The sequence below is a fragment of the Mesorhizobium sp. M0664 genome, assembly GCF_040320565.1.
Taxonomy (GTDB): domain Bacteria; phylum Pseudomonadota; class Alphaproteobacteria; order Rhizobiales; family Rhizobiaceae; genus Mesorhizobium.
On the sequence record NZ_JAMYPW010000001.1, the window covers coordinates 512242 to 569588 of the forward strand.

The window sequence follows — 57347 nt, forward strand, 5'->3', positions numbered from 1 at the left end:
TTTTGCCCGGCGATGTCGGCCGCGTGATGCTCGGGCCGTTTGCCGACGCGCAGGCGGTGGCGGAGCTGAACAAGCGGCTGGGCGCCGACCAGCCAGTTCTCGTCCAGTATTGGCTCTGGTTCAGCAAGGCGGTGTCAGGCGATTTCGGCACCTCGCTTTCGATGCACGCGCCGGTGGCCCCGTTCGTGCTGGGGAGCCTGAAGCGCTCCGCATCCCTTGCCGGCATTATTTTGGTCTTTCTCATTCCGCTCGGGGTTGGCGGCGGTGTCATCGCCGGTCTCAACGCCGGCCGCCTCATCGACCGGCTGATCGTGATGGCGGGCGTCTCCTTAGGCATCGTGCCGGATTTTGTGTCCGGCCTGATGCTGCTCATCGTTTTCGGCCTGTGGCTGAACTGGTTCCCGATCTCAGGCGTTGCGCCGGATGGCGCGGGCTTCTGGACGCAAGGCTATTATCTGATCCTGCCGGCGCTGCCGCTGGTGCTCAATCTTGCCGGCTACATCGCCCGGATGACGCGGGCCGGCGTGATCGAGGCGATGGCCGCCAACTACACACGCACCGCCGTCCTGAAAGGGCTTGAGCGGCGCGAGATCATCCTTCGGCACGTGCTGCGCAATGCGCTGACCCCGACCATCGCGGTGCTGGCGACGCAGACCGGATACATGCTTGGCGGGCTGGTTGTGATCGAAGCGCTGTTCGGCATCCAGGGACTTGGCAATCTGGTTCTGAACGCGGCCAAGGCGCGAGATTTCCCGATGCTTGAAGCGGGGGTGCTGGTGATGGCGGCAATCTTTGTTCTTTCGGCGGCGGCGGGCGACTTCGTGCTGGCCTTGCTCGATCCGCGGCAACGCCGTCGGACCTCGCCATGACGGATCTGACGGAGTTTCCCGCATCACGGCGCGCCGTGGCCGGTTTTCCGGCGGTGCGCAGGATCGGCAGTGCCTTCTCCGGACTGCCCCCATCGGTCGTGATCGGAACGCTGCTGCTACTGTTCTGGGTCGTATGCGCGGTAGCAGGCAATCTTTTCGTTCCGTATAATCCCTATGCCGAGGATTTTCTGGCGATGCTGACGCCGCCCGATGCCTCGCATTGGTTCGGGACCGATCAGCTCGGCCGCGACGTGCTGTCCCGCATTATCGTCGGATCGCGCGATATCCTGCTGGTCGCGCCGCTGGCGACGCTGGTCGGCGTTGCCGCCGGCAGCATCATCGGTCTGGTGCTCGGCTATTTCGATGGCCTCACCGATGCCATCGGCGCGCGGCTGCTCGATACACTGATGGCGTTTCCATTCATCGTTCTCGTCACCATGACGCTGGTGGCGATCGGGCCGTCGAACCTGACGGTCGTCCTGGTGATCGGCATCGCCTATGCGCCGCTGGTGGCGCGCACCGTCCGCGCCGCCGTGCGCGAGCAGAAGGAGCGCGACTATGTCAGCGCCGCCCGGCTTGGCGGCGAAGGCGCGCTCCCCATCATGTTCCTGGAGATTTTGCCCAACATCAGGGAGACGATCCTCATCGAGCTCGTCACTCGGCTGGGCTACGCGTTCTTTTCGATCGCGACGCTGAGTTTTCTCGGCCTCGGCATCCAGCCGCCTTCCGCCGATTGGGGACTGGCCGTCGCCGACGGCTACGGCTTCCTGACCGGCGGTAAATGGTGGGTCGTCGTTTTCAATTCCGGCGCGATCGTTTCACTGGTCATGGCAACGAACCTAATTGCCCAAGGCTTAGGCGCGTTTGAAAATGATGATGGATGAATGCGAAGCCGTATTGATGGCCTGAGCTTCGGTCTGCTCGCTATACGGACATTGCTACGTCCATTAGCAGAACGGCATTTTTCTCTGCGAGGCCGAAAAATCGGAACGTAGTTCCTTACCTCTATAGATTTTATCGAATATCGTCTGCGCCGGTTTGGAAATGACCCGATGCGCATGCAGGGTCCGGGAGATTGACGAGTTGGGAAGGCTATCGGTTCTCGGAATATCCGGCGGCGTAAGCACACCATCGCGCACTACCGCGGTGGTCAACGCGCTGGTCAAGGCAGTCGCCTTGCGCGTCCCGGCAGACACCGGCGTGATCGAAATCACCGAGGCGGCGCCTTCGATTTTCGCCGGGCTGTCTCGTCGTGCGCTCGGCGCGTCTGGCGAAGCGATCATCCAGCGTGTCGAGAAGGCCGACCTGCTCGTGGTCGGAACGCCGGTCTATCGGGCGTCCTACACCGGCGCTCTCAAGCACCTGTTCGACCTCGTCGATCATCGTGCACTGACGGGCAAGACCGTGCTTCTCGCGGCAACCGGCGGAAGTCCATACCATGGCCTGGTTCTCGAACATCAGCTCCGGCCATTGTTCGGTTTTTTCGGGGCCGTCACCGTCCCGACCGGCGTCTACGGCGCGCCCGACGATTTCGTCGATGCCAAGATCGTCGGCGCGGCGATTATCGAGCGCATCTCACGGGCCGCTACCGAAGCGATTTCCTTGCTTAATTCCAGTCATGCAAATGCTGCCGTCGCCACGCGCGTCGGTTGAAGCCAATCAAAAAGGGGAAACGAAACGAAATGACCTCGAATTCCGACAACGTGAAGTTCGCCTACTGGGTCCCGAACGTCTCGGGCGGCCTGGTCATCTCCAACATCGAGCAGCGGACCGGCTGGGACATCGACTATAACCGCAAGCTCGCCCAGATCGCCGAGGCCAACGGCTTCGACTACGCGCTGAGCCAAATACGCTTCACGGCCGGCTATGGCGCCGACAACCAGCACGAATCGGTATCGTTCAGCCATGCCTTGCTTGCGGCGACCACAACGCTGAAAGTCATCGCGGCGATCCTGCCCGGCCCATGGAATCCAGCGCTGGCGGCCAAGCAGATAGCCACCATCAACCACCTGACCAATGGCCGTGTCGCCGTCAATGTCGTCAGCGGCTGGTTCCGCGGTGAGTTCGCCGCCATCGGCGAGCTGTGGCTCGACCATGACGAGCGCTATCGCCGTTCGGAGGAATTCATCCGTGCGCTGCGCGGCATCTGGACCGAGGACAATTTCACTCTGAAGGGCGACTTCTATCGCTTTACCAACTACTCGATGAAGCCGAAGCCGATCGATCCGCAGCCGGAGATCTTCCAGGGCGGCTCATCACGCGCGGCGCGCGACATGGCTGCGCGGGTTTCCGACTGGTATTTCACCAACGGCAACACGCCGGAAGAGATCAAGAAGCAGGTTGACGACATCAAGACCAAGGCGAAGGCCAATGGCCACAAGGTCAAGATCGGCGTCAACGCCTTTGCCATCGCTCGCGAAACCGAGGCAGAAGCGCGCACCGTGCTCGACGAGATCATCGCCAAGGCCAATCCGGAGGCGGTGCAGGGTTTCGCCGATCAGGTCAAGAATGCCGGCAAGGCGTCGCCGGAAGGCGAGGGTAACTGGGCGAAATCCTCGTTCGAGGATCTTGTCCAATACAATGACGGCTTCCGCAGCAATCTCATCGGCACGCCGGAACAGATTGCCGAACGCATCCTCAAGCTGAAGGATGCCGGCGCGGATCTGATACTGCTCGGCTTCCTGCATTTCCAGGAAGAGGTGGAGTTCTTCGGCAAGCGCGTCATCCCTCTGGTGCGCGAACTGGAAGCGGCGCGCGACAGGGAGCTCGTCGCCGCGGAATAGGACACGCGCGGCCTCCAGGCCGCCGCCCGCACGCCTTTAAAATCAGGGACGTTTCATGATTGGTGCTTCGCTGGGAGCCGCCGCATACGAGCGCGCGCCCGAAATTTCCGGCATTCTTGCTGGTGCTGGTCCCGTCGAGGACACGCGCCCGGCGCGCCTGTCGGCAAAGGCTGATGCGATCCTGGCGCTGGGCGGGATCAGCATTTCCTTTGGTGGCGTCACGGCACTGCGGGATGTCGACCTCGAGGTCAAAAGCCGCGAGATTCGCGCTGTGATCGGTCCCAATGGCGCCGGCAAATCCTCGCTGATCAACATCATCAGCGGCCTCTATCACGCCGATCAGGGCAAGATCGCGATCGATAGCCAGTCCTTCTCCCGGGTGTCGGCAAGCCGTCTGGCACGGCTCGGCGTCGCGCGCACCTTCCAGAACCTGGCACTGTTCGGTGGGCTTTCAGTGCGCGACAACATCGCGTCGGGCCGCGTCCACACCCGGCGCGCCAGCTTCGTCGAACATATCGCCGGTCTACCGCGCGCCCGGCGCGAAGATGCCGCGATCGCTGAAAAGGTCGACCAGACAATCGCCTTCCTGCATCTCGAGGCCGTCGCCGATCGCCTGGTCGCAACGCTGCCCTACGGCCTGCAGAAGCGGGTCGAACTGGCGCGCGCGCTTGTCGCCGAGCCGAAGATCCTGCTGCTCGACGAGCCGATGGCCGGCATGACGGCGACCGAGAAGGCCGAGATGGCCGGTTTCGTGCGCGCAGCGCGCGACCGGCACGACGTCACCATCATCCTCATCGAACACGACATCGGCGTGGTCATGGGGCTCTCCGACCGCGTCGCCGTGCTCGACTACGGCCGCAAGATCGCCGACGGGACACCGGCCGAGGTCAGGGCCAATCCGGCGGTGATCCGGGCCTATATCGGCACCGCCGAAGGCGAAGATGGCGAGGGCATCTGATGAGCTACTATGATTTCCTCTTCGTCATCGAGGTGCTGGTCGGTGGCTTGCTCTCAGGCGTCATGTATTCGCTCGTCGCCATCGGTTTCGTGCTGATCTACAAGACGTCGGGCGTGCTGAACTTCGCGCAAGGGTCGATGGTGCTGTTCGCCGCACTCACCTTTGTCAGCCTTGTCGAACGCGGCATCCCGTTTGCGCTTTCAATGCTCATTACCCTCGCGGTCATGGTTGCGCTGGGCTTCACCATCGAGCGAACTGTGCTGAGGCCGCTGGTCAATCGCTCGCCGATGACGCTGTTCATGGCCACGCTTGGCCTGTCTTACATCATTGAAGGCGCTGCCCAGTTGGTGTGGGGCACGCAGGTGCACGGGCTCGATCTCGGCATCGACGACACGCCGTTCGAGGTCGGCGGTATCCTGATATCGTCGTTCGATCTTCTTGCTGCAGGCATTGCCGCGGCGATGGTCGCCGGCTTGAGCGCATTCTTCTATTGGACCCGCGTCGGCCTAGCGTTTCGCGCCGTCGCAGACGACCAGTTCGCGGCGCTCGCCGTCGGGCTGCGGCTGCCCCGGATCTGGGGAACGGTGTGGACGGCCGCGGGGTTCGTGGCACTGGTCGCGGGGCTTTTGTGGGGCGCGCGCCTCGGCGTCCAGTTCTCGCTGTCGCTGATCGTGCTGAAGGCGCTGCCGGTGCTGGTGCTTGGCGGCTTCGATTCTATCCTCGGCGCCATCGTCGGCGGCCTCATCATCGGCGCCAGCGAGAAGCTCGCCGAGGTCTACCTCGGACCCTTTGTCGGTGGCGGCATCGAAGGCTGGTTCGCCTATGCGCTGGCGCTGGTCGTCCTGCTGGTGCGCCCCTCCGGCCTGTTTGGCCAGAAGACTGTCGAAAGGGTCTGACCGATGGCCGTGCAAGCGCTCGATGCCGCAAGGCTTCCCATCGACTGGCAGAGGTTAGCTCTGCCCGTCGCCCTGATTGCCGTGGCCTACGGCCTGATCCCCGCCTATGCGTCGAGCTATCTCGTCGAGGCGATCCTGCTGCCGTTCCTTGCGCTCAGCCTGGCGGCGGTCGGCCTCAACCTTTTGACCGGCTATTGCGGCCAGCTTTCGCTGGGCTCCTCCGCCTTCATGGCGGTCGGCGCTTTCGCCGCCTACAATTTCAACCTTCGGGTCGAAGGACTGCCGCTGGCTGCGACCATGATCCTGGCCGGGATTTCAGCCGCCGGCATCGGCGTCGTGTTCGGATTGCCGAGCCTGCGCCTGCGCGGCTTCTATCTCGCCGTCTCGACGCTCGCCGCCCAGTTCTTCGTGCAGTGGGCGCTGACCAAGTTCGGGTGGTTCTCCAACGACAACCCTTCCGGGGTGATCTCGGCGCCGCACCTTGCCGTTGCGGGCTTCTCGCTCGACAAGGCGACGGGCCGCTACCTGCTCTCGGTGACCACGGTCATCGTGCTCACGGCGCTCGTCTGGCGCCTGGTCAACAGCGCGACCGGCCGCAATTTCATCGCCGTGCGCGACAACGAAACCGCCGCGCGGGTGATCGGCGTCCCTGTGCTGAAGACCAAGCTGCTCGCGTTCGCCATCTCGTCCTTCATCATCGGCGTCGCCGGGGTGCTGTGGGCCTTCACCTATCTGCGCACCGTCGAGCCGGCCGGCTTCAATCTCGACCGCTCGTTCCAGATCCTGTTCATCATCATCATCGGCGGGCTGGCCTCGATACGCGGCGCCTTTCTGGGAGCGGCGTTCATCGTCGTCTTTCCGCTCATCCTGTCGCGGCTTGGCGCCTTCCTGTTTGGCGGACTGTTCGATTCGGGTGTTCTCGACATGAGCCAGCGCATCGTGCTCGGCGCGCTCATCATCATCTTCCTCATCGCGGAACCGAACGGGCTGTCGGCCCTCTTCGACCGCCTGAAACGACGGATCGGCTCAAGGTCCAGCTGAGCGCCGCTCGACATCCTCTCACGGACCACAACCTCAGGAGACGCAATCCATGACCTTCTTCAGTCACCTCAAGAAAGCGGCGATCGCCACGGCTTTCGTCCTCGGCGCGACGGCGGTCCACGCCGACGAGCAGTATTTTCCCCTGTAGAGCTACCGCGTCGGCCCTTATGCCGCCGGCGGCACCGGCTTCTTCGGCGGCTTCATCGACTATCTCAACCTGATCAACATCCGCGACGGCGGCGTCAACGGCGTCAAACTGACCTGGAGCGAGGGCGAGACGCAGTATGAGGTCGAGAAGGGCGTCGAGGTCTATGAACGATTGAAGAGCAATCCCGGCATCGCCGCCTGGAACCCGCTTTCGGTCGGCATCGCCTATGCCATGATCGACCGCATCACCGATGACAAGGTGCCGCTGATTACCATCAACCACGGCCGCACCGACACCACGGACGGACGCGTGTTCCCTTACGTCTTCCCGCTGCTGCTCAATCCCTACAGCGAGACCTCGGGCATCGTGAACTATATCGCCTCCAAGGAAGGTGGCCTCGACAAGCTCAAGGGCAAGAAGATCGTCGTGCTCTATCACGGCTCGCCCTATGGCAAGGAGACGATTCCGATCTATGAGCTGCTGTCGCAGAAATACGGCTTCGAGCTGTCGCAGATCGAGGTTCCGCATCCAGGCAACGAGCAGCAGGCGCAGTGGCTGATGATCCGTCGCGAGCATCCGGACTATGTGGTGCTGCGCGGCTGGGGCGTGATGAACCCGGTTGCGCTCAAGACCGCGCAGAAGACCGGCTTCCCGGCCGATCACATCGTCGGCAATGTCTGGTCGAATTCGGAAGAGGATGTGATCCCCGCCGGCGATGCCGCCAAGGGCTATACGGCCATCACCACCCAGGCGTCAGGCGAGCAGTATCCGGTAGTCCAGGAGATCGTCAAAACGGTCTACGGCGCCGGCAAAGGCAATCTCGAGGAAAAGAGCCGTATCGGCTCGGTCTACCACAATCTCGGCATCGTCAACGGCATCCTCAATGTCGAGGCGGTCCGCATCGCGCAGGCCAAGTTCGGCAACCGCACGCTCACCGGCGACGAAGTCCGCTGGGGCTTCGAGCATCTCAAGCTCGATCCGGCACGCGTCGAGGCGCTCGGCGCCAAGGACCTGTTCCACTCGATCAACGTCTCCTGGGACAATCACGAAGGTGACGGCTACGTGACCTTCCAGCAGTGGGACGGCAAGAAGTGGAACGTCGTCTCCGACTGGATTGCGCCCGACTGGAAGCTGCTGCGTCCGATCATCGAGAAGTCGTCCGAGGCCTATGCCAAGGAAAAGGGCATCAAGATCCGCACGGCCGAAGACGCCGAAGCAGTGGTCAGCAACTGAAGTCCAACAACTCGCGGCCGGCCCACGGGCCGGCCGCGATTTCCTGCCTATTGCGGAGTCATCGATGTCCAGCCCGGAAAATCCGATCCTGTCGGTCAGTCGCGTGGAGGCCGTCTACAACGGCGCCATCGCCGCCCTGCACGGTGTCGACCTGTCGGTCGGCAAAGGCGAGATCGTCGCACTGCTCGGCTCCAACGGCGCCGGCAAGACGACGCTGCTACGCGCCGTATCCAATCTCCTCCCGGCCGAGCGCGGCACTGTTACCGCTGGTCGGATCACTTTCGACGGCGAGGATGTCTCCAGGGCAAGCCCCTCTCACCTCGTCCGCAAGGGTCTGGTCCAGGTCCTCGAGGGCCGACACTGCTTCCGCTCGCTGACGGTCGAGGAGAACCTTCTGACCGGCGCGCTCGGGCGTTCGTCCTCCCGCACCGGCGTCAAGGCCGACCTCGACCGCGTCTATGCGCTTTTCCCCAGGCTCACCGAGAAGCGGCGAACCCGGTCCGGCCTCACCTCCGGCGGCGAGCAGCAGATGACGGCGATCGGCCGCGGTCTGATGTCGCGGCCGAAACTCTTCGTGCTGGACGAGCCTTCGATGGGGCTGGCGCCGCTGATCGTCGACGAGATTTTCAGCGCTTTGAAGCGGCTCAATCGGGACGAAGATCTTTCGATCCTTGTCGCCGAGCAGAATTCGGCAGTGGCGCTGAAATATGCCGACCGCGCCACCGTGCTCGAAAACGGAAAGAGCGTGCTGGAAGGGTCGGCCGCCGACCTGCGCCAGCGCGACGACATCAAGACCTACTATCTCGGCGGCACGCCGCTTCCATCGCAACATTTTCCCCAGGAGACCGCAGCATGACCATCCAATCGAAGCAGCCGTCCGATATCCGCAGCGCCGTCCCCCCGGTTGAGCGTCCGTCGGCCAGAGCGCATGTCATCAAGACCGACGCCGAGGCGATCGCTGTGGCGGAAAAACTGGCCGCAGACTTCGCCAAGGACGCCGCCAGGCGGGACCGCGAGCGCATCTGGCCGAAGGAAGAGCTCGATGCGTTTTCGCAGAGCGGCCTGTGGTCGATCAACGTGCCGAAGGCCTATGGCGGACCGGAACTCTCCTATGTGACGCTGTCGAAGGTGATCACCATCATCTCGGCGGCCGATCCGTCGCTCGGCCAGATTCCGCAGAACCATCTCGGCGTCGTCGCCGCCATCCGCACCGTCTCTGATGAGGCCCAGAAGCAGTTGCTCTTCGCCGAAGTTCTGTCCGGCACGCGGTTCGGCAACGCGTTCTCGGAATTCGGCTCCAAGCGGGCGGCCGACTTCGAGACCAAATTCGTCGACGCTGGCGACCACGTCGTGGTCAATGGCCAGAAATTCTATTCCAGCGGCGCGCTGCTCGCCCATCTGGTGCCGATCGTGGCGCTCGATGACGAGGGCCGGGCCTGGTATGCCATCGCCGATCGCGGCGCGCCCGGACTGACGGTCATCGACGACTGGTCGAGCTTCGGCCAGAAGACGACGCTGTCCGGCACAGTCCTGCTGGACAATGTGAAAGTGCCGAAGACGCATCTCGTCCCCGGCTACAAGGGCTATGACCGGCCGACGGCCGACGGCGCCATCTTCCAGATCATCCAGGCTGCTGTCGATCTCGGCATCGCCAACGCGGCGATCGACGAAACCGTCAGCTTCGTGCGCACCAAGTCGCGCGCGTGGATCGACAGCGGCGTCGATCATGCCTGGCAGGATCCCTACACGATCCAGGCGGTCGGCGACCTCCGCCTGCGGGCCAATGCGGCCGAGGCGGTTCTGGACAAGGCCGGCCTTGCGGTCGACCGCGCCGTGGCCGATCCGAACGATAGGACCGTCGCGAAAGCGCAGATCGCCGTTGCCGAATCCAAGATCCTCACCACCGAGATCGCCATCAACGCCACCAACAAACTGTTCGAACTCGCCGGCACGCGATCCACACTGGCCGAGCGCAATCTCGACCGGCACTGGCGCAACGCCCGAACCCACACGCTGCACGATCCGGTGCGCTGAAAATACGCGATCCTCGGCAACTATTACCTGAACGACGTCAATCCGCCGCTACACGCCTGGAGCTGAGCGAGAACGCCGTAAAGTCATAGAGGACTGTTCATGAGCACTGCCATCCCCGACAGGATCAAGGTCCTGTGGTTTCTTCCGACCCATGGCGACAGCCGCTATCTCGGCACCTCCGAGGGGGGCAGGGCGGTCGACCTGCCCTATCTGACCCAGGTCGCCAAGGCCGCCGACGCCATCGGCTATTACGGCGCGCTGCTGCCGACCGGCCGAAGTTGCGAGGACAGCTGGGTCGTGGCGTCGGCGCTGGCGCCGTTGACGCAGCGGCTCCGCTTCCTCGTTGCCGTCCGTCCCGGGCTGCAGTCGCCGACGCTCGCGGCGCGGATGACCTCGACGCTCGACCGCATTTCGGGCGGGCGCCTGCTCATCAACGTCGTCACCGGCGGCGACCCGGTCGAGAACAAGGGCGACGGCATCTTCCTCAGCCATGACGAGCGCTATGAGGTGACGCGGGAATTCCTCGATATCTACAAGGCCGTGCTGCGCGGCGAGACCGTTGCCTACGAAGGCAGACATTTCCGCATCGAGGACGGAAGGCTGCTGTTCCCGCCTGTGCAGACGCCGCATCCGCCGCTATATTTCGGCGGCTCGTCGGAGGCGGCCAATGCGGTCGCCGCCGAGCAGATCGATAAATATCTGACCTGGGGCGAACCGCCGGCTGACGTCGCCGCAAAGGTCGACCATGTGCGCGGCCTTGCCGAGAAGGCCGGACGCCAGGTGAGTTTCGGCATCAGGCTGCATGTCATCGTTCGCGAAACCAATGACGAAGCCTGGGCCGATGCCGACCGCCTGATCAGCCGCCTGGACGACAAGACGATCGCCGAGGCGCAGAAGGTTTTCGCGCGCATGGATTCCGTCGGCCAGTCGCGCATGAGCCGGTTGCATGGCGGCCGTCGCGACAAACTCGAAATCAGTCCGAATCTGTGGGCCGGTGTCGGCCTGGTGCGTGGCGGCGCCGGCACCGCACTGGTCGGCGATGCGGCTACCGTGGCGGCACGGATCGATGAATACCGGCGCATAGGCATCGATACATTCATCCTGTCCGGTTACCCGCATCTGGAGGAAGCCTATCGCTTCGGCGAACTTGTGTTGCCGCAGTTGCCACTCGATCACGAGATCTCAACGCGGCAGACGGCCGTCAACATGGGCCCCTTCGGCGAAACCGTGGCCGGCGACCATCGCCCGTCGGCGCTGCGCGCGAGCCAGTCTTGAGCGCCAGCGCACCGATCATAGCGATTGTCGGCGGCGGCTTTTCAGGTGCGGCGACTGCGTTTCATCTGGCGCGACTGCTCCCGGCCGGTGCATCCGATATCGTGGTCGTCGAGCCCCGCGAGGGGCTCGGCTATGGTCTGGCTTACTCCACGGCCGATCCGGCGCATCGTATCAATGTGCCGGCGTCGAGAATGACGCTGATCTCCGGCCAGGACAGCCACTTTGCCGACTGGCTGGAGCAGACCAGAGCCATTGTAGACGATGCCGAGGCTATTGCCGCCTACGGAGCACTCTACCCGCAGCGTCGCGTTTTCGGGCGCTATGTGGAATCTCATCTCCGGCCCTTCCTTCTCAGCAAAACGATCCGCCATGTCAGGTCCGCCGTCGCATCGGTCGAGCGCACCGGCGAGGGCTACCGTCTGATCCTCGCTGATGGCGGGGCGCTCGCTGCCGACGCCGTGGTGATTGCGACGACGCATCCGCCGCCGGCCTTGCCGATGCCCCTGAAGTCCGTGGCTGGCACAGCCGGGCTGGTGGCCAATCCCTATGATCTCGAGAGGCTGGAAGCGATCGGCCGCGACGACCGTGTCCTGGTCGTGGGCACCGGACTGACGTCGGCGGACGTGATTGCAACGCTCGACCGCAAGGGGCATCGTGGCCACATCGTCGCGCTGTCACGCCACGGCTATCGCTCGCGCGGCCAAGCCGCGATGCTGGCCGATCCAATTGGCGATTTCACGACCCTGCCTTCACGCAGCGCAACGGCACTATTCAGGCGCATCCGGGTAACGATCCTTGATGCCAAGCGCCGGGGCGAAGACTGGCATCCGGTGCTCGATGCTGTCCGACGTCAGGGACAAACCATCTGGCAGGCCTTGCCGCTGGCCGAGCAGCGACGTGTGGCACGCCATCTTCGTGCGCTCTGGGACGTGCATCGCTTCCGCCTCGCGCCGCAAGTTGCGGACGTGCTCGATCGATGCGTCGCCGAGGGCAAGCTTGCCTATCGCGCCGCAACGATTGTCGGCGCCGAACAGGTCGACGGACGCATTTGCGTCAGGCAGCGACTGCGTGGCCAACGCAGCCTCGTTGTCGATGCTTTCGACAGTGTGATCGTGACGACCGGACCGGCGCACGCCGATATCTTGCGGACCAACACGGCGATTGCGGCGCTCGCGCGGATGGGATTGGTCCGGCTCGATCCGATTGGTCTTGGTTTGGATACCGACAGCCAAGGCCGTGCGGTCGGCACATCCGGGCGCCCGACCGATAGCATTTTCGTCAGCGGGCCACTGGCGCGAGGCAGCGTCGGCGAACTGATGGGAATTCCCGAAGTCACCGCGCATGCCGAGCGCATCGCCGCCGAAATTCACCAATGGTTGGGATACCAAACGGCGTTGCGTCGCAAGGCGTCGTGAAGCTGCAAACACGATGAGGCTATCCAGATGACACTGACCGAACGCGTTCCCCTATTGGAAACCTTAGTGGAAACCCGGGTTCCCCTGAAATTTGCGATGCGACACCTGGCCGGAGCTGTCTCCGTGGTCACCGCCGGTGTTGGCGACGAACGGACGGGCGCAACCGTTACCACCGCCCATTCCCTATCGGTCGAACCAGAGGTGATGGTTGTCAGCATCAATCTGAACTCGTCTACCTGGGCAGCCATCAGCCGGCATCGGCATTTCTGCGTGAATGTGCTGCGTGCCGACCAGATCGCGATTGCCGACCGCTTTGCCGGGCGCGGTGGCCTGAAGGGGTCGGCGCGCTACGAGGGCGCTCGCTGGTCCAGCCTTGCAAGCGGCGCACTGGCACTCGACGAGGCGCTTGCCGCGGTCGACTGCGCGGTTGAGGATACTATTATTCGCCACAGCCACGCGCTGATCCTCGGCAGCGTCCGGCATGTGGTGAGCGGAGAGCCGGGCCCGGCGCTGATCTATCATCACGGCGCATACGGATCGTCGTAAACGTATTTCGGTTCCTGGTGCTTGGCGGCGCGGTGAAGGTCCAGGCATTCAAATGAAGGCTTGATCTAGAATGCCTTGGAGAGAAAACAGTAAAGGGGAGGCGGGTCTTTTGGCGTCCAGCCAGAACCGCAGGCTAGAAGTGATTCCCAGCCATTTTGTCGCCCGTCACAATGTTACAAAACTCATCGTAAGTAGTTGATTTTATTATAGATACCTAGAGTTCAATCCTCTCTCGCAGCACCATCGAATTCAGCATGCACCTGTTAGCGTCAACTGGTCGCCGACTGTCTGCAACAGGTGGAGAGCGGAAGTATCATCCCGGGAAATGTCGCCTCAATCGAGGCTGGCCGGCGACGAGAACGGCTGATTGGCGTCGACCACGAAGATGGCCAGCTCATCGAGATCGGTTGTGCCGGCGCTGAACACCTCCATCGGCGTGTTGGCCCCGTGTCCGATCATTGCCGTGCCAGCTTCAGCATAGGTCACTCCGTGGGGCGTTCTCTGGCCGAGCTTGCCGGCCAGCACATAGAAGGCCTCCGGTCCCGGATGCGTATGGATCTTCGTCTTGACGCCGGGCGCTCCACCGGCGCGGTTGACACGCAGCAAATACTCGCTTGCGCTGATCGGAGGGATCGGTCCGATCTCGACGACCTTGGTTCCGCCGGTCGTAGAGCCATCCTTCGGTCCAAGCGTGAACAGCCAGACCTTGCCTGCGACCTCGGCCGCAAGCGAGGTCGGGCCCGCAACGCTTTGGGCTTGCGCCAGCGTTGGCAGATTATCCAGCCGCCAGTACAACGGTCCGGAGGGCAGTTCCTTCACCTTTTTCTCAACCACCGGCTCGACGGCGAATTTGCTGTCTGCGGGCATTGAGGCTGACGTCATCAGCCCGAAAGCACACACCGAGAATATAAGCAGGCCAATACGACGGGCGCTGAGGGAATGCGGCTTCATGGTTGGTCCTCCCTTTCATGGTCGTCCCCTCGACCCAATATTAGCTATAGCATATGTACCGACTTACGGCACGGACCAAGTTTCGAGCGAGCTAAAGCGCCTGCCGCCAAAGAAGACTGTTCATGATGCCAAACCCTCTAGGGAGAGTTTTCAAGCGTTGGAACTAGGTGTCGCGGTGGCATTGGCTGCGATGACGAGTGCCAGCAGCGCAAGGCGTGGCTCCTCCGCGTCGTCAAATGGGTAGCTGACGGCCCCCGTTTAGAGTTCGAAGCAGTCTTGCCCCCAGGCTACTGTGTCTGACGTGAGTCCAACGGTCCAGCCGTCCAAGATCGGCCCGCGCATGGCGGCCAGCCCCGTTCGGGCGGGCGCCCGAAAATGCCTGAGGTGCCAAGCATCTCGCCATGCTAGGAAAATGCCAAGGTCGAGGCACAGCTCCGCTCGCACGCGCCATGATGCGCGCGGGGAAGGCGTTCCAGTCTGCCCTGCTGCAGGCGGCTTAACAAAGCTTGCAGCCGGGAACAACCACTCAACGACTCGCGTTTCTTGCCAAGGCCCGCTTCTTTTGCAACGGGGCGGCGGGCGTCGAAGGCTCGCAAATGTCGCGCCGGCGTTTCAATCGCACTCGCCTCAGCCCTCACGATTTGGCTATTTGTGAACGCGTGTTTGATCAGGTTTGCGCAGATGAGCACATTGACCCTCTAAGCCTGGATGCCGAAGCCTTGGCGGTGATGATTGTCGCAATCTTCCGAAACGTGACTACCAATGAGCGCGAACTGCTGGAGGAAGTTAGGTCTCTTCGTCGCTCAAAAGGCGCAGAGAAGGCGCACTAGCTAGGCGGCGTTCCGAGGCGAATTGTTCTAGTCCCGCATTGGCACAATCGGATTGGCATCTGAATTGCTCATTGAGAATCGCCAGAGTGTAGCCACCGAGCTTGCGAAGGGGACGGAAATGGGCTTAGCCGAAGACTTATCGGATGTCGCGCTCACATTCGAATGTCCGGATTGCTTGCATCCGGCGGTAAGAAAGGGCTCTGCACTAAGAACAATCGCGCACTTCAGATGCGACGGGTGCAACGCCAAGGTGCGGATGACCTATCCGCAGAAGCTCGCGATCTTCGAAAAGCACAGGCTATTGGCCGCAAGCAGCCGGCAAAGCCGCGGGAAGCGATTGTACGCCCCCTACCGGGGCTGATTGCCGCCGACAACACGACACAGAAGGAAAATGCCCAAGGTCAGGGGCACAGATGCGGCCGAAGTGGCTTCGCGACCTCTGCCGCGTGCAGCGACGCGTGCTTAACACTTCCTCATCCGCGCGGCCTTCGCCCCTTTTGACGCATGTTGACCACGGCAATGCCGCCCAATCGGAATAATTCGGGCGAAGGGCTCGTTAGTTCTTTAGGCGATGCTAAAATACGGCAAAGTGTCCGAATGTCATTTCATGAAGCCCGCCAGACAGGCTGCGGCTCGCTCTGGCCTAACCTCGAAGGGAACCAGGGATGAAAATTTCGACTTCTCTCACAAGACGAAGTGTTGTCGCCGCGCTGGCGCTGGCCGCCGCATCGACGTCGGTATTGCCTGCCGACAAGGCGCTCGCGCAGACGAAGAAAACCGCATCTGAGAAAAGTCTGTATGAGCGGCTGGGGGGTGTTTTCGCCATCGCAGCGGTGATCGATCATTTCAGCGACGCCGTCGTGAGGAACCCGATCGTCGGCCAAAAGTCCAAGAATCCGCAGCTGCGCAAATGGCACACCAAGAACCTTGAAAGGTTGCCCGGCCTCAAGTTCATGCGCACGCTGTGGGTCTGCGACGTTTCTGGCGGGCCCTTCAAGTTCGTTGCCACCAAGCCCGGCACGACGCCGCTCGGCCTCGAGGAGGCGCATCGCGACCTGCGGATTTCCCCCGCGGAATTCGATGAGGTCGCAGCCGAACTCGGGCGGACCTTGGATCATTTCAAGATTCCGAAGCCTGAGAAAACCGAAGTCCTGGAAGCTTTCGCCGCCCACAAGGACGAGGTCACCGCCGGCTACGTCAAGCGGGGCTGAAGCGCTTATATCGCGCGGGCATTCGTTCTGAGCATGGTGCGCGTCGCCGTGACTATACGGCGCGGCCGCAGCTCAGCGGGCAATTATCCGATGGTTCCTACTCCGAACCTGCCCGAGCTGTTTCCACATTGAGCGATCCCTCCGGCAGCGGCCGCAGGAGTTCAGCCTCTGACCTCGTGAGATGGATCCAGGCCGCCCAGTCCGATGGCCCGCAGCACAACCACTTGTCGGTTGTGATATGGCGCCACGTCCGGCCCTGGCTCGCTCGTCAGCATCGTGAACGTCGGCGGCTTGTTGCCGACACCCTCGCGCCACAGCCCGGCAATCGCCATGAACGAATGGCCATTCAGCGTGAACCTGTGCTTGGTTTTTGGATATTTCGTTCCCGTGAATTCGAAGAATGCCGACGCCGGAACGAGACAGCGCTTGCTGTTGCTGAACTGCCGGCCCTCCGAGCGAAAGTTGAATACAGGTCCGCCTTTTGGCCCGGCCGGGGGAAAGCCGAATGTCATCGACGCCAGTCCGATTGCGTCGCCGGCGGCGCGCATTACAGGTGCGGGGTCGTTGATGTGGATGTCATCCGCCTGCGGCAGATCCAGTTCGGTTTGATGGCTGGGGATTTTGAGCGCCAGCGATTCCATCATCCGGCAGTATTCGGCCCAGGCGATGTGCTGCTCGTAGTCATTGCACATGGAATGGCTCCGCACGCTCGATCGAGTTCAGTTCAATATAGCGTTTATCGGTGGACGCCGATTGCTGGCGGATTTGATATAAGCCTATTTGGGCCGGCGTGCGGCAGCGATGGCCTGCAACAGATTGATGCTGTTCACGTCGGGTTCGCTGGATGCGGCAACGGCAAGTGCGGCGGCTTCGGCTATTTTCGCGACGTCGTCGCTGCTGATCGTTCCACGCTTTTCCAGGAGATTTACCAGTTCGACAACGAGTAGAAAGGCGTTCACACCATATCGTTCGGCTCTGAGCTCGAACTCGCCTCGAGCCAATTTCTCCGCGTCTCCTTCAGCCCGTTTGTCCACGTTGGCGTCCTCTCCTATGGCTACACGCTATCAACGCTTAGCACGAATGGTTTAATCCTTCGAACTGGCCACAACCTTCGCCAATTGCCCGGCATAGTGTCGCCGGTGGCAGGGGCATGGGTTCAGCCAAGGATGAGACCAACCAACAGAACGGTAATAATAAAGGACAACACGACGGCAAGTAGCCCGCATGCTTCCAAAGTGTTGGTTTGCCAAGCTTTCGTCGGGCGCCTCCGGTTTGAATTGCCGTTTCGCGAAACAAACTTCATCGGGCACCAGATCGGACGCGGAGCCGGCTTGAACTTGGCAAAGCGCTCCTCTTCATCGGCCCGGAAGGCATCTCCGCGAAACTCCGGAGCACCGTATGCGCGGCGCCGGCCTGCCTTTCATCGACGCGGGCCATCACCAGTACGACACCTTCTGCGATCTTCGGCTTGCGCGGCTTCTGGGCGAAATTGGCGAAAGTTCCGAGAAGCACGCCGGCAAAGCCGCCCCACGCCGCACCGACCAGGGCCATGCCGGTCATCCCCGCGGGATCAACGTCTTGAGCTCCAAAAGCGCTGAAGCCGGCCAACAGACCAGCCGTGGCGCCAAGTGCGGCACCAGCAATCGCACCCCGCCAGAGAGCGCTCATCTCATCGTCGTAATATCCAGCAACGCTGATCGGTTCATCATTGTCGTTGTAAGATCCGACCACGCTGATTTGCCGGCGGCGAATCCCGGCAGCCTGAAGCCTGGCCACGGCACGTGCTGCCTGGGCATGGGAATTGAACAGTCTGCTGATTGTTTGCATTTACGCCCAGGCCCGACGCCCGTTCGGAGCGTCGGGCCTCTCCTCCCTGGCTTGAACTCTTCCGCCCGGACGCATCTTCGTCGCGCCAAAGCTCACCACAACGTGAGCCAGCCGGCTACGTTCCTCAGCCGGGGCTTCGGTCCAATCCTGGAGTATCTTGCTTGGGACCTAAGTCTGACCAGCTTGGGCGCGCTGAGGCCATGCCGAGCGGGGACGGTCGCCGGCTCGAAGAGAGGGTTCAGGATGCTATCGCAGACCCAAAAAGCTCAAAATGGCGATTACGATCACGATCGCGCCGACCAGCCAGATAATGTTGTTCATCATTGCACTCCTTCGCCTCCGGGCGGGGCGCACGCCGGGGCGAAGCCCGCCACGCAAGTAGAATATTAGATACGGCTAAAGGTTCCTCGCGGGGCCTCGCTGTCGAAGAGCCCACCGCACCAGTCGGCACGGCGGGCGACGCAGCGTTTCACCCCGGTGGGGGCAGAAGACGGCGTTGCGTCCAAGGCTCAGCTGATGCTTCTGGACCAGTTATCAACCTGGCGCTCTGCCTCTTCCTTGGCGATGCCATATCGCTCCTGGATACGCCCCAAGAGCTGGTCCCGGTTGCCCTCGATCCGATCAAGATCATCGTCGGTGAGGTCACCCCACTGCTCTTTCGCCTTGCCTTTGAACTGCGTCCATTTTCCCTTGATTTGATCCCAGTTCATATGTTCCTCCTTGCTTCCTGGGCCCGCACTGAAGCGGAGCGCGGACCGATCGGCATTGCAATGTCGGTGACGAATGAAGATTAGCAGCCGCTAAAAGTTCCGGTGCCGGCGCAAAAAGCCCGCCGTGCCCGTGCCTGACTGTGAGCTGATGTTGATGATGCCCGAAGCTTGATGCTCTTTCGCGGCACTATCTTATGCCGTTAAAGGCGCTGAGCTTCTTGCTGGTTGGCCTTGGCTGGCAAGCCTCGACAGGCTGCCCAGCAGCATTGTTCTGTCCTTGCCGATCATCAGCACGCCGCTGTCGGGCGCCAACAGTGCCGAGAACGGCAGCATCGCCGCGCCGATCGGCGAAGCCTCGGGGCCGAATTGTCCCGAGACGATTTCCGGCGCCACGATGCCGATGGCGCTGATCCTGTTGAACTGGGTCTGCACCTTTGCCAGCAGCTCGAGATGAATCGGCCGCGGCAGGATGCTGTCGAGGACGATCGCCTCGATGTCGATGACGGAGGTGATGGCGATGATCGCCTCGACCAGCGCATTGGCACAATCGTCGATCCATTCGGACAGCGGCTCGCGCGCCCCCGGCGGCAAGGGATCGAGTTCGCGCACACGGTTGATCTCGATGCCGCGCGATTTGAGATGATTGACCAGCACATAGATCGAAGCGCGATGCAGCAGGCTCTGGTAGCGCGCCGGCTTGGCCGCCACCGAATCGAGGCTTGAAGGCGAGACCGGCAAAGGACCGAGCGCGGCGCTGTTGCCGTGCGGCCCGGTGTGGACCTTGCCGCCTTGCACCAGTCCGCCGCCGACAAAGGTGTCGATCGAGATATGCATGAAGTCGCGGAACCGCGCGCCGGTTCCCTGGATGAGCTCGGCGAGTGCGGCCGATGACGCGTCGTTTTCCACGAAGACCGGGGTCTTCGGCTTTGTGGCGAAAAATGTCGTCAGATCGATTGCTTCCCAGCGGCTGCCGAGGTCGTCGGGAAAGCCGAGTTCCTCGCTCCAGCCGCCGAGGAAATATGGCGAGGCGATGCCGACGCCGACGATGCTGGCATCGCCAAGCCCCTCGACCAGCTTGTCGAAATTGGCCAGCGACATGTTGCCGGCCTTGAGCACCATGTCGGGATCCGGAAAGCGATATTCGTGCGACTCGCGCGAGCGGACCTCGCCGGCAAAGTCGACGAGCACGGCTTCCAGCGCGCGCCGGCCGATCTTGATGCCGACGCTGTAGATACGCTCAGGTGCAAGTCGGTAGAGAGTGGACGGCGATCCGCGTTGCCCGAACCTTTTTCCCACTTGCTTTACGAATCCGGAAGATTCCAGCCCGTCGACAATGGTGGCGACCGCGGCCGGCGTCAGATTTGCGGCGCGCGCCAGATCGGACTTGGATGCCTCCTTCAGGCGGCGAATGGCATCAAGCACGAAGCGCTCGTTATAATGCCGAACCTTGACCGAATTGCTGCCTTTTCCGGACAAAACCGGCGCCTCCCCATTCATTCCCGCAGAGCCACTCCAGCCGCTTGCAGCTTTGAGGCTGCCGCGGGGTCGAGCACTCCAATCGCACCCGTGCGCGACGCGACAGTGCCCTTCGCCGCCATGGAAGTCAATTTTCCAGTTGCGGCATTCGGCCATTTAATATAGCAAATTGAAAAAACAGGACCAGGGAGGAAAGGTGCTGCACTTGGGCGCATTAGGCGAAGCCGACGCCATGGTGAAGAGCGACGCGGCTGTCCCCGTTGCCCTGGTTCAGGCGACAAAAGCCTTCGGCGGCACGATTGCCCTCAAGGACGCGTCCTTCGAATTGCGCTCAGGCGAGGTGCTGGCTCTGCTTGGCGAAAACGGCGCCGGCAAGAGCACCTGCGTGAAGCTGCTGGCCGGCGTGTATCTCCCGACCGGCGGCCATGTCGAAGTCGATGGCAAGCCTGTGGTCTTCCATTCGCCGCACGACGCCCAGGCTGCCGGCATCTCGGTCATGCACCAGCACCCCGGTCTTTTCCCTGATCTTTCGGTGGCGGAGAACATCTATCTCGGCCATATGCCGCGCGACCGCTTCGGCGGCATCGACAACGCCGCCATGCTTGCCGGCGCGCGCAGGGTGCTGGCGACAGTCGGCCTCGACGTGCCGGCCGAAACCCGGCTCGGAATGTTGCGCACCTCCGAACAGCAACTGGTCGAGATCGCCCGCGCCCTGTCGCTCGACGCGCGGGTGCTGATCATGGACGAGCCGACGGCCGCCCTGTCGCAGCGCGAGGTCGAGCGGCTGTTCACTGTCGTCGCCGACCTGCGGCTGCACGGCGTGGCGATGATGTTCGTCGGCCACCGCATGGACGAGATCTTCCGCATCGCCGACCGCATCGCGGTGCTGCGCGACGGGCGTCTCATTGGCGTCAAGCCGAAGGCCGAGCTTGGCCGCGCCGCTGCCATCGGCATGATGGTCGGCCGTGAGGTCACCGACCTCTATCCGCAACGAAGCCACGCCACCGGCGCACTGGTGCTGGAGGCGAGGGGGCTTTCGCACGCCGGTGGCTTTTCCAATATCGACCTCAAGCTCCATGCCGGCGAGGTGCTCGGGCTCGGCGGCCTGGTCGGCAGCGGGCGGACCGAGATCGCGCGCGTGCTGTTCGGAATCGACCAGCCCGATGCCGGCGAAATCCTGATCGACGGCGAAGCAGTGCGCTTCGCGTCGGCACGCGACGCCATGGATGCGCGTATCGCCTATGTCTCTGAAGACCGCATGGGCCAGAGCCTGGTGATGGATTTTTCCATCCTCGACAACGCGGTGCTGCCAGTCCTCGACAAGGCAGCCCGCTCCGGTTTCTACGGCACGAACCGCGCGATCAATCTGGTTTCGGACTGGCTGAAGCGCATGAAGCTTCGCTTTTCCGGCTACGCGCAGCCGGTAAAGGAACTGTCCGGCGGCAACCAGCAGAAGGTGGTGTTGGCCAAATGGCTGCGCACCGAACCGCGCGTCCTCATCCTCGACGAGCCGACGCAAGGCATCGACGTCGGCACCAAGGCGGAAGTGCATGCGATGGTCGCCGACCTTGCCGCCCAGGGCATGGCAATCATCCTGATCTCCTCCGAAATGCCCGAGCTCATCGGCATGTGCGACCGCATCATCGTCCTGCGCGAAGGCCATCGGACGGCCGAATTTGCCAGGGGCGAAGCCACTCAGGAAAAGGTGCTGGAAGCAGCGACCAAGGCCGGCGAAAGCGCCGATGCGGCACAGGCCACCGGCGAGGAGAAGAGAAAAGGACCGCTCGACATACTGAAGTGGCGGGAGTTCGGTCTGCTCGCCGCGATGCTGGCGGTCGCCATCCCGGTCACCATCATCAACCCGCGCATGGTGAGCGCTGCAAACCTGACCGCCGTGTCGATGGATGCCGCCCTGCTCGTCGTTGCGGCACTCGCGCAGATGCTGGTGCTGATCACCCGCAACATCGACCTTTCGATCGCTGCGGTGATCGGCCTGTCGGCTTACATGGCGGCCAGCATGGTCCAGGCCTATCCAGGGCTCGACATCGGCATTGGCCTGATAACCGCATGCGCCGTCGGTGGCGTCGCCGGCCTGATCAACGGCCTCGTCGTCACCAGGGGAAAGATCCCGGCGATCGTCGTCACGCTGGCCTCGATGTCGATCTTCCGCGGCTTCAACTCGATCTGGGCAGCCGGTGACCAGATCAGCGCCGACGAAGTAACGCAAGCCTGGCTCGACATGACCGGCCTGAAGATCGCCGGCGTGCCGCTGATCGTCATCATCGCGATCGTTATCCTGTGCCTGGGCTACGTGCTGCTCTATCGTACGGCGATCGGGCGCGAACTGTTCGCCGCCGGCTCCAATCCCGACGGCGCGCGTCTTATCGGCATCCCCGTCGACCGCCGCATTCTGTTGGCCTTTGGCATGGCCGGCCTGCTCGGCGGCCTGTGCGGCGCGCTGTGGGCATCGCGCTACGCGACCATTGATGCACGCGTCGCGCTCGGCTTCGAACTCACCGTGATCGCGTCGGCGGTGGTCGGCGGCGTCGCCATCCGCGGTGGTTCGGGCACACTGCTCGGTATCATCCTCGGCGCGCTCACGCTGCTCGTCATCAAGAACGGGCTGACGCTGGTGCGCGTCGACCCGCTGTGGCTGCAGGGCGTCTACGGCCTCGTGATCCTGGTCGCCATCGGCATCGACACCTTCATCGTGCGGCGGGCCGAGCAGGCAAGACAGGCGAGGGCGCGGTGAAAAAGTTCCTCCGTTCGATCGACTTCTGGGATCTGCTGCTGGCGACCTCTTGCTTGGCCATCTTCCTCTATGCCGCGATCTTCGTGCCGAATTTCGTTTCCGGCTTCAATCTCTCGCAACTGGCCGCCAGCGCCTCGGAAAAGGCATTGCTGATCCTGCCGATGACGCTGCTCATCATCACCCGCGAGATCGACCTGTCGATCGCCTCGGTGCTGGCGCTGACGTCCGTCGTCTTTGGCTTGCTGGTCCAGGCCGGTGTGCCGACACTTGCCGCAATCCCGTTGACGCTCGTCATCGGCGGCCTGCTCGGCGCCTTCAACGGCTATCTGGTCTCGGGCCTCGGACTGCAGTCGTTGGTTGTGACGCTCGGCACCATGGCGCTCTATCGAGGCATTGGCTACATCCTGCTCGGCACCGGCTCGGTCAACATCCTGCCGCCCGCGGTCGTCGATTTCGGCATCAACAACCTGCCTGGCACCGAGATACCGTGGACCATCGTGCCCTTCCTGGTGCTGGCGCCGGTGTTTGCGGTCGTGCTGCAGAAGACGCCGACCGGCAAGCGCATCTACGCGCTCGGCGGCAGCCCCGAGGTGGCGCGCTATTCCGGCATAAACACGCGCCGGATGGTGCTGAACCTGTTCGTCGTCTCGGGCGTCGTCGCGGCGATGGCCGGCATCGTCTATACCGCGCGCCTTTCCAACGCCCGCGCCAACAATGCGCTCGGCATGGAGCTCGACGTCATCACCATCGTGCTGCTCGGCGGCATCAGCGTCTTTGGCGGCAAGGGCCGCCTGACCGGCGTCATGCTGGCACTGGTCCTGATCGCCATCATCCGCAACGTGCTGGCGCTGAACCAGATCGGTGGCGACGCGCAGGGCATGATCATCGGCCTGCTTCTGATCGGCTCGCTGCTGATCGGCAATTACTGGCGCTCCACACAGGAGATGCTCAGCAGATCCCGCGCAATGCGCGAGACAAAGGGGTGATCTCGGGCCCCTTCCTTCAAGCCCGAATTTTGACGGAGGAGTCACAATGAAAGCGTTTAGATTAGCCCTGCTCGCATCCGCGGTTCTGCTTGCGCAAAGCTCGCTGGCCTTCAGCCAGGAGTGCGCCAAGGAACCCGTAACGGTCGGTTTCCTGCCCAAGCTCGACACGGATCCCTACTTCAAAGTGGCCTTTGGAGGCGCACAAGAGGCAGCCAAGGAAATTGGCGGCACCGCTACCCAGGTCGCCCCATCGCAGGCGACCGCCGAGGCGCAGATCGAATTCATCAACAGCCTTGTCTCGCAGAAGGTCGGAGTCATCGCAATTGCCGGCAACGACGCCAACGCCGTCGCGCCTGCGCTGAAGCGCGCCGTTCAGCAGGGCGTCAGGGTGATTTCGTATGACTCCGATGTGGCCGCCGATGCGCGTGCGGTGTTCGTCAATCAGGTGAAGGGCGACAGCCTCGCCGAGATGATGCTCGAAAGTGCATTCGCCCTCAGCGGCGGTGAAGGCGAATTCGCGATCCTGTCGTCGACGCCGACGGCGACCAACCAGAATGCCTGGATCGACTTCATGAAGGCGAAAATGGCGGCCGAGCCGAAGTTCTCCAAAATGAAGCTGGTGCAGGTGGCCTATGGCGAAGAAAGCGAACAGATCAACCAGCAGCAGGCATTGGCGCTGGTGCAGGCGTTTCCCGATCTCAAGGTGATCATCGTCCCGGCAGGCATCGGCCTTCCGGCGGCCGCGCGTGCACTCGAGGAAGCGGGCATGATCGGCAAGGTCAAGCTGACCGGCCTCGCGCCGGCCACTCTGATCTCGAAATACATCAAGGACGAAGCGGCTCAGGATATCTGGTGGAACGTCACCGATCTTGGCTATCTTACCTATCAGACGGCCCAGGCGTTTGCGCAATGCAAGATCACCGGCAAGGAGGGTGAGAAGTTCACGGCAGGCAGGCTCGGCGAATACACGATTGGCGCCGGCGGCGAACTGATCCTTGGTCCGGCCAAGATCGTAACTCCCGAAAATCTGGCCGAATTCAAATTCTGATCCTGTAGGGCTTGAGTTCTAGGGGGCGCCGGTCCATCCGGCGCCCTTCCTAAAAACCTCTCGAATGAAACAGTGCGGGGCGGCAATGAAGATATTGCTTGCAGGCGAAACCTTTGCAGCGACGACCTCGGTTGCCATCGGCAGCGACGTGCTTACAAGTGCGACCTCGACAAATGGCGCGACGGCCTTCAATGCCGCGCTGACCACTGAAGGCATCGCGGTCACGCAGATCGGCGGCGAGCGTTGCAGCGCGGAGTTTCCCTATGACCTCGATGGGCTCGCCCAATATCAGGCGGTGGTGATCTCCGATGTCGGCGCCCTGACATTGCTGGTGACGCCGGATGCCCGCACCGGGCGTGTCGGCGTCAACCGCCTCGATGTGCTCAAGGCCTATGTCGAAGGTGGCGGCGGGCTGATGCTGGCCGGCGGTTACATGGGCTTTCAGGGCATGTTCGGGACGGCGCGTTTCCACGACACCCCGGTCGAGGACGTTCTGCCGGTCCGTTGCCTACCCTACTGCGACGGCATGGAGGTGCCGCAAGGCCTGCAGGCCTCCATCCTGCAGTCGTCACATCCGATTTTTTCCGGGGTGGAGGGGCCTTTGCCGCCGATTCTCGGCATGAACAAGCTGGAATTCAGGCGCGACGGTTCGTCCCGGCTTCTGGCGACCTGCCACCATCGCGGCACCGACTGGCCGCTCCTTGCCGTCGATAGCCATGGCCGCGGCCGCACGATTGCCTGGGCAACCGATATCGGCCCGCATTGGCTCTCGCAGGATTTCCTCGCGTGGCCGTTCTACGGAAGACTGATGGCGAATATGGTCCGTTGGCTTGCCGGCAATGAATGAGGAAGCCGGACACTAGGTTTGACCCAGTGCGGTTGTCCTGGCGCGGCCGATGCCGCGCGAGGCGCCGGTGACCACCACCACCTCGTCGGCTAGGTCGAATTTCGGCGTGAACTCATTTGCCATGCAATTCCACCTTGTTCTTCAAATCGGACCGGCTGCCATGTCGAACCGAATAGGCTCGCGTGAATTCGGCGCCCAGCAGAAATATCTCCGCTGAATAATAGACCCATAACAGCACGACGAGCAGGGCGCCGGCCGCGCCGTATGATGATGAGATGGCGCTGGTTCCGATATACCAGCCAATCAGCGACTTGCCGATGGTGAACAGAAACCCGGTGACCGCGGCGCCGATGCCGACATCGCGCCATTGCAGGCTGCGGTCCGGCAGCACCTTGTAGATTGCGGCAAACAGCAGTGTGATCAGGGCAAACGAGACGATCCCGTTGATGGCGCTCAGGATGATGGTGCCGAACGGCAGGTCGGCGTTGATGACCTCTCCGAGCGCCGAAATTGCAGCGCTTACGACCAGCGACACCAGCAGCAGGAAACCAAGCGCGGCGACCAGGCCCAGGCTTGCAATGCGTGCCCGCACCATTCGTGAAATCGTTGCCCCGCTCGGTTTGACTTTCCAGATTTCGTTCAGCGCCAGCTGCATTTCGCCGAACACGCCGGATGCGGCGACGAACAGCGTGACCAGCCCCAGAATGCTGGCAAGGGTTCCCGCTTCCTTCTGCGAGGCGTTCTCGATCGTCGCCTGCAGCAGCTCGGCACTTTGCGGCCCCATCAGGCCAGCGATCTGTGCCGAAAGGGCGAGTTGCGCCGCCTCGTGCCCGAAGGCCATGCCGGCAATTGCGACAACGATGAGCAGGATCGGCGCAAGCGAGGTCGTGGCATAAAACGCTATCGCCGCCCCATGGCTCAGCGCATTGTCGTCGATGAAGCCGGTGACGCTCTGCTTGAGGAGCCTCCAGCCCTCTGCTGCCAAATTCCACATGTAGGCCTCGCATGCCTGTCAACAAACAAGTAGCGGCCGCGCAGCGCTGGGCGAGGGGCGAGAGGCCGGCGGGACAGGAGGGGGCGCGGAGCAGCATGACATTCCTGCCTCCCTTCCCCACGACAAGAACACCTCTTGCCCGAACACTTGCCACGCGCCGGCCATCATGATGCCATGCCGTTGCGGAAGATGGCGCGCTGGGTTTGGGGTGGGACGACGATGCTGTTTTCAGGGGCAACAGGGCGCATAGGCGTGGCGTTTGCCGCGCTGCTTGCACTTTTGTGCGCGCTGGTTCCTGCGCGGGCTGAAGAGCCGAAGGCGCTTAAGGGCGTCGCGCTCGTCATCGGGCAGTCCGATTATGAGCATGTCGGCAAGCTGCCCAATCCGGAAAACGACGCCCGCGCCATCGAGGATATGTTCGACAGGCTCGGCTTCGAAACCGATGTCGCGACCAATCGCGACGCGCGCAAATTGCGACGCGACCTCGAAGGCTTCGTCGACGATGCCGAGGGTGCCGACGTCGCCATTATCTACTATTCCGGCCACGGCATCGAAGCCGGCGGCGAGAATTTCCTGGTGCCGGTCGATACCGACATTACAGCGCTCGACGATGCCGGCGAGAAGCTGGTGCCGCTGTCATCGATCGTGGCCGAGCTGAAGGCCAAGGTGCCGGTCACCATCGTGCTGCTCGATGCCTGCCGCAACGATCCGTTTCCACCGGGCACGCTGCTCAAACTGACGCCGGGCGAAGCGGGCAAGCCGATCGGCGCCGGCGGCCTTGGCGAAACCCGCAGCGTCGTGGCGCTGAACGGCAGAGCGCCGGCCAAGGGTGCGGCGGATGACAGCCTGGGCCAGGTCATCGGCTTTGCCGCCGAGCCCGGCAAGGTGGCGCTCGACGGTCCCGCAGACGGCAACAGCCCCTATGCGGCAGCCATATTACGTCACATCGACATGATGGGCGGCGAGGAATTCGGCACCGTGCTGCGCATGATCGGCGAGGAGGTCTATCTCAAGACCGGCGGCCGGCAGCGGCCGTGGGTCAATGAGAGCCTGCGCCGGCTGCTCTATTTCGGTACGCCCGCCGAGGTGCCGAAAGGCGAAGAGGGCGAGATACTCAGCGAGCGTCGCCGGCTGCTGGTGACGATCTCGACGCTGCCCGACCCGCAACGCCGCCAGATCGAGACGATCGCCCGCGACGGCGGCGTACCGATGGATGCGCTCTACGCCATGCTGAAGACGCTGGGCACCGAGAAACCCAGGGATGCGGCCGAGCTCGATAAATTGCTGCGCGGCCAGACCGAGCGGCTGAAACAGGTACTAGCCGAGCAGGCGACGCTGAAGAGCCAGGATCCGGAAATCGTGCGGCTTTCAAGACTGGCCGAGCAGGCGGTGCAAGAAGGCGCACTCGAAGCAGCGCAGAAAATCCATGAACAGGCCAAGGCCCGCGTTGGCGAACTGTCGAAGACCGTCGACCAGGCCGAAGCCGACCTCAAGGCGCGTCGGTTCGAGTTTGCCGAGGTTTTCGGCGACAGCGCCAAAACCTACGAAATTTCCTTCCGTTATCAGGCGGCAGCACAGGACTATGCCAAGGCCTATGAGCAGGTCGAGAAATGGGACGACCATGAAGCCTGGTTCTACAAGGCAGCCGAGGCCCAGGCGCTCTCCGCGCATGGTTCTTTCTCTGGCGACAATGCCTTTCTGGTGCAGGCGGTCGCTGCCTATGAAAAGGCGCTGACCTATGTGTCGCGCGAAAACAGCCCGCGGCAATGGGCTGCCACGCAAAACAATCTCGCCACCACACTGTCGACGCTGGGCGAACGCGAGGCCGGTCGCGAAAACCTCGACAAGGCGGCTGCCGCCTTCGACCAGGCGCTGACCGTCTACACACGCGACGCCGATCCGGACGACTGGGCCTCGACGCTTGGCAATCTCGGCACCGTCTATTGGCGGCTCGGCCAGCGCGAGAATGGTATCGCACTGCTCGACAAGGCCGTCGCCTCCTTCCGCGCGGCGCTCGCGGTGCAAGCGGCGAAAAAAATGCCGCTCGAATGGGCGGCGACTGAGAATAATCTCGGCATCGTGCTGTCCGAGATCGGCGAGCGCCAGGCCACGATCGACAGTTTCCGCGCTTCGATCGAAGCGCATCGCGCCGCGCTGACCGAATACCGCAGAGAGCGCGTCCCGCTCGACTGGGCGTTGAGCCAGGTCAATCTCGGCGCGGCCTTGTTTCGCCTTGGCGAGCGTGAAAAAGACGTGCCGACGCTTGAGCAGGCAGTGGCCGCGTATCAGGCTGCGACCGAGGAGATGACGCGCGAGCGCGCCCCGGCGCAATGGGCGACGATCCAGAATAATTTGAGCTCGGCGCTGGAATCGATCGGCCAGATCAATGGCGACATCGCCACGCTTCAGCATGCTCGGGAGGCCGCAGAGGCCGCACTGACGGTCTGGACGCGCGAGCATGCGCCGGCGAGCTGGGCGAACGGCCAGTTGACGCTTGGCAATGCCTTGCAGCGCCTTGGAGCCAGGCAGGAAGGCAACGACGCGCTGCTCGAGGCGATCGCTGCCTATGAGGCCGCACTTTCTGAATATCCGCGCGAAAAGCTGCCGCTCGACTGGGCTTCGTTGAAGCAGAATCTAGGCTCGGTCTATGCGACGCTTGGCGATCGAGACACCGGCATCGACTATCTCCGGGAGTCGGCGTCCGCCTATCGCGAGGCCTCGCAGATCTATACCGCCGCCGCTGCTCCAATCGAGTTTGCTTCGATCGAGCACAGTCTCGGCAACGCTTTGTCGACCTGGGGCGACCGCGCCAACGACAAAGCGGTGCTGGAACAAGCGGTCGCCGCCTATGGTGCAGCGCTCACCGTGCGAAGCAAGGACAGCGCCCCGAAGGACTGGGCGAAGACGCAGTTCCGGCTGGGTGCAGCACTTTCCATGCTCGGCAAGGCCAATGGCGGTCCGGACGAGGCGCTCCAGCGCTCGGCGGCGGCCTATCGTGCGGCGCTCGAAGTGCAGAGCCGTGACAGCGATCCTGAGGCCTGGGCGGCAACGCAATGGGGCCTGGGCCACGTGCTCCTGGTGTTGGGCGACCGCACGCAGGACGGCGAAGCGTTCCGCCAGTCGGCGACGGCGCTAGAAGCGGCGCTGCCCTTCTACGACCTCGCCACGGTGCCGGAAGATCACGCCCAGCTGCAGAACGAACTAGGCACTGCCTATTACTACCTTGCCGGCAGCGCCAATGACCCATCGCTCTACCAGAAGGCGGCGGCCGCGCATGAAAAGGCACTGGCCGTCTATGCCACGTTGCCCGACCGCTCGCTCTGGGCCTCGGTCGAAGGCGACCTCGGCAATGCCCGCATGATGCAGGCAAACGCCAGCTCCGATCCGGACGCCATGGCCAAGTCTGTCCAGGCCTATGAGGCGGCACTGACGGTGATGAGCCGCGACAGGGATGCCGACGAATGGCTGCGCAACCAGGCAAACCTGGCCAGCGCGCTGTCGACGCTGGGCTACTGGCGCGACGACGTCGCCCTGCTGAAGCGCTCGGCCGGCATCTATCGCTCGATCCAGAGCGTGCGCACGCGCGACCGCGCCCCCGAACCCTGGGCCAGCACGCAGGCAAGCCTGGCCAATGTGCTTGGCATGATCGGCGCGAAAGAGCCTTCGCCGGCTTTGTTCGCCGAAGCGGTCGCCGTCAACCGGGCGCTCGCAGACGAGGTCGGCCGCGACCGCGACCCCGACCGCTGGGCGAGCCTGCAAAACGAGATCGGCTATCAGCTGACGCTCGCCGGCCGCGCCGAAGACAACGTCGCCAAATTCGAGGAGGCAGTGCCGATCCTGCGCGAGGCGATCGCTGTGCAGAAGAAGATCGGTTCGGTGCCGGGCGTCGCCTTCACCGAGGACAGCCTGTGCGATGTGCTTACCGATCTGGGTGCTGCCCGCAAGCAGAGGGCAATGGTCGAGGAAGCGATAGGCGCCTGCGAGCATGCGCTCGTCATCTTCAGTGAGCGCAAGATGGACGACCTTGCCGCCGGCTCCGCCAAGAACCTTGCCGAGGCAAAAGCCTTGCTGGCCGAATTGCAATAGCGCACAGGAAAAGGTGGCCGCGGCCGGTTTCGATTGGCAATGGGTTGCCGTTCCCTGCTATTCCCGCTTCATAATGCATGTCGCCCAAAAGTGTGCCGCGGTTTTGGGACAACGACATGCATAAAAACAAAGACTTAAAGCAGTGGACGTTCCAGTATGACCAATGTCGCCTTGACCGGGCTTGCCCGCGATCTTGCCAAGCGCGCCGCGGAAGGCCGCCCGGTGCGCATCGGCGTTATCGGTTCGGGCGAGATGGGCACCGACCTGGTGACTCAAGGCATGCTGATGCCGGGCATTTCGGTTTGCGCGATCTCGACGCGCCGCCCGCATACGGCGCGTGACGCCATCCGCATTGCTTATGGCGACCAGGCGATGGCAGCCGAAGCGGACAGCGCTTCGAAGGTCAGCCAGGCGATCGAAAGCGGCAAGATTGCCGTCACCTCGAACGAAATGCTGGTCACCAATCCGCTTATCGATGTCGTCATCGATGCCACCGGCAAGCCCGGGGTCGCCGCCGATTTCGACCTGATGGCGATGCAGCACGGCAAGCACCTAGTGATGATGAATGTCGAGGCCGACGTTACCATCGGCTGCTATCTGAAGCAGCAGGCCGACCGGCTCGGCGTCGTCTATTCGGTCGGCGCCGGCGACGAGCCGTCGAGCTGCATGGAGCTGATCGAGTTCGCCTCGGCGCTCGGCTACACCATCGTCTCCGCCGGCAAGGGCAAAAACAACCCTCTCAACCACGACGCCGTTCCCGACGACTACCGCGAGGAGGCGCTGCGCCGCAACATGAATCCGCGCATGCTGGTCGAGTTCGTCGACGGCTCGAAAACCATGGTCGAGATGTGCGCCATTGCCAACGCCACCGGGCTGGTGCCCGACGTTCCCGGCATGCACGGCCCCAAGGCCGATCGCGACGAGCTGGTCAAGGTGCTGATCCCGCGCGAGCAGGGCGGCATTCTGTCGAAGAAGGGCGTCGTCGACTACACCGTCGGCAAGGGCGTGGCGCCCGGTGTCTTCGTCATCGTCGAGGCGACGCATCCGCGCATCATCGAGCGCATGGACGATCTGCATATCGGCCACGGTCCCTATTACAGCTTCTTCAGGCCCTACCATCTGACCTCGCTGGAAGTGCCGCTGACGGCCGCTCGCATCGCGCTTTACGGCAAGCCCGACATGGTGCCGCTGCCGCGGCCGGTGGCCGAGGTCTGCGCGGTGGCCAAGCGGGATCTGGCGGCAGGCGAGGTTTTCGATGCGATCGGCGAGACCTGCTACCGCTCCTGGACCATGACCGTCGAACAGGCCCGCGCCCATCGCGCCGTGCCGGTCGGTCTGCTCGAAGGCGGCAAGGTGCTGAAACCGGTGAGGAAAGGCGAATTGCTCACCGCCGACAATGCCGCGCCCGACCCGACGACCGGGCTGTTCGCCTTGCGCCGGCTGCAGGACGAGATGCTGTATGGGAATCTTGGTGATGGCTGAGGTCCGTGAATCCGAGTTGAAGCGGGAAAATGGACGCCCTTCTCTGGCAGAGCGGCTCGCGTCCATTGCCGATGATCTCAAAGCCAAAGCCGGCAAAGACGGGCGGCGCGTGAACAAGGACGAGATCGACGACTTGTGGGGACATCGCTGATATCTGTCGACATTCTAGGCTATCGCGATTTTGATGTCGGCAGGACAGTGGAGGGGGCGAAGGAACGCCGCGTAACGGCTTTTCTACCGGTAGCTATTGCCGACAGGAACGGTCGACCATCACCGCCGACCGGCTCCCCCAGAAGCCCTACTTCCCCAGCTCTATCGACCGCAGCCGCGCCGCTTCCACCGCCTCGGTGAGCAGGCGCGTCAGCCGGTCCTCGCCCATCAGTACTGCAAGGGCCGCAGCCGTGGTGCCGGTGGGGCTGGTCACCTGCTGCCTGAGCACGCCCGGCTCCTCGCCGCTTTCGGCGGCCAGCGATGCGGCGCCGTAGACCGTCTGCATGGCCAAGAGCTTGGCAGTCCCGGTCGGCAGGCCGGCTTTCTCGGCGGCCACGGTCAGCCCTTCGATGAAATGGAAGATATAGGCCGGCCCCGACCCGGAGACTGCCGTCACCGCATCCATCAGGGCCTCGTCGTCGATATCGGCCACTTGCCCGCTTGCCGAAAGCAGGTCGGCGACGAAGCGTTTGGTTTCGTCGGAAACCAGCCTGTTGGAAAACACCACCATCATGCCCTTGCCGATCGCCGCCGGCGTGTTGGGCATGCAGCGCACGATCGGCGCGCGGTCGCCGAGAATACCTTCAAACGTGGCGACCGGTGTCCCGGCGGCGATGCTGAGGAAGGTGGTCCGGCCATCGTTGAAGCGGATGTAACCAGCCGTCACGTCGCGGATCACCTGCGGCTTCACCGCAATGACGACGAGAGCCGGCACGGCGTCAGCCGGGATGGCGCCGGCATCGGCGCCAACACCGCAGCCCAGTGCTTCGGCTCGCTTGCGCAAGTCGGCATTGGGCTCGACCACGAACACCGCAGTCGGAGCGAGCTCGCCGGCTTTCAGCCAGCCCGAGAGCATGGCGTAGCCCATATTGCCGCAACCGGCGAGAACAAGCCTGATCGTCATCGAAAGCCTCCCATAGAGATGGCTTCCCCATAGACGTTCGCGGCAGGGCGGGGAAGCCCTGTTGGGACCGTGATCGGGCGGAAACCCCGACCTTGCGGTTGGGATGCGCATGTAGTCGCGCAGTCGCGCGGCGACCAAATTAACCTTTTATTTCCTATGCCTGTTTAGCATCGCTTAAGCAGTGGCGGTCGCTACGCCCCAGCCCGAGGGGAAGGCTCCAGAAACCATGGCTTATAGGAAAAATCGTGAACACTGGAGGAACCAGCAGTCCTTGCTGTCGCTCGTCGAGGCGGTGCGCGGCGAGGACGAAGCATCGCTGGTTTCGCTAGAGGACCGCGCAGGCCCGTCATGGCGCGAGGATGCCGCCACACGCCATCGTCTTGCCCGCTCGCGCCGCGAAGCGTGTGCCAGTCCGATCCTGTTGGCAGCCGCCGGCATAAGCCAGCCCGATCCTGATGAGCCAAAGGCCGGCACCATACTGATGGAAGAGGCTGCAGCGGCCGATGGGTTTTTCGACCCCGCTGGCCCCCTTGGCGGCCCCGATGCCGGTTCCGCCGATCACGCAGCATACCGGGCAGCGCCGCCTCCCGCTTCGCCGGTCGAGGTCGCGCGCCCAGGGCCGATCGGTGCCGTGTTGTCGGCGCTGCGCAGGCTCATGCCCGGCAGCGCGCCGGAGGAGGTGGCGTCCGGCGAGACTTCTGCCGCCACAAATTCCGGTGCAGCCATGCCGCCCGCCTTCCCTCCACAGCCGCTCTATGCCGGACAGGCACCTTATCCGCAGCAACCCGCGCCGCTGCATCCGACCTATACTCAGGCCCGGTCGAGGAAGGCAAATCAGGCCTCGGAAGCCGCCGATCAGCAAAGCCAGATCGAGGAAATCCGCGCCAGCCTGCGCGAATTCCGCGAGGCGGTTCGCGAGCTCACCGAAAACCGCACGCATCGCCGCTATTTCTGAGCGTCGAATAAAACATGCCGGTTTCGAGTTAACGGCATGGGACGGCGCATTGACGGGATTGCCCGGCTCGATTTTCGTGAAAATGCCGCGCTGCATGTCCGCCCGCAGCACATGGTTCTGGGCAACGGCCTGCATAAAAGATATCTGGAGCGCGCCGCATGGATGTTTTAACGCGGCAGGCTTACGCGATAGGCGTCGAGGGTGGTTCATGGCTGAGTTGATTGACGGAAAAAGCGTCGCCGAAGACGTGGTGCGGCGGGTCAAGGCCCTGACCGCCGAACTGGCGGAAAAGGGCGGACGGCAGCCCGGTCTCGCCGTGGTCATCGTCGGCGAGGATCCGGCGAGCCAGGTCTATGTCGCCTCCAAATCCCGCACCGCCAAGGAATGCGGCTTCCATTCGGTTCAGCACACGCTGCCGGCCGAAACCTCCGAGCCGGACCTGTTGAAGATCATCGGCCAGCTCAACGCCGATCCGGCCATCAACGGCATCCTCGTGCAGCTTCCGCTTCCCGGCCATATCGATTCCGGCAAGATCATCCAGACCATCGCGCCTGAGAAGGATGTCGACGGCTTCCACTTCATCAATGTCGGCAAGCTCGGCACCGGCGAGCTCGAGACCGCCTTCGTGCCTTGCACGCCGGCCGGCTCGATGCTGCTGATCGAACGGGTGCGCGGCAAGGACCTGTCCGGTCTCAATGCGGTCGTCGTCGGGCGTTCGAACATCGTCGGCAAACCGATGGCCAATCTTCTGCTTGCCGCCAACTGCACCGTCACCATCGCACACAGCCGGACCAGGGACCTGCCGGCGCTTGCCCGCACCGCCGATATTCTGGTCGCCGCCGTCGGCCGGTCTGAAATGGTCCGCGGCGACTGGGTCAAGCCTGGCGCCACCGTCATCGATGTCGGCATCAACCGCGTCGTCGCATCTGAAAAGGGCGAAGGCAAGACGCGCCTCGTCGGCGACGTCGCCTTTGCCGAAGCAGCGAAAGCGGCCGGCGCCATCACGCCGGTGCCTGGCGGCGTCGGACCGATGACCATTGCCATGCTGATGGCCAACACGCTAGCTTCCGCCTATCTCGCAGCCGGATTGAAACGGCCTTCCTTCTGACCAGAAAGCAGCGTCCTTGCCGAACCTCACTGTTCCCTTAGAACGGCCGGTCACCAATGATCCCGTTCAGGGCGGGCGGCAGTTCGGGTTTCTGTTGGTCGACAAGTTCTCCATGTTCTCGCTGGCCGCGGCAATCGACACGTTCCGGTCGGCGAACCGGCTGCTCGGCCGCGATTTCTATGGCTGGACTACGGTGTCGGCCGACGGCGACGCCGTCATGGCGTCCAACGGCCTGCCGCTCAAGATCGACTACGCCGTTGCCGATCTGCCGGCGGTCGATATCCTGTTCGTCTCGGTCGGGCTGACGACGGAATTTCCCGGCAAGAGCAAGGTGCTGGCGGCGCTGCGCAGCTGGGGCCGGCGCGGCAATGCGCTCGGCGCGCTTTCGGTTGGCTCTTACCTGCTTGCCGAAGCAGGCCAGCTCGATGGCTATCGCTGCACCATTCATTGGGAAAACCGCGCCGGCTTCCTCGAACGCTTTCCGGACATCAACTGCACCGGCAACGTCTTCGAGATCGACCGAAAGCGCTACACCTGCGCCGGCGGCACCACATCGATCGACCTGATGCTGGAGATCGTGCGCGGTGATTTCGGCTCGAGCCTCGCCAATGGCGTCGCCAACCAGTTCCAGCATGAGCGCATCCGCTCGGCCGGGGACCGCCAGCGCGTCGGCCCGGAACGCGACCTGACCGGCAAGTCGGAGAAGCTGCGCCGCATCGTCGAGCTGATGGCCGACCATCTCGACGAGCCGCTGTCGGCGGTGCAGCTCGCCAAGTCGGCGGGCCTGTCGGTGCGCCAGGTCGAGCGCCTGTTCCTGCGCCATCTCAGCGTGACGCCCGGGCGCTATTATATGCGGCTTAGACTCGAGCGGGCGCGCGAATTGCTGCGCCAGACCAACATGCCGATCCTCGACGTGGCGATCGCCACCGGCTTCACCTCGCATTCCTATTTTGCCCAGAGCTATCGGCTCCAATTCGGCCGGCCGCCTTCCGAGGAACGCCGCACGACCTATTGAGGGTTGCACAGAGGTGGCGCAGCTTCGTACTCCACCCGGGCTTGTGTCGCGACGCAGCGTCAAATAGCTTTCCGGCGCCGAGCGGCGGCGACTGACGGGGGGATTTTTGATGACGGGATTTGTGCAGAGCGTCGCTGCGGCGGCCCTGTTGCTGTGGACGACAGGGTTCGGCTTCGCCGCCGATCGCGTCATCGTCATTCTCGATGCCTCCGGCTCGATGTGGGCGCAGATCGACGGCAAGCCCAAGCTCGAAATCGCCCGTCAATCGCTGCGGAACGTGCTGCAATCGGTCCCGGCCGAGGAGGAAATAGGCTTCATGGCCTATGGCCATCGCGAGAAGGCCAGTTGCGACGACATCGAACTCATCGTGCCACCGCAGGCAGGCTCGGCAAGTGCGATCTCAGCCGCGGCCGACAGCTTGAAATTTCAGGGCAAGACGCCGTTGACCGCCGCGGTCAAGCAAGCGGCGGAAGCATTGAAATACACCGAGGACAAGGCGACGGTCGTGCTCATCACCGATGGCATCGAGACATGCAACGGCGATCCCTGTGCGCTCGGCAAGGAACTGGAGGCTGCTGGCGTCGACTTCACCGTCAATGTCGTCGGCTTCGGCCTGACGGCGGCCGAAGGCAAGCAGATCGGTTGCCTCGCCGACAATACCGGCGGCAAATATATCGAAGCGTCGGATGAAAAGGCATTGCAGGACGCCCTCGTCGAGACCGTCGCGCCTCCGCCACCCGCCCCTGAACCGACTCCCGCCCCGCAGCCTGCTCCCCAGCCGGCGCCCGCTCAGCCGGCGGAGTCCAATTTCGTGCCCACCGTCGTGCTTGCCGAGGGTGGCGATCCCGTCACCGACGGCAATGCCTGGGAGATCTACAAGGCGAATTCCGACGGCACGCGCGGCGATCCCGTCACCACCGAATATGGCACCTACAAAGGCAACCTGGAGCCGGGCGACTATATCGTCGTCGCGCGTGCCGACGAGGCCAGGGCCGAACAGAAGATCACAATAGAGCCTGGCCAGGTCGCCAAACCGCACTTCAACTTGAATGCCGGCACGCTGGTCATCCACCCCAGGCCGAGCGAAGGAGCGGACGTTGATGACGGCGCGGCTGTCGTAATCGGCTATCCCGGCGTCGACACCCCGCCAACCTATTACGGTGACACGAAAGTCGTGCTGCCGGCCGGTGACCAGAAGGTGACGGTCACGATCGCCAGGGCATGGTTATCGAGACGATCCCGCTTGCCGCCGGCAGGGTCATCGACAAGGACATCATCGTCGGCGTCGGGCGTGTCGTCGCCAACGCCTATTATGCTGCCGGCGGCGACAAGGCCGAGGGTCCGGGCATCGGCTTCAAAGTGCTCCAGGCGAAAAAGAACGTCGACGGAACCAGGCAGGAGGTGACTTATGCCTACGGTCCGGACAGCAAGTTCGATCTGCCGCCCGACGATTATGTAATGGTCGCGACGGTCGACCTTGCGGTGGCCGAGCAGCCGTTCAGCGTCAAGGTTGGCGACCATCAGGATCTGAAGATCGCGATGAACGCCGGCATGCTGACGATAACCGCGCCAGGAGCCTCGAAGATCGAGATATTCGAGGCCAGGAAGGCCATCGACGGAACCCGCAAGTCGGTCGGCTACGCCTATGATCAGAAGTATGAAGCCACCCTGTCGGCCGGTGACTACGCGGTGGTTTCGGAGAAATCGGACAACAGCTCGAAGGAAGGCACGGTAACGGTCAGGGCCGGCGCGCGAGCCGAACTGACGGTTCAATAGATCCAGTGGAGAGCAGCCATTAGCCGCTCTTCCTTATTGCCGAAAAAATCACGCCGTACCGAAGGCGCTGGCGCCATGGTCGGCGCGTCCCACCAACTGCCGGAACCCGGCGAAAAGCTCGCGGCCGAAGCCGAATTCATTGCCTATGAGGTCGCTGTCCGCGGGCCGGCGCAGGGCGAAATCGCCGGCTGGCACCAGTACCTCCAGCGTCCCGGCCTCGGCGTCGAGCCTGATGATATCGCCGTCATGGATCCTGGCGATAGGCCCGTCCTCCGCCGCCTCCGGCGTTACGTGGATCGCCGCCGGCACCTTGCCTGAAGCGCCCGACATGCGGCCGTCGGTAACCAACGCCACATGCTGGCCGCGGTCCTGCAGGATGCCAAGCACGGTGGTCAGCCTGTGCAATTCCGGCATGCCGTTGGCCTTCGGTCCCTGGAACCGAATGACGGCGATGAAGTCGCCGGTCAGCGCCCCCGCCTTGAACGCCTCGTTCAGGCCTTGCTGGCTGTCGAACACTTTGGCCGGCGCCTCGATGACGCGCCGCTCCGGCTTGACCGCCGATGTCTTGATGACGGCGTGGCCGAGATTGCCCGAAAGCACTTTCAGACCGCCGCTCGGCTGGAACGCCTTCTTGAACGGTGCCAGCACCTTCTCGTCCCCGCTCTCGCGCGGCGAAGCCTCGCGCACGACGCCGCCGTCGGCGCCGAGCCTGGCCTCGACCGCGTAGGGGCGCAGCCCTTCGCCCCACACCGTCTGCACATCCTCGTGCAGGATGCCTGCGTCGAGCAGTTCGCGGATCAGGAAGCCGAGCCCGCCGGCGGCGTGGAAGTGGTTCACATCGGCAAGGCCGTTCGGATAGACTCGCGCCAGCAGCGGCACGGCTTCCGAGATGTCGGAAATATCCTGCCAGGTAATGGCGATGCCGCCCGCCGCTGCCATGGCGATCAGGTGGATGGTGTGGTTGGTCGAACCGCCGGTGGCGTGCAGGCCGACGATACCGTTGACGATCGAGCGCTCGTCGATCATCCGCCCGACCGGCGTGTAGGCGTTGCCGAGCGCGGTGATCGCCAGCGCCCGCTTCGTCGCCTCCCTGGTCAGTGCGTCGCGCAACGGCGTGCCGGGATTGACGAAGGAAGCGCCAGGCGTGTGCAGGCCCATGATCTCCATCAGCATCTGGTTGGAATTGGCGGTACCGTAGAAAGTGCAGGTTCCCGGCCCGTGATAGGATTTTGATTCCGCTTCGAGCAGTTCGGCCCGTCCCGCCTTGCCCTCGGCATAGAGCTGGCGGATCTTGGCTTTTTCGTCGTTCGGAATGCCGGTCGTCATCGGCCCGGCCGGGATGAAGACCGCCGGCAGATGGCCGAAGGTCAGCGCCGCGATCACCAGTCCCGGCACGATCTTGTCGCAGACGCCGAGATAGACGGCGGCATCGAACATGTTGTGCGACAGGCCGATTGCCGCGGCCATGGCGATCACGTCGCGCGAGAACAGCGACAGCTCCATTCCGGGCTGGCCCTGGGTGACGCCGTCGCACATCGCCGGCACGCCGCCGGCCACCTGGGCGATGCCGCCGGCCTCGCGCGCCGCATCCTTGATCAGCCTCGGAAACGTCTCGAAAGGCTGATGCGCCGACAGCATGTCGTTATAGGAGGTGATAATGCCGAGATTCGGCACCCGGTCGCCGCCAAGCGCCACCTTTTCGGAAGGGCTGCAGACGGCAAAGCCATGGGCCAGGTTGCCGCAGGACAGCACGGCCCGGTTGGCGGTGCGGTTCGAGGCTTCGGCGATGCGGCCGAGATAGGCCTCGCGACCGGGCTTGGAGCGCTCACGGATGCGCTGGGTGATGGCTTCGATATCGCGTCTTGCGGTCATGGCGGTCGGTCCTTTCAGGCGAGGTCCCGCAAACACCTTCCGGCTGTTGCCGGGACCTGCAGCCAAGTTGAGATCAGGGTGCCCAGAAAACCTCTACGGGCTTTTGAGTGGCATCGAGCACGGCGCGAATGGGCTTTCGTGTTCCAGTTCCAAGCGCGGCCTCGAATGCGCTGCGTTTTTCCGCGCCCTCGATATGCAGCGCGATGAAGGCGGCTTTGATGATCCGCGCCAGTGACAGCGTCAGCCGTGGCTCGCCGGCGCTTGCCGCATAAACCGGAAGCACGACCCTTTGCGACGACGGATCGAGCAATCTTGCCAGGTTCTCGGCATCCGGAAAGAACGAGGCGGTGTGGCCATCAGTTCCCATGCCGAGCACAACGACGTCGAGTGGCCAGGGCAGCACTTGCAGCGCCTCGCTGTCGGAGACCGCTGCACCCTCGATACTTGCCGCGGCGTGGTAGAGCGGCACGAAATTCGCGGCGGCGGCCGCGTTCTGCAGCAGGTTGGCGGCAACCAGGCCGGCATTGGAGCGCGGCGATGAGGGCGGCACGAAGCGCTCGTCGACCAATGTTATCGTCACCTTTTCCCAGGCGATCGGAACGGTCGAAAGCGCCGCGAAGAATTTCGCCGGCGTCGTGCCGCCCGAGACCGCAAGCAGCGCCGTGCCGCGCTCGGCGATCGCCTTTGACAGACGGCCGGCGACGTGGCCGGCAAGCGCTGTGGCCAACTCCTGGCGTCCGGCAAATTCGTGCCAGTTGTAGGCGCCGCCTAATTGCTCTCGTGCCATGTCCGCCCGTCGCGTTCGATCAGCGCAATCGAGGCCGAGGGGCCCCATGTGCCGGCGGTGTAGCCTTGCGCCTCTTGCCTGCCGCTTTCCCAGGCGTCCTGGATCGGGTCGATCCATTTCCACGCCGCCTCGACCTCGTCGCGGCGCATGAACAGCGTCTGGTTGCCACGGATGACGTCCATGATCAGCCGCTCATAGGCATCGGGGGCGCGGCCGTCGAAGGATTGCGCAAAACTCATGTCGAGCGGAATCTGGCGCAGCCGCATGCCGCCCGGCCCCGGATCCTTGATCATGATGAACTGCTTTACGCCCTCGTCGGGCTGCAGCCTGATGACCAGCTGGTTGGCGGAGATCGGCCCGGCGCTCTCGCCGAAGATCGAATGCGGGATCGGCTTGAATTCGATGACGATCTCCGAAACGCGCGTCGCCAGCCGCTTGCCGGTTCGGAGGTAGAACGGCACGCCCGCCCAGCGCCAGTTGCCGATCTCGGCCTTGAGCGCAACGAAAGTCTCGGTGTTGCTGTTCTTGCCGAGTTCCTCGACATAGCCTTTCACCGGCCCGCCGGCCGAGGCGCCGGCACGATACTGCCCGCGCACCGTGTGCTTCGGCGCTTCGTTGCCGTTGATGCGCTTCAGCGCCCGCAGCACCTTCAGCTTTTCGTCACGGACGGCATCGGCGTCCATCGACGACGGCGCCTCCATCGCGACCAGGCAGAGCAGCTGCAGCATGTGGTTCTGCACCATGTCGCGCAATGCGCCGGCCTTGTCGTAATAGGTGACGCGGTCTTCCAGGCCGACAGTCTCGGCCACGGTGATCTGCACATGATCGACATTGGCGGAATTCCAAAGCGGCTCGTAGAGCGCGTTGGCAAAACGCAGCGCCATCAAATTCTGGACCGTCTCCTTGCCGAGATAGTGGTCGATGCGGAAAATCTGGCTTTCATGGAAGTCGTCGCCGACCAGGTCGTTGAGCGCGCGCGCCGAAGCGAGATCGCGGCCGATCGGCTTTTCCAGCACGATGCGCGAATTCGGCGTGATCAGCCCGTGCTCCTTCAGCTTGTGCGAGATGTCGCCGAACAGCGCCGGCGCCACAGCCAGATAGAAAGCGCGGATGTGTTCGCTGTCGCCGATCGCCTTCTTCAGCCTGTCGAAGCCGGCACCTGTGGTTGCATCTGCCGGGATATAGGAGAGCCGCGCGAGGAACGTCTTCAGTTCCGTGGCGTCGATATCCTCCGGTTTCACATGATCGGCAATCGCCTGCCTGGCGAACGACTGGAATTCCTCGTCGGTCATCTTCGAACGCGATGTGCCGATGATGCGCGTCGGCTCGGAAAACTGGTGGTCGCGCTGCCGGTGGTACAGCGACGGCAGAAGCTTACGTTCCGAGAGGTCGCCGGTGCCGCCGAAAATGATGAAGTCGAAAGGGTCGACGGGAATGATCTGGCTGGTCATGGTCTGTCCGCTGTGACGCCGGTCGCGATAACGCGGCTGATATAATCTAATCGATTTAAACTTGCCAGTGCCATTGCGTCACATCCGCGTGTGCTCTTGACACCGGCGCTGGCCGGAGGCTTGTCGGCAAGCGATGCTTCCGGAGCCTTCGCAGTTGCAGCATAGAGCCGGATGGCAGCGAAAGCCAAAGGAGAAATCGTCGATGGACGCACATCTTTCGATGGCCTGGCCAAACGCGTCATCGATCGCTTTCAACGATGAGTGAGAAAAGCATGCGCCTCAAAAATAAGGTCGCAATCATCACTGGCGCTGCCTCGGGCTTTGGCGAGGGCATGGCCAGGCGCTTTGCCGAGGAGGGCGCGCGGGTAGTCGTCGCCGATCTGAACGCCAAGGGCGCAGAGCGCGTTGCCGGCGAGATCGGCGAAAAGGCGATCTGGACCCAGACCGACGTCTCGCTGCGGTCCGAATTCGACGACATGGTCAATGCCGCAATGAGCGCCTTCGGCCGCATCGACATCATGGTCAACAACGCGGGTTACACCCATCGCAACGGTGACATGCTGGAAGTCGACGAAGCGACCTTCGACCTGATCACATCAGTCAACATGAAGGCGATCTACCACGCAGCGCTTGCAGTGGTGCCGGTCATGGAACGGCAAGGCGGTGGCGTCATCCTGACGACGGCCTCCACGGCCGGTATCAGGCCGCGGCCTGGCCTCACCTGGTACAATGCATCGAAGGGCTGGGCGATCACCGCGACCAAATCGATGGCGGTGGAACTCGCGCCGAAGAACATCCGCGTCAACTGCCTCTGCCCAGTTGCCGGCGAGACCGGCATGCTCGCGAAATTCATGGGCGCCGACACACTCGAGATCCGCGAGAAGTTCCGCGCGTCGATCCCGCTCGGCCGGCTTTCGACGCCGCTCGACATAGCCAATGCCGCGCTTTGGCTTGCTTCGGACGAAGCGGCTTTCATCACTGGCGTGGCGCTGGAAGTCGACGGCGGACGTTGTATTTGAACGGCCGGGGCCTCCGGCGAAGGACTGGCTGATGGCGAGCGACCCGCAATCGCTCTGCCGGCCCTACGCCCCGGTTTTGACGTAGCTCTTGTAAATCCAGCCGCGCTTGCCGTTGTAGACGATCTGGCACCATTGCTTGCAGCTCATCACCTGCACCGAGGTCTTGGCCGGCACGGTGAGAATGGCGGCTGCATTCTTTTTTGGGGCGGTGCGCATGGTGACGGATCTCAGGATGCGTCCGGTACCGGCAGTATTGGCTCTTCCGGAATTTGCCTTGGTGCTATTGTCGTCTTCGCTCGAAGTCTGCGTCGGCAGTTGCGGCTTGGGCGTGGGGATGGCGGCGGTCTGCGCGCCATCGGGCCCGCTGTTTTTCGTTGAGCTGCCGGGAGCCGCGACTTTGGCAAACAATGCCGCAGCGTCGGGTTTTGCTGCCGGGTCGGCGAATGCCACCGAAGCAGACGATTTATCGGTCGCCTGCTCGGTCTGGCTTGCCAGCTGGTCGGATGCTGCCGTGGCGGCGGCCGATGCCGTCTTTGGCCCTGTCCAGCGCGGATCGTTGGGAGCCAGCGCTGGTATCTCGGCTTCCGCTGCGGCCACCGCTGGGGAAACCGCATCTGCCTTGCCCGTCGTCCGCGGCGCCGCAGCAACCTTGGCAGGCATGATCTTCGTCGTCTTGACCGGGATGGTCGGAACGATCTGCTCAGGACTTGCGGCCGCTTGTCGCTCATTTGCCGGCAATGCCAGCCACAGTGCCACCGCGGCAACGCCGAGCAGTGCGACCGTGCCAAGCGCGGCTATCACCAGATGCGCGTTCGACCGGACCCCGTGCCAGAACGTCGGCCGCATATCGTAACCGAATTGCATCGCAAGGCGCCGTCGTTCCGGCGCGCCGAAACTGAAGGGCTCTCTCACACTTGCCACCTCCATTTGCGGGCCGATGTTCTTACGACCCATGCCGGAGAGCCGGCATTTCGATCGGCATCGGTCCCAAACCAAAAGCGGGCAGGCCCGCAAAAATTCCCCATTCAGCTGCCCACGAGCATCATCTTTCGCCCGCGATTGTGGCATCACTGCGCCCTTGGCGGGAATTCTGCGCCCTGGTTAAGGATTCTGCAACGTCTGGTTAGATCCTGTCCCGCAACGCGTACCAGTTGAGCGCAAGGAAGAGCAGTGGCGCGCGCAAACGCCGGCCGCCGGGGAAGGGTGGAATTTTCAGGTCCTCGATCAGCTTCAGCCGGTCGCGGTTGCCGGCGACCGTCTCGGCATAAAGCTTGCCGAAAAAGTTCGACAGCATGACGCCGTGGCCGGAATAGCCGCCGATCGAGGTCACATTGGGCATCACTTCGCGCACGAACGGCTTTCTCGGCACGGTGATGCCGACATAGCCGCCCCAGCCATGAGTGATCTCGACGTCCTTCAGTGCCGGATAGATCTCGGCAATCTGCCGGCGGATGTGGATGTGGATGTCCTTGGGATCGTTGACCGCATAGATCTCGCGCCCGCCAAACAGCAGCCGCCCATCCTTCGATTTGCGGAAATAGCGCACGACGAAGCGCGAATCGTCGACCGCCTCGCCACCCGGCAACACTTTGGAATCGGCTCCCAGCGGCACCGTCGCGCCGATGAAGGAGCCGATCGGCATAATATGCGCGGCACTCACCGGTTCGAGCGTGCCGCCATAGGCGTTGACCCCGATCAGGCATTTAGCGGCGGTGATCGTGCCCTTCGGCGTCACAACCCTGACCTTGCCGCCGCCGGAGGTGATGCCGGTCGACGGCGTCTGCTCGAAAAGCTTTGCGCCGGCCTCTGCCGCGACTTTCGCGGTGCCGATCACCAGCTTCAGCGGATGGACATGGCCGGTGCCGGTGTCGCGGGTGCCGCCGAAATAATGCGTCGAGCCCAGCCGCTCGGCTGTCTCCGCGGCATCCATGAATGAGATGTGCGGATAGCCGAAACGGCTCGCCATGATCTCGGCATGCGCCTTGTAGTCGTCGACATAGCGCTTCTTGTGCGCCACCGACATCTGGCCGGGCATATAGTCGATCTCGATCTGGTGCATCGCGGCAAAGTCGAGCAGATGCGCCTTGGCCTCTTCGGCCAGGTCGAACAGTGCCTTGGCGCGGGAAAAGCCGTATTCCGCTTCCAGTTCCTCTGCCCAGGCCCGTTGTCCGGTGCCGAGCTGGCCACCATTGCGGCCCGATGCGCCGTCACCGAAACGATGCGTTTCGATAAGCACGACATCCGCGCCTGTCGTGGCGAGATGAGCCGCCGCCGACAGGCCGGTAAAGCCGCCGCCGACAATCACCACATCGCATGTCCGGTCGCCGTCGAGCGCCGGATATTCGGGCCTTGGCCCGGCCGTGTCTTCGTACCAGGAGCGGCCGGGGGAGATTGGGGATTGGTAAGTCATGATGCTCGGCTAGGGCAGTAGGGCAGTAGGTGTCTATTCAGCCGACAGCTTGCGGATCAGAAGCCGCAAGAGCTTTCCTACGCTCTCGCTGTGGGGCATCAATGACTCGACCGCCTCGCGAGAGGTAATTCCAACCCTTTGCGCGATTAAAAGGTGTGTCTCCAGTTCCTTGAGTGATCCCTGGGCGATCCTGAGAAACTGCTGGTAGGAAGCTCGGCTTTCTCGGCCGTAACCCTCGGCGATGTTGGCGGGCACCGACGTTGCTGCCCGACGCACCTGACCCGTCAGCCCGTAGATCTCGTCTTTCGGCCAAGTCCTTGTCACCTGGTAGATTGCAACTGTTAGGTCCATGGCTTGCTGCCAAACGATCAGATCCCTGTACGATGCGATCTTGTCCGTCATCCTTGCCCTACTGCCATATTGCCCTACTCCCCTACTCCCCTACTACACATTCAGCAGCAAATACTCCCTCTCCCACGGGCTGATCACTTCCATGAAGGTTTCGAATTCCGCTCGCTTGATCGCCGCATAGGTGGCGGCAAATGACTTGCCGAGCAGCGCGCCGAGTTCTTCGTCTGCCTCGAACAGGTCGACGGCTTCGAGCAGGCTGCGCGGCAGGTCGATCTGGTCCTCGTTGGCGGTCGTCAGAACCGGCGGCTCGGCCTTGATCTTGTTGGTCATGCCGATCAGTCCGCAGGCAAGCGATGCCGCCAGCGCCAGATAGGGGTTGGCATCGGAGGAGGGAATGCGGTTTTCGACGCGCCGCGCCGCCGGGTCGGAGCGGGGCACGCGGAAGGCGGTGGTGCGGTTGTCGTAGCCCCATTTGTTGTTGACCGGCGCCGAGGCCGACTGCGTCAGCCGCCGGTAGGAATTGACGTAAGGCGCAAACATCACCAGCGCGTTCGGCACATGTTTCTGCATGCCGCCGATGAAATGGAAGAAGGCCTCGGTCTCCGAGCCGTCCTCCGCCGAAAAGACGTTCTTGCCGGTCTTCTTGTCGATGATCGACTGATGGATATGCATGGCCGAACCGGGCTGCCCTTGGATCGGCTTGGCCATAAACGTGGCGTAGATCTCGTGCTTGAGCGCCGCCTCGCGGATGGTTCGCTTGAACATGAACACCTGGTCGGCGAGCTCGATCGGATCGCCGTGACGCAGATTGATTTCGAGCTGGCCGGCGCCCTCCTCGTGGATCAGCGTGTCGATCTCCAGGCCCTGGCTTTCGGAGAAATGGTAGATGTCGTCGATCAATTCGTCGAATTCGTTAACCCCGGCGATCGAATAGCCGGCGCCGCCGCCGATCGGCCGCCCCGATCGACCTACCGGCGGGGTCAGCGGATAGTCCGGATCGGGGTTCTTGCGCACCAGGTAGAACTCGATCTCGGGTGCCACGACCGGCCTCAGTCCACGCTTGTCATAGGCGGCAAGCACGCGCTTCAGCACGTTGCGCGGCGTGAACTCGACCGAGCGGCCGTCCTGATGGACGAGGTCGCAGATAACCGCCGCAGTAGGGTCCTCCTCCCACGGCACCACCGTCAGCGTCGAGAGGTCAGGCATCAGCTTGAGGTCGCCGTCGTCCTCCGGATAGTGGAAGCCGTTGCCGTCCTCCGGATAGCCGCCGGAAATCGTTGTCATGAACACCGCCGAAGGCAGCGCCAGCGAGGTGTTGGAGGTGAACTTCTTCGATGGCATCATCTTGCCGCGCGCAACCCCGGCCTGGTCGGGTGTGATGCATTCGATATCTTCGATGCCGCGCCATTCCAGCCAGGCGCTGACTTCCTTCCAGTTCTTGACGCCACGTTGGTTTTTCACGAAGGCAGGCGTGCGGGCGCGTCCTCCGCGGCTCGACGGACGGACTTCCTTTTTTGCAGGCGGCATCAATCACCAGATTTGTTGCAGATTGTGGAGTATAGCCGTTGCCGGCGACGAAAGGGAAGGGGAGCCGGCTGGCGTCCGCCTCGACTAGCCGGGGAAACACAACGACTTCCGGATAAAAACATCCTGGTCTAGGGTCGGCGTCCCGCAACGCCGCAATTGAAGACGTCGAATGCAACACAGCCGCAAACTGACAACGATCGGCTTCGATGCCGACGACACGCTGTGGCAGAACGAACAGTTCTTCCGCGTGACCGAGAAGCGCTTTGCCGCACTGCTCGCCGATCACGCCGAGGAGGACCGGATTTCAGCAAGATTGCTGGAGGCCGAGAAGCGCAACCTCGCGGTCTACGGCTTCGGCATCAAGGGGTTCACGCTGTCGATGATCGAGACGGCGATCGAGGTCACCGAAGGCCAGGTGCCTGCCTCAACCATTGCTGAAATTCTCGCCGCGGGCCGCGAGATGCTCAGCCATCCGATCGAGCCGCTTCCCCATGCGCGCGAGACCGTGGAAAAGCTGGCCGGCGCTTACCGCCTGGTGCTGATCACCAAGGGTGACCTGTTCGACCAGGAACGCAAGCTCGCGCAATCCGGCCTTGGCGAGCTGTTTGATGCCGTCGAGATCGTCAGCGACAAGAGCGCGGCCACCTATACCCGCATCTTCAGCCGCCACGGCGACGGCCCGGAAAAGGGCATGATGGTCGGCAACTCGCTCAAGTCGGACGTCGTGCCGGCCATCGAAGCCGGCAGTTGGGGCATCCACGTTCCGCATGAGCTCACCTGGGTGCTGGAACATGTCGAGCCGCCGGTCTCGGCACCGCGCTTTCGCCAGATAGCCAATCTCGGTGAACTGCCGGGCTTGATCGAGCATATTGGCGAGATTGATTGATCAGGTCTGCAGCCGAGGCATCGCGGTAGGCGTCAGGTGCGGCCGACCCCGACCAGCCGGTCGATCACCGGCTGCAGCCGTTCGGTGGTGATCGGCTTGACGACCACTGCATCGATGACGCTGGACAGGCCCAGGCTCTCCGGCGTGCCGGTCTTGACGGAAAGCAGGATCACCGACGGAAGCGATCTGCCTGACGCCCTTCGCAGTGCATCGATACCCGACAGCAAGGCGTCGCAGTCCCCATTCTCCGCACCGCCGTCGAGAACGACAGTGCCGGGAATCAGCGCATGCAAGGCTTTTGCCGCGGTTTCGGGAGTTTCCGAGATCGGTTTGAGGCCGGACCGCTCGACGATCTTTGAAACCACGACGCGGTTGATCGGTGATTTTCCGACCACCAGCACCCGCGAGAAATCCGGGAGCATCCGCGTCTCCATGTCCCGGCTGACGAAAGGCAGCTGTTTTGCAGTCTCGATGTCGCGATTCGCAGGGCACATGGCGGGGCAGGCCGTTGTTCAATGTTTCAATGCAGGGTTGAAACTCGAGAGGTAATTGGCGTGAGATCACTGCTCATGTCAAGCTCAAATGGCGTATCAGGAGAATATCGCAAGAAACATTAAAATTAAAATTAAATGCTTTTCTTTGCCGCCGCTCGAAAGGAGAAGTCGCCACCACAACCGGGCAGGCTCAGCTAAGTTTGGCTGTGCAGCGCGAACGCGTCAACTAGCAGCTATAGCCAGATTGACGAAAGGTTGGATGAAGTCGAGGCAAGTCTGTCGCGAGCTTGTCGCATCGCCTCGCCGGACTACCCTTCCTCGTTGGCTACACACGTCTCTTTGATCGACGGGAGATGACAATGGAACTCGTGACTCACAAGAAATTCAAAAATGGCCGGTTGATGCCATGGGGAAAGGGTACGGTCGTTACCGGCGCAAAGGGGTTTGTCTACCTTTCCGGAAACACCGCGACGGCCGAGGACTACGATCCGATCGGCAAAAGCGGCGGCGGCGCGGTCGGCGGTGCGGCCGCGCAGTGGCGCGCAATTCTCACCAACATCAAATCAGATCTGGAAGAGCTTGGCACTGCGCTCGAGCATCTCATCCGGCTGACCTTCTTTGTTAAGGGGCCATTTCCCGATGGCGGCGTTCTGAGCTCTCCCAATTTTCGCCTGGACGTCTTGGACGAATTCTTTGCCGAGCACTGCCCGAAGCACTGCAGCTACAACAACCCGCCGCCCTCGGAAGTTATCGGCGTTGCAGCACTTGCGCAGCCTGATCTTGTCATTGAAATCGTTGCACTAGCGGCTCTGCCGGACTAGGCAGAGCCGCGGCGTGCGGGGTGCGATAACATGCGCTCAAAAAAGGCGCGGTGCGGTAGAATTCATCAGTCGTGGCTCCGTTGCGTGACGATGACCGGGATCAGCAGATCGCCCCAGTTGCCATCGCCGCCATGGTGCCGTGCCGAGCGCACCAGTTCGACCGAGACGCCGGCCTCGACCGCCTTCATTACCGACTGATTGAGCCTGTGCAGATCGTTCGCCAGCATGCGGATGGTCGCCTGCTGGTCGACATTCATGCTGGTGGCCTGCTCTTCGGCCCGTTCCTTGACGCGGCTTATCGATGCCATTGGTCTTCTCCCTGTGTTGCCTTGCCTGTTGTGTTGCCATGCCCGCTTGGGCGTTCCCTCTGTTTGTCTGCTGTTCCGCTATTCCGCCGCCGGCCTGAATTGGGCGTGCTCGGTCGATCCATGCATGGCCGTGGTCGAAGACTGGCCACCGGTGATCGCCATTGAGACGGCGTCGAAATAGCCGGTGCCGACCTCGCGCTGGTGCTTGGTGGCGGTGTAGCCATTGGCTTCCGCGGCGAATTCCGCCTCCTGCAGTTCCGAATAGGCTGCCATCTGCCGCTCCCTGTAGCCGCGGGCGAGCTCGAACATGCCGAAATTGAGCTGGTGGAAACCGGCCAGCGTAATGAACTGGAACTTGTAACCCATGGCGCCGAGTTCCTTCTGGAACTTCGCTATCGTCGCATCGTCGAGATTCTTCTTCCAGTTGAAAGACGGCGAGCAATTATAGGCAAGCAGCTTGCCTGGATGATGCTTGCGCACACCCTCGGCAAACGTCCTGGCCTGCGCCAGATCTGGCTTGGAAGTCTCACACCAGATCAGGTCCGCATAGGGCGCATAGGCGACGGCGCGGGCGATGCAGGGCTCGATGCCGTTGCTGACATGGTAGAAGCCCTCCGCAGTGCGGCCGGCGCCATAATCGACGAAAGGCCGGTCGCGTTCGTCGATGTCGGAGGTCAAGAGCTTCGCCGCTTCAGCGTCGGTGCGCGCCACGACCAGCGTCGGCGTGCCCATGACGTCGGCGGCAAGGCGCGCCGCGTTGAGGTTGCGGATGTGTGCGGCGGTCGGGATCAGTACCTTGCCGCCGAGATGGCCGCATTTCTTCTCCGAAGCCAGCTGGTCCTCGTAATGGACGCCGGCCGCACCCGCCTCGATGAACGCCTTCATGATCTCGAAGGCGTTGAGCGGCCCGCCGAAGCCGGCTTCCGCGTCGGCGACGATCGGCGCGAACCAGGTGTCGACCGACAGCCCGTTGCCTTCCGAAGTCTCGATCTGGTCGGCGCGCTGTAAGGTGCGGTTTATGCGCTTGACCAGTTCGGGCGCGGCATTTGCGGGATAAAGCGACTGGTCCGGGTACATGGCGGAAGCGGTGTTGGCATCGGCGGCGACCTGCCATCCTGACAGATAGATCGCTTTCAGCCCGGCCCGCACCTGCTGCATCGCCTGGTTGCCCGACATGGCACCCAGCGCGTTGACGAAATCCTCTTCATGGATGAGCTGCCACAGCCGGTTTGCCCCCATTTCGGCGAGGCTCTGCCGGATCTGCACCGAGCCGCGCAGCCGCTTCACGTCGTCCGGCGAATAGGGCCTTTCGATGCCATCAAAGCGGCCTTGCGGCGCCGACGGGACGAGGTTGTAAAAGTCGGTCATTGATCACTCCAGGCGGTTTTGATGCCGGTTTAGGAAGGCGTCGCAGAGGGAAAATATGTGCGCCATATGTGTGACACCATTTACACGTCGGCACGACGCAAGCGAGGCAAACCTCCTGATCAGTCATAAAATAAGGGAAAACCTGTGTTGTGTTTGACTGATGAGAGCTGTAAATCTGTCATGATTGTAAAGACAGCCATGCCATCGGCGGATGTAAATTTCTGTCAAGGAAACTCGATTGGCCGACCACAAAATCTTTGCCGGGCCGCGCATTCGTCGCATCCGCAACGCCAAGGGGCTGACCCAGACGGCGATGGCCGAAGGGCTCGGCATCTCGCCGTCCTATCTCAATCTCATCGAGCGCAACCAGCGGCCGCTGACGGTGCAACTGATCCTGAGGCTGGCAACCGTCTACAAGGTCGACCCACATGAATTGCAGGGCGAGGCGAGGGGGTCGGTCGCCGATTTGAAGGAAGTGTTTTCAGATCCGTTGCTGGCCGGCGAACTGCCGGGCGACCAGGAACTCATCGAGCTTGCCGAGGCGGCGCCCAACGCTTCCACCGCTGTCATAAAGCTGTTTCGCGCCTATCGCGAGCAGGCCGAGCGATTGTCGGATATCAACGAGCTGCTCGCGCGTGAGGGCAAGGCCACCGCCCTCTCCGGTGCCAGGCTGCCGATCGACGAGGTGCATGAGATTTTCGAACGCCGGCCGAACCATTTTGCCGCGCTCGAAGAGGAAGCCGAGGCATTCACGTCGGTGCTCGATCCCGGCGACGATCTGTTCAGTGCGTTGAAGGCTTGGCTGCGGCGTGAATTCGGCATCGTCGTCAAGGTACTGCCGGTCGCCACGATGCCCAACTGGCGGCGTCGCTATGACCGTCACTCGCAGCGCCTGTTCCTGTCCGAGCGGCTGTCGCCATTCGATCAACTGCGCGAGGTGGCGATGGAGGCCTGCCTGATCCGCATGAGCGTCGCTGTAGCTGCCGAGATCCAGGTGCTGAAGCTGACCACGGACGAAGCCCGCCGGCTGGCGCGTTTCGAGCTCGGCCGCTATGCCGCGCACGCGCTGATGATGCCCTATCAGCCTTTTCGCGCCGCTGCGGTCCGTGCCCGCTATGACATCGACATGTTGCGGTCGCGCTTCGGCGTCTCTTTCGAGCAGGCGGCGAACCGGCTGACCACGCTGCAGCGGCCGGGTGCGTCGGGTGTGCCGTTCTTCATGCTCGAGGTCGACAGTGCCGGCAATCGGTTCCGCAAGGCGGGCAGCCACGGCTTTCCGCAAAGCCGCTTCGGCGGCGGCTGTCCGAAGCTGCCGGTCCATGCCGCCTTCGCCCAGCCCGGCCAGATCCTGGTCGAGGCAGTGGAAATGCCCGACGGTGCGGCGTTCCTCTGCATGGCCCGCACGCTCGAAGGGCCGCAGGGCTCGTTTGCCGAGCGCCCGCGGCTCACGGCGCTGTTGCTCGGCTGCGACATCGGTTTTCGCGACGAGGTCGTCTATGGAGCGGCATTGCCGGGGCCGGCCGCCATCGGCAAGACCGGACAGAGCGCCGCTGCGCTGGCGACGCCGGTCGGCCCTGCCTGCCGGCTGTGCGAACGCATCGGCTGCCTCGCCCGCGCCGAGCCACCCGTTACACGTCCGCTCGGCCTCGACGAGATGGTCACGGGACTGTCGGCGTTCGATTTCCAGTGATTCGGCTCCAGCAATATTGCGGCTGAATCTTCGACCAAAGGACCTCATCTGTTCCTGCGGCGGCAACCAGTAAGCTGGTTCGCGGTTGCCGGCCAAAATATTGGTTCAGCCAAAATATTGATTCAGCCGAATATTGATTCAGCATTGACGGTACGGTATCAAAAAAAAGAACTGCGCAACGGTCGGGGGATCAATCATGGGCAGGACAGTTTTTTGGCTTGGCTTGGCGCTCGCGTTTTCGGCCGATCCCGCATTGGCTGAAAAGGCCTCGGATTTCTTCAATTCCTATCAACACTACAATGATGCCGGCAAGGCGTTCCTGGACAAGATCGATCCGAAGACCGGCGCGATAAATCTTGCCGAAGGCATCCATCTCGACCTCAAGGACAAGTTCTATTTTCTGGACAAGAAGGACACGCTCTCCGTCCTCACCGAAGCCTGGGGCAATCCGCCCGACTCTGGTTCCGATGCCCTCGGCATGATCTTTCCAGTCTCCCATGATCCCATTGCCGACAACAATTGGGGGATAGAGCTGCGCTGGGAAAAGATCGGTTACGTCGACGACAGCGACGCCGCGTCCATCGATTACAATGAACTGCTGCGCAACATGCAGTCAGACACTCTGTCCGGCAACGATCAGAGGGTAAAGGATGGCTATGCGCCCATTACGCTGATCGGCTGGGCGTCGCCGCCGGTTTATGACGCGGCCCACAAGCGCCTGCACTGGGCCAAGGAGCTGCAATTTGGCAACGATGCCGCCCATACGCTCAACTACGACGTCCGTTTCCTTGGCAGGGAGGGCGTCTTCGTGATGAGCTATATCGCGACGGTGGAACAATTGCCGGAGATAAGGCAAAGCCTGGATGAGGTGCTTGGCCTCGCGGACTTCAATACCGGCAAGACATACGCCGATTTCGTGCCGGGCGTCGATACGGTTGCGGCGATTGGCGTCGGTGGCCTGATTGCCGGCAAGCTGGCGGCGAAAGCAGGTTTTCTGGTCGTGGCGCTGATCGCGCTGAAAAAGTTTGGCCTGCTCCTGCTGGTTCCGCTGGCCGGTCTCTGGCGTTTTATCCGCGGCAACAAGAGCACCTCGTAACGCATCATCGACAAGTCGCCTCGGATCATCGCCGGGCGAGGGGCGAGGCGCCCTCATCAGTGCGCCAAACGGAACATCGAACTGGATCACGCCCGGCCTTCTGCTTTGCGTTACGCGAATGAGGCACGTCTCTGTCGTCCATTGCACATCGTGCTGCTCCGAATTCGCCGACAGTCATACCCATGACCGATACCGCATCATCTCCGGTTGCCGCTTCGCCGATCGTGTCGCCGCAAGGCGAACGCGTCGGCTTCCTGCTGGTATTCCTGTCGGCGTTGATGTGGAGCTTCGGCGGCAGCATTGCGCGCTTCATCGACAACGCCGACAGCTGGACGGTGGTGTTCTGGCGCTCGGTCTGGGCCGCCGCCTTCCTGCTCTGCTTCATGGTCTGGCGCGATGGCTGGCGTGGCACGCTGAAGCTGTTTCGCGGCATGGGCCTGGCCGGCCTTGCGGTGGCGTTCTGCTTCGCCACGGCGTCGACCTCTTTCGTCGTGGCGCTTGCCTATACCACCGTCGCCAACATCCTGTTGATGCAGGCCGGCGTGCCGCTTCTGGCGGCGCTGTTTGCCTGGGCGCTGTTTCGCGAACGGGTGGCGGTGGCGACCTGGGTGGCGATCGCCGCCGTTATTGTCGGCGTCGCCATCATGGTGTCGGAATCGCTCGATGGCGCGGTGTCGCCAATCGGCGACGGGCTGGCGCTGCTCATCGCTGTCATGTTCTCGATCGCCACCGTCATCACGCGCCGCTTTGCCCATGTGCGCATGACGCCGGCGACCTGCCTCGGCACGATGCTGGCGGCCGCCTTTGCGGCATCGCAGGCGTCGGCGCTGGGCGTCTCCAGCCACGATATGGGCTTCCTCTTTGCCTTTGGCGTGATCAATCTGGGACTCGGTCTCGCCTTCTTCGCCACCGGAGCCCGGCTTGTTCCGGCCGCCGTCGCGGCGCTGCTCGGCACGTTCGAACCGATCCTTGGCCCGATCTGGGTCTGGCTCATTCATTCCGAGGTGCCGTCGGCGCGTACCATCGTCGGCGGTGCCGTCGTCGTCACCGCGCTCCTCGTCCATATCGGGCTCGAGTTCAAGCGCCAGACGCGGCCCGCGCGAGCGGGCGTCACCGGTGTGCCGTCACCTAATTGATGCAGTGCGCGCGTCAAAGCGAGATGAACCATTGACAACGTCGCAGCCGCGCGGGCAGGCTGCGATCACGGCAACAACAAGACAGGCGTATCTTGCCAAGTCTCCATGCCGGCCGCATCGAGGCCGGACAATATCGTCGTCTCCCTGCCCGCGCCGTAGCGAAAGCTTCCGACGGCGTCGGAACACCACCAACGCCACGCCAGGTCTTCGCTGTCGGCTCGCCGCCGAACGATAATGGCGCCGGCAATTCGCGCTTGTCGCCTGCCTGCAAGCCCAATACCTTGAAGCAAATGCCCAGCCGCGCGGACGCCGCGACGAGCTGGCGACGGAACACTCATCAAAGGAGAATAGCATGACCCGCAAAGCGCTCTGGCTTTCGGCGACTTCGGCGTTTCTGGCAGTTTTTACCTTTGGCGCGCATGCCGAGGATCGCGTCGTCAACGTCTTCAACTGGTCGGACTATATCGACAGTTCGATCATCGACGACTTCACCAAGGAAACCGGCATCAAGGTCGTCTACGACACTTTCGATTCCAACGAGATCCTGGAAACGAAACTGCTCGCCGGCGGCAGCGGCTACGATGTCGTCGTGCCCAGCGGCAATTTCCTTGCACGCCAGATCCAGGCGGGTGTGTTCCAGAAGCTCGACAAGTCGAAACTGCCGAACATTTCAAATATGTGGGACACGGTCATGGAACGGACCGCCAAATATGATCCCGGCAACGAATATTCGATCAACTACATGTGGGGTACGGTCGGCATCGGCTACAACATCAAGAAGGTGCAGGCAGCGCTCGGCACCGACAAGATCGACAGCTGGGACGTGTTCTTCAATCCCGAAAGCCTGGCCAAATTGAAGGACTGCGGCGTCTATGTACTGGATTCGCCGGCCGACATCATACCGGCGGCACTGAAATATCTGGGCCTCGATCCGAACAGCACGTCGCCCGATGAGATTGCCAAGGCCGAAGAAACCTTGCTGAAGGTCCGGCCCTATATCCGCAAGTTCCACTCCTCCGAATACATCAACGCCCTGGCCAATGGCGACATCTGCCTGGCGGTCGGCTGGTCGGGTGACGTCTTCCAGGCCCGCAACCGCGCGGACGAAGCCAAGCAGGGTGTCGAGATCGGCTACTCGGTGCCGAAGGAAGGTGCCCAGATGTGGTTCGACCAGATGGCGATCCCGGCCGGTGCAGCGCATGTCGCCGAAGCGCATGAGTTCCTGAACTACATGATGAAGCCCGAAGTGATCGCCAAATCGTCGAACTATGTGCTCTATGCCAACGGCAACAAGGCTTCGCAGCAGTTCATTGACAAGGCGATCCTGGAAGATCCGGCGATCTATCCGGATGCAGCCACCTTGCAGAAGCTCTACACCGTATCGCCTTACGATCCCAAGACCCAGCGCATCATCACCCGCACCTGGACCAAGATCGTCACCGGCCAATAGCAATCTGACCAGGCTCCGGCAGCCGTTGCCGGAGCCGCTTTCTCATGGGGCAAGCAGCAGGACGGAGTGGGACATGAAATCGCTTGGCAGCATCCGCAGGGATTTTGCGCCATGGAACGATCCGAACGCCAAGCCATACATCCAGTTCGACAACGTCACCAAGAAATTCGGTGAGTTCACAGCGGTCAACAACCTGTCGCTGACCATTTTCGAACGCGAATTCTTTGCCTTGCTGGGGGCCTCAGGCTGCGGGAAATCGACACTGCTCAGGATGCTTGCGGGCTTCGAGGAGCCGACCGCCGGCCGCATCCTGCT

Annotated in this window: 49 protein-coding genes and 4 pseudogenes (2 of these 53 only partly in view); 36 read left to right on the forward strand and 17 right to left on the reverse strand. The window is 62.7% G+C overall.

Annotated features, from left to right (window positions below):
- The 13 genes and pseudogenes from NKI39_RS02320 to NKI39_RS02380 form a co-directional block, all read left to right on the forward strand.
- Positions 1 to 869: the 3' portion of an ABC transporter permease gene (locus NKI39_RS02320; protein WP_352830522.1), read on the forward strand. It extends 91 nt beyond the left edge of the window; only the last 869 of its 960 coding nucleotides appear in the window; the start codon falls outside the window, past its left edge; it ends in the stop codon at positions 867 to 869.
- The gene (locus tag NKI39_RS02325; protein WP_352830525.1) at positions 866 to 1753 is read left to right on the forward strand and encodes an ABC transporter permease; all 888 of its coding nucleotides are present in this window, start codon (positions 866 to 868) and stop codon (positions 1751 to 1753) included. Before NKI39_RS02320 ends, NKI39_RS02325 begins: the two co-directional genes overlap by 4 nt.
- Before the next feature lie 199 nt (positions 1754 to 1952).
- On the forward strand, positions 1953 to 2522 hold the full coding sequence (msuE, locus tag NKI39_RS02330; RefSeq protein ID WP_352501741.1) for an FMN reductase: 570 nt from the start codon (positions 1953 to 1955) through the stop codon (positions 2520 to 2522).
- Between the two features lie 29 nt (positions 2523 to 2551).
- Positions 2552 to 3652 carry a dimethylsulfone monooxygenase SfnG gene (gene sfnG, locus NKI39_RS02335; protein ID WP_023722893.1) on the forward strand — a complete coding sequence of 367 codons (1101 nt, stop codon included), beginning with the start codon at positions 2552 to 2554 and terminating at the stop codon, positions 3650 to 3652.
- 55 nt (positions 3653 to 3707) lie between these two features.
- Positions 3708 to 4610, forward strand: a complete 903-nt coding sequence (locus NKI39_RS02340; RefSeq protein WP_352517943.1) for an ABC transporter ATP-binding protein — start codon at positions 3708 to 3710, stop codon at positions 4608 to 4610.
- A complete protein-coding gene (locus tag NKI39_RS02345) occupies positions 4610 to 5506 on the forward strand; it encodes a branched-chain amino acid ABC transporter permease (protein ID WP_352453924.1) in 897 nt (298 codons plus the stop codon). The genes NKI39_RS02340 and NKI39_RS02345 overlap by 1 nt, the downstream gene beginning before the upstream one ends.
- A 3-nt stretch (positions 5507 to 5509) precedes the next feature.
- The gene (locus NKI39_RS02350; protein ID WP_352517944.1) at positions 5510 to 6547 is read left to right on the forward strand and encodes a branched-chain amino acid ABC transporter permease; all 1038 of its coding nucleotides are present in this window, start codon (positions 5510 to 5512) and stop codon (positions 6545 to 6547) included.
- 49 nt (positions 6548 to 6596) lie between these two features.
- A pseudogene (locus NKI39_RS02355) lies at positions 6597 to 7928 on the forward strand (ABC transporter substrate-binding protein).
- A gap of 64 nt (positions 7929 to 7992) precedes the next feature.
- The gene (locus NKI39_RS02360) at positions 7993 to 8784 is read left to right on the forward strand and encodes an ABC transporter ATP-binding protein (protein ID WP_352475067.1); all 792 of its coding nucleotides are present in this window, start codon (positions 7993 to 7995) and stop codon (positions 8782 to 8784) included.
- Positions 8781 to 10028, forward strand: a pseudogene (locus tag NKI39_RS02365) (SfnB family sulfur acquisition oxidoreductase). The gene NKI39_RS02360 and the pseudogene NKI39_RS02365 overlap by 4 nt, the downstream one beginning before the upstream one ends.
- A gap of 33 nt (positions 10029 to 10061) precedes the next feature.
- Positions 10062 to 11237 carry an FMNH2-dependent alkanesulfonate monooxygenase gene (ssuD, locus tag NKI39_RS02370; protein ID WP_352503581.1) on the forward strand — a complete coding sequence of 392 codons (1176 nt, stop codon included), beginning with the start codon at positions 10062 to 10064 and terminating at the stop codon, positions 11235 to 11237.
- Positions 11234 to 12652 carry an FAD/NAD(P)-binding protein gene (locus tag NKI39_RS02375; protein WP_352541736.1) on the forward strand — a complete coding sequence of 473 codons (1419 nt, stop codon included), beginning with the start codon at positions 11234 to 11236 and terminating at the stop codon, positions 12650 to 12652. Before ssuD ends, NKI39_RS02375 begins: the two co-directional genes overlap by 4 nt.
- Before the next feature lie 27 nt (positions 12653 to 12679).
- The gene (locus tag NKI39_RS02380; protein WP_352453638.1) at positions 12680 to 13198 is read left to right on the forward strand and encodes a flavin reductase family protein; all 519 of its coding nucleotides are present in this window, start codon (positions 12680 to 12682) and stop codon (positions 13196 to 13198) included.
- Between the two features lie 333 nt (positions 13199 to 13531).
- On the opposite strand, the gene NKI39_RS02385 is transcribed toward NKI39_RS02380, so the two are convergent.
- Positions 13532 to 14149 (reverse strand): cupin domain-containing protein, encoded by a 618-nt coding sequence (locus tag NKI39_RS02385; RefSeq protein WP_352453637.1) that lies wholly within the window; start codon positions 14147 to 14149, stop codon positions 13532 to 13534.
- Positions 14150 to 14655: 506 nt separating this feature from the next.
- Here NKI39_RS02385 and NKI39_RS02390 point away from each other — a divergent pair.
- Positions 14656 to 14979 carry a hypothetical protein gene (locus NKI39_RS02390; protein ID WP_352453636.1) on the forward strand — a complete coding sequence of 108 codons (324 nt, stop codon included), beginning with the start codon at positions 14656 to 14658 and terminating at the stop codon, positions 14977 to 14979.
- Positions 14980 to 15644: 665 nt separating this feature from the next.
- Positions 15645 to 16190: a group I truncated hemoglobin gene (locus tag NKI39_RS02395; protein WP_352830529.1), complete on the forward strand. Its 546-nt coding sequence runs from the start codon at positions 15645 to 15647 to the stop codon at positions 16188 to 16190.
- A 97-nt stretch (positions 16191 to 16287) separates the two neighbouring features.
- Here the strand turns inward: NKI39_RS02395 and NKI39_RS02400 are convergent.
- A pseudogene (locus tag NKI39_RS02400) lies at positions 16288 to 16882 on the reverse strand (SOS response-associated peptidase).
- A gap of 84 nt (positions 16883 to 16966) precedes the next feature.
- Positions 16967 to 17224 carry a hypothetical protein gene (locus tag NKI39_RS02405; RefSeq protein ID WP_031211977.1) on the reverse strand — a complete coding sequence of 86 codons (258 nt, stop codon included), beginning with the start codon at positions 17222 to 17224 and terminating at the stop codon, positions 16967 to 16969.
- A gap of 364 nt (positions 17225 to 17588) precedes the next feature.
- Here NKI39_RS02405 and NKI39_RS02410 point away from each other — a divergent pair, with 364 nt between their 5' ends.
- Positions 17589 to 18407 (forward strand): hypothetical protein, encoded by an 819-nt coding sequence (locus tag NKI39_RS02410; RefSeq protein WP_352830532.1) that lies wholly within the window; start codon positions 17589 to 17591, stop codon positions 18405 to 18407.
- Positions 18408 to 18526: 119 nt separating this feature from the next.
- Here the strand turns inward: NKI39_RS02410 and NKI39_RS02415 are convergent, their stop codons facing one another.
- Both NKI39_RS02415 and NKI39_RS02420 read right to left on the reverse strand, forming a co-directional pair.
- Positions 18527 to 18727: a CsbD family protein gene (locus NKI39_RS02415; protein ID WP_023719429.1), complete on the reverse strand. Its 201-nt coding sequence runs from the start codon at positions 18725 to 18727 to the stop codon at positions 18527 to 18529.
- A gap of 192 nt (positions 18728 to 18919) precedes the next feature.
- Positions 18920 to 20203 carry an ROK family transcriptional regulator gene (locus NKI39_RS02420; RefSeq protein WP_352830535.1) on the reverse strand — a complete coding sequence of 428 codons (1284 nt, stop codon included), beginning with the start codon at positions 20201 to 20203 and terminating at the stop codon, positions 18920 to 18922.
- A 196-nt stretch (positions 20204 to 20399) separates the two neighbouring features.
- On the opposite strand from NKI39_RS02420, the gene NKI39_RS02425 reads away from it, so the two are divergent.
- The 4 genes from NKI39_RS02425 (at position 20400) to NKI39_RS02440 (ending at position 25836) form a co-directional block, all read left to right on the forward strand.
- On the forward strand, positions 20400 to 22955 hold the full coding sequence (locus NKI39_RS02425; RefSeq protein ID WP_352503589.1) for an ATP-binding cassette domain-containing protein: 2556 nt from the start codon (positions 20400 to 20402) through the stop codon (positions 22953 to 22955).
- Positions 22952 to 23941 (forward strand): ABC transporter permease, encoded by a 990-nt coding sequence (locus tag NKI39_RS02430; protein ID WP_352503590.1) that lies wholly within the window; start codon positions 22952 to 22954, stop codon positions 23939 to 23941. The genes NKI39_RS02425 and NKI39_RS02430 overlap by 4 nt, the downstream gene beginning before the upstream one ends.
- 46 nt (positions 23942 to 23987) lie before the next feature.
- Complete coding sequence (locus NKI39_RS02435; RefSeq protein WP_352686514.1) at positions 23988 to 24989, forward strand: rhamnose ABC transporter substrate-binding protein; 1002 nt, start codon at positions 23988 to 23990, stop codon at positions 24987 to 24989.
- An 85-nt stretch (positions 24990 to 25074) separates the two neighbouring features.
- The gene (locus NKI39_RS02440; protein WP_352541745.1) at positions 25075 to 25836 is read left to right on the forward strand and encodes a glutamine amidotransferase; all 762 of its coding nucleotides are present in this window, start codon (positions 25075 to 25077) and stop codon (positions 25834 to 25836) included.
- A gap of 112 nt (positions 25837 to 25948) precedes the next feature.
- Here NKI39_RS02440 and NKI39_RS02445 read toward each other — a convergent pair whose 3' ends face one another.
- Positions 25949 to 26830: a YihY/virulence factor BrkB family protein gene (locus NKI39_RS02445; RefSeq protein ID WP_352830539.1), complete on the reverse strand. Its 882-nt coding sequence runs from the start codon at positions 26828 to 26830 to the stop codon at positions 25949 to 25951.
- A 135-nt stretch (positions 26831 to 26965) separates the two neighbouring features.
- On the opposite strand from NKI39_RS02445, the gene NKI39_RS02450 reads away from it, so the two are divergent.
- The 3 genes from NKI39_RS02450 (at position 26966) to NKI39_RS02460 (ending at position 32549) form a co-directional block, all read left to right on the forward strand.
- Entirely contained in the window at positions 26966 to 30916 is a 3951-nt protein-coding gene (locus tag NKI39_RS02450; protein ID WP_352830542.1) for a caspase family protein, read from the forward strand.
- 156 nt (positions 30917 to 31072) lie between these two features.
- Complete coding sequence (locus tag NKI39_RS02455; protein WP_352503596.1) at positions 31073 to 32398, forward strand: NAD(P)H-dependent oxidoreductase; 1326 nt, start codon at positions 31073 to 31075, stop codon at positions 32396 to 32398.
- Positions 32391 to 32549: a hypothetical protein gene (locus NKI39_RS02460; protein ID WP_352503597.1), complete on the forward strand. Its 159-nt coding sequence runs from the start codon at positions 32391 to 32393 to the stop codon at positions 32547 to 32549. The genes NKI39_RS02455 and NKI39_RS02460 overlap by 8 nt, the downstream gene beginning before the upstream one ends.
- 147 nt (positions 32550 to 32696) lie before the next feature.
- On the opposite strand, the gene proC is transcribed toward NKI39_RS02460, so the two are convergent.
- Positions 32697 to 33512 carry a pyrroline-5-carboxylate reductase gene (proC, locus tag NKI39_RS02465; protein ID WP_352503598.1) on the reverse strand — a complete coding sequence of 272 codons (816 nt, stop codon included), beginning with the start codon at positions 33510 to 33512 and terminating at the stop codon, positions 32697 to 32699.
- Between the two features lie 226 nt (positions 33513 to 33738).
- Between proC and NKI39_RS02470 the strand changes: the two genes are divergently transcribed.
- The 5 genes and pseudogenes from NKI39_RS02470 (at position 33739) to NKI39_RS02490 (ending at position 38366) form a co-directional block, all read left to right on the forward strand.
- Complete coding sequence (locus NKI39_RS02470) at positions 33739 to 34467, forward strand: hypothetical protein (protein WP_352503599.1); 729 nt, start codon at positions 33739 to 33741, stop codon at positions 34465 to 34467.
- A 36-nt stretch (positions 34468 to 34503) separates the two neighbouring features.
- Positions 34504 to 34638, forward strand: a complete 135-nt coding sequence (locus tag NKI39_RS02475; protein WP_352472722.1) for a hypothetical protein — start codon at positions 34504 to 34506, stop codon at positions 34636 to 34638.
- 37 nt (positions 34639 to 34675) lie between these two features.
- On the forward strand, positions 34676 to 35575 hold the full coding sequence (gene folD, locus NKI39_RS02480; RefSeq protein ID WP_352830547.1) for a bifunctional methylenetetrahydrofolate dehydrogenase/methenyltetrahydrofolate cyclohydrolase FolD: 900 nt from the start codon (positions 34676 to 34678) through the stop codon (positions 35573 to 35575).
- Positions 35576 to 35591: 16 nt separating this feature from the next.
- Complete coding sequence (locus NKI39_RS02485; RefSeq protein ID WP_352503600.1) at positions 35592 to 36590, forward strand: GlxA family transcriptional regulator; 999 nt, start codon at positions 35592 to 35594, stop codon at positions 36588 to 36590.
- Positions 36591 to 36699: 109 nt separating this feature from the next.
- Positions 36700 to 38366 (forward strand): annotated as a pseudogene (locus NKI39_RS02490) (vWA domain-containing protein).
- Positions 38367 to 38414: 48 nt separating this feature from the next.
- On the opposite strand, the gene edd reads toward NKI39_RS02490, so the two are convergent.
- The 3 genes from edd to zwf form a co-directional block, all read right to left on the reverse strand.
- Positions 38415 to 40238 carry a phosphogluconate dehydratase gene (gene edd / locus NKI39_RS02495; RefSeq protein WP_352503602.1) on the reverse strand — a complete coding sequence of 608 codons (1824 nt, stop codon included), beginning with the start codon at positions 40236 to 40238 and terminating at the stop codon, positions 38415 to 38417.
- 73 nt (positions 40239 to 40311) lie between these two features.
- On the reverse strand, positions 40312 to 41025 hold the full coding sequence (gene pgl, locus NKI39_RS02500; RefSeq protein ID WP_352503603.1) for a 6-phosphogluconolactonase: 714 nt from the start codon (positions 41023 to 41025) through the stop codon (positions 40312 to 40314).
- A complete protein-coding gene (zwf, locus tag NKI39_RS02505; protein ID WP_352472717.1) occupies positions 41007 to 42476 on the reverse strand; it encodes a glucose-6-phosphate dehydrogenase in 1470 nt (489 codons plus the stop codon). Before zwf ends, pgl begins: the two co-directional genes overlap by 19 nt.
- A 272-nt stretch (positions 42477 to 42748) precedes the next feature.
- On the opposite strand from zwf, the gene NKI39_RS02510 reads away from it, so the two are divergent.
- The gene (locus tag NKI39_RS02510; protein ID WP_352503604.1) at positions 42749 to 43495 is read left to right on the forward strand and encodes an SDR family oxidoreductase; all 747 of its coding nucleotides are present in this window, start codon (positions 42749 to 42751) and stop codon (positions 43493 to 43495) included.
- 63 nt (positions 43496 to 43558) lie between these two features.
- On the opposite strand, the gene NKI39_RS02515 is transcribed toward NKI39_RS02510, so the two are convergent.
- The 4 genes from NKI39_RS02515 to NKI39_RS02530 form a co-directional block, all read right to left on the reverse strand.
- Positions 43559 to 44359: an SH3 domain-containing protein gene (locus tag NKI39_RS02515; RefSeq protein WP_352503605.1), complete on the reverse strand. Its 801-nt coding sequence runs from the start codon at positions 44357 to 44359 to the stop codon at positions 43559 to 43561.
- Between the two features lie 259 nt (positions 44360 to 44618).
- Positions 44619 to 45905: an NAD(P)/FAD-dependent oxidoreductase gene (locus tag NKI39_RS02520; protein ID WP_352503606.1), complete on the reverse strand. Its 1287-nt coding sequence runs from the start codon at positions 45903 to 45905 to the stop codon at positions 44619 to 44621.
- 33 nt (positions 45906 to 45938) lie between these two features.
- Complete coding sequence (locus NKI39_RS02525) at positions 45939 to 46307, reverse strand: four helix bundle protein (RefSeq protein ID WP_352502066.1); 369 nt, start codon at positions 46305 to 46307, stop codon at positions 45939 to 45941.
- A 42-nt stretch (positions 46308 to 46349) separates the two neighbouring features.
- Positions 46350 to 47783 carry a glutamine synthetase family protein gene (locus NKI39_RS02530; RefSeq protein ID WP_352457076.1) on the reverse strand — a complete coding sequence of 478 codons (1434 nt, stop codon included), beginning with the start codon at positions 47781 to 47783 and terminating at the stop codon, positions 46350 to 46352.
- Between the two features lie 169 nt (positions 47784 to 47952).
- Between NKI39_RS02530 and NKI39_RS02535 the strand changes: the two genes are divergently transcribed.
- Positions 47953 to 48669: an HAD family hydrolase gene (locus NKI39_RS02535; RefSeq protein WP_352502067.1), complete on the forward strand. Its 717-nt coding sequence runs from the start codon at positions 47953 to 47955 to the stop codon at positions 48667 to 48669.
- Positions 48670 to 48701: 32 nt separating this feature from the next.
- On the opposite strand, the gene NKI39_RS02540 is transcribed toward NKI39_RS02535, so the two are convergent.
- Complete coding sequence (locus NKI39_RS02540; RefSeq protein WP_352502068.1) at positions 48702 to 49091, reverse strand: ANTAR domain-containing protein; 390 nt, start codon at positions 49089 to 49091, stop codon at positions 48702 to 48704.
- Positions 49092 to 49450: 359 nt separating this feature from the next.
- Here NKI39_RS02540 and NKI39_RS02545 point away from each other — a divergent pair, with 359 nt between their 5' ends.
- Positions 49451 to 49984 carry a RidA family protein gene (locus tag NKI39_RS02545; RefSeq protein WP_352502069.1) on the forward strand — a complete coding sequence of 178 codons (534 nt, stop codon included), beginning with the start codon at positions 49451 to 49453 and terminating at the stop codon, positions 49982 to 49984.
- Between the two features lie 65 nt (positions 49985 to 50049).
- Here the strand turns inward: NKI39_RS02545 and NKI39_RS02550 are convergent, their stop codons facing one another.
- The gene (locus NKI39_RS02550; RefSeq protein WP_023719402.1) at positions 50050 to 50292 is read right to left on the reverse strand and encodes an SMc00767 family acetate metabolism repressor; all 243 of its coding nucleotides are present in this window, start codon (positions 50290 to 50292) and stop codon (positions 50050 to 50052) included.
- Between the two features lie 78 nt (positions 50293 to 50370).
- Entirely contained in the window at positions 50371 to 51660 is a 1290-nt protein-coding gene (gene aceA / locus NKI39_RS02555) for an isocitrate lyase (RefSeq protein ID WP_352502070.1), read from the reverse strand.
- 238 nt (positions 51661 to 51898) lie between these two features.
- On the opposite strand from aceA, the gene NKI39_RS02560 reads away from it, so the two are divergent.
- The 5 genes from NKI39_RS02560 to NKI39_RS02580 all read left to right on the forward strand — a co-directional run.
- Positions 51899 to 53350 (forward strand): helix-turn-helix domain-containing protein, encoded by a 1452-nt coding sequence (locus NKI39_RS02560; protein WP_352830555.1) that lies wholly within the window; start codon positions 51899 to 51901, stop codon positions 53348 to 53350.
- A gap of 196 nt (positions 53351 to 53546) precedes the next feature.
- Positions 53547 to 54446, forward strand: coding sequence for a DUF2167 domain-containing protein (locus tag NKI39_RS02565; protein WP_352502072.1), 900 nt, complete (start codon positions 53547 to 53549; stop codon positions 54444 to 54446).
- Positions 54447 to 54628: 182 nt separating this feature from the next.
- Positions 54629 to 55582: a DMT family transporter gene (locus NKI39_RS02570; RefSeq protein WP_023677450.1), complete on the forward strand. Its 954-nt coding sequence runs from the start codon at positions 54629 to 54631 to the stop codon at positions 55580 to 55582.
- 352 nt (positions 55583 to 55934) lie between these two features.
- Complete coding sequence (locus NKI39_RS02575; RefSeq protein WP_352472707.1) at positions 55935 to 57032, forward strand: polyamine ABC transporter substrate-binding protein; 1098 nt, start codon at positions 55935 to 55937, stop codon at positions 57030 to 57032.
- Between the two features lie 73 nt (positions 57033 to 57105).
- Positions 57106 to 57347: the 5' portion of an ABC transporter ATP-binding protein gene (locus NKI39_RS02580; protein ID WP_023677452.1), read on the forward strand. 898 nt of this gene lie beyond the right edge of the window; 242 of the gene's 1140 nt are visible here — the first part of the coding sequence; its start codon is at positions 57106 to 57108; its stop codon lies beyond the right edge, outside the window.

What these genes read in the sequence shown, in the direction of transcription:
- NKI39_RS02575 (WP_352472707.1), top strand. Translation starts at nt 55,935, where the DNA reads ATGACCCGCAAAGCGCTCTGGCTTTCGGCGACTTCGGCGTTTCTGGCA.
- NKI39_RS02415 (WP_023719429.1), bottom strand. Translation starts at nt 18,727, where the DNA reads ATGAACTGGGATCAAATCAAGGGAAAATGGACGCAGTTCAAAGGCAAG.
- NKI39_RS02445 (WP_352830539.1), bottom strand. Translation starts at nt 26,830, where the DNA reads ATGTGGAATTTGGCAGCAGAGGGCTGGAGGCTCCTCAAGCAGAGCGTC.
- NKI39_RS02410 (WP_352830532.1), top strand. Translation starts at nt 17,589, where the DNA reads ATGCGCGGCGCCGGCCTGCCTTTCATCGACGCGGGCCATCACCAGTAC.
- NKI39_RS02380 (WP_352453638.1), top strand. Translation starts at nt 12,680, where the DNA reads ATGACACTGACCGAACGCGTTCCCCTATTGGAAACCTTAGTGGAAACC.
- NKI39_RS02340 (WP_352517943.1), top strand. Translation starts at nt 3,708, where the DNA reads ATGATTGGTGCTTCGCTGGGAGCCGCCGCATACGAGCGCGCGCCCGAA.
- pgl (WP_352503603.1), bottom strand. Translation starts at nt 41,025, where the DNA reads ATGGCACGAGAGCAATTAGGCGGCGCCTACAACTGGCACGAATTTGCC.
- zwf (WP_352472717.1), bottom strand. Translation starts at nt 42,476, where the DNA reads ATGACCAGCCAGATCATTCCCGTCGACCCTTTCGACTTCATCATTTTC.
- NKI39_RS02440 (WP_352541745.1), top strand. Translation starts at nt 25,075, where the DNA reads ATGAAGATATTGCTTGCAGGCGAAACCTTTGCAGCGACGACCTCGGTT.
- sfnG (WP_023722893.1), top strand. Translation starts at nt 2,552, where the DNA reads ATGACCTCGAATTCCGACAACGTGAAGTTCGCCTACTGGGTCCCGAAC.
- NKI39_RS02435 (WP_352686514.1), top strand. Translation starts at nt 23,988, where the DNA reads ATGAAAGCGTTTAGATTAGCCCTGCTCGCATCCGCGGTTCTGCTTGCG.
- NKI39_RS02570 (WP_023677450.1), top strand. Translation starts at nt 54,629, where the DNA reads ATGACCGATACCGCATCATCTCCGGTTGCCGCTTCGCCGATCGTGTCG.
- NKI39_RS02535 (WP_352502067.1), top strand. Translation starts at nt 47,953, where the DNA reads ATGCAACACAGCCGCAAACTGACAACGATCGGCTTCGATGCCGACGAC.
- NKI39_RS02565 (WP_352502072.1), top strand. Translation starts at nt 53,547, where the DNA reads ATGGGCAGGACAGTTTTTTGGCTTGGCTTGGCGCTCGCGTTTTCGGCC.
- NKI39_RS02395 (WP_352830529.1), top strand. Translation starts at nt 15,645, where the DNA reads ATGAAAATTTCGACTTCTCTCACAAGACGAAGTGTTGTCGCCGCGCTG.
- NKI39_RS02515 (WP_352503605.1), bottom strand. Translation starts at nt 44,359, where the DNA reads ATGCAATTCGGTTACGATATGCGGCCGACGTTCTGGCACGGGGTCCGG.
- NKI39_RS02510 (WP_352503604.1), top strand. Translation starts at nt 42,749, where the DNA reads ATGCGCCTCAAAAATAAGGTCGCAATCATCACTGGCGCTGCCTCGGGC.
- edd (WP_352503602.1), bottom strand. Translation starts at nt 40,238, where the DNA reads ATGACCGCAAGACGCGATATCGAAGCCATCACCCAGCGCATCCGTGAG.
- NKI39_RS02525 (WP_352502066.1), bottom strand. Translation starts at nt 46,307, where the DNA reads ATGACGGACAAGATCGCATCGTACAGGGATCTGATCGTTTGGCAGCAA.
- NKI39_RS02460 (WP_352503597.1), top strand. Translation starts at nt 32,391, where the DNA reads ATGGCTGAGGTCCGTGAATCCGAGTTGAAGCGGGAAAATGGACGCCCT.
- NKI39_RS02345 (WP_352453924.1), top strand. Translation starts at nt 4,610, where the DNA reads ATGAGCTACTATGATTTCCTCTTCGTCATCGAGGTGCTGGTCGGTGGC.
- NKI39_RS02540 (WP_352502068.1), bottom strand. Translation starts at nt 49,091, where the DNA reads ATGCTCCCGGATTTCTCGCGGGTGCTGGTGGTCGGAAAATCACCGATC.
- proC (WP_352503598.1), bottom strand. Translation starts at nt 33,512, where the DNA reads ATGACGATCAGGCTTGTTCTCGCCGGTTGCGGCAATATGGGCTACGCC.
- NKI39_RS02520 (WP_352503606.1), bottom strand. Translation starts at nt 45,905, where the DNA reads ATGACTTACCAATCCCCAATCTCCCCCGGCCGCTCCTGGTACGAAGAC.
- NKI39_RS02470 (WP_352503599.1), top strand. Translation starts at nt 33,739, where the DNA reads ATGGCTTATAGGAAAAATCGTGAACACTGGAGGAACCAGCAGTCCTTG.
- NKI39_RS02350 (WP_352517944.1), top strand. Translation starts at nt 5,510, where the DNA reads ATGGCCGTGCAAGCGCTCGATGCCGCAAGGCTTCCCATCGACTGGCAG.
- NKI39_RS02385 (WP_352453637.1), bottom strand. Translation starts at nt 14,149, where the DNA reads ATGAAGCCGCATTCCCTCAGCGCCCGTCGTATTGGCCTGCTTATATTC.
- folD (WP_352830547.1), top strand. Translation starts at nt 34,676, where the DNA reads ATGGCTGAGTTGATTGACGGAAAAAGCGTCGCCGAAGACGTGGTGCGG.
- NKI39_RS02475 (WP_352472722.1), top strand. Translation starts at nt 34,504, where the DNA reads ATGGGACGGCGCATTGACGGGATTGCCCGGCTCGATTTTCGTGAAAAT.
- aceA (WP_352502070.1), bottom strand. Translation starts at nt 51,660, where the DNA reads ATGACCGACTTTTACAACCTCGTCCCGTCGGCGCCGCAAGGCCGCTTT.
- NKI39_RS02360 (WP_352475067.1), top strand. Translation starts at nt 7,993, where the DNA reads ATGTCCAGCCCGGAAAATCCGATCCTGTCGGTCAGTCGCGTGGAGGCC.
- NKI39_RS02530 (WP_352457076.1), bottom strand. Translation starts at nt 47,783, where the DNA reads ATGCCGCCTGCAAAAAAGGAAGTCCGTCCGTCGAGCCGCGGAGGACGC.
- NKI39_RS02455 (WP_352503596.1), top strand. Translation starts at nt 31,073, where the DNA reads ATGACCAATGTCGCCTTGACCGGGCTTGCCCGCGATCTTGCCAAGCGC.
- NKI39_RS02325 (WP_352830525.1), top strand. Translation starts at nt 866, where the DNA reads ATGACGGATCTGACGGAGTTTCCCGCATCACGGCGCGCCGTGGCCGGT.
- ssuD (WP_352503581.1), top strand. Translation starts at nt 10,062, where the DNA reads ATGAGCACTGCCATCCCCGACAGGATCAAGGTCCTGTGGTTTCTTCCG.
- NKI39_RS02550 (WP_023719402.1), bottom strand. Translation starts at nt 50,292, where the DNA reads ATGGCATCGATAAGCCGCGTCAAGGAACGGGCCGAAGAGCAGGCCACC.